Source organism: Peteryoungia aggregata LMG 23059, assembly GCF_030814435.1.
In the GTDB taxonomy this organism is placed as follows: Bacteria; Pseudomonadota; Alphaproteobacteria; order Rhizobiales; family Rhizobiaceae; genus Allorhizobium; species Allorhizobium aggregatum.
In genome coordinates, this window is sequence record NZ_JAUSUW010000022.1 from 1 (window position 1) to 43,926 (window position 43,926).

The following is a 43,926-nucleotide window of genomic DNA, read 5'->3' on the forward strand; positions in this document are numbered from 1 at the left end:
GCGCTTAAACTCTTCGGTGAAATTCGATTTGCTCATGATGCTCTTCCTGCCGCAAAATTAGGAAAGAAGGCGTCTACAGATCTCGGGGCTATTCACTGCTCCGCGATCAGCCCCTCCTCGATCACCACAATGCGGTCGGCATGGGCGATCGTTGCAAGTCGGTGGGCGACGATCAGCGTCGTGCGGCCTTTCGCCAACTCCGCCAGCGACTGCTGAATGGCGCGCTCTGTCTCCGGGTCCAGCGCCGAGGTGGCTTCGTCCAGGATGAGTATGGGCGGGTTCTTGAGCAAGATGCGGGCAATGGCCAGCCGCTGTTTCTGACCGCCGGAGAGTTTGACGCCCCGTTCGCCGACGATCGTGTCCAGCCCTGCGGGAAGTGCCGCAATGACGCCTTCGAGCCTTGCGCCACGGGCCGCCTCCACGATCTCCGCCTCCGTTGCATCGAGACGGCCATAGGCAATGTTCTCCCGGATCGTTCCCGCAAACAGGAAGACGTCCTGCTGTACGATGCCGATGTTGGAGCGCAGCGACTTCAGCGTCATGTCCCTGATATCGATGCCGTCGATCAGGATCGCGCCTTTCGTTACGTCATAGAAGCGCGGCAGGAGCGAGCAGATTGTGGTCTTGCCGGCACCCGAAGACCCGACGAAGGCGATCGTCTCGCCTGGCTTGATCGCCAGATCAAGTGCCGAAAGCACCGGCTTTTCAGCACCATAGCCAAAACTGACATTGCAATAATCGATCGCCCCCTTCAGCCGCTCGACAGGTTTCGCACCGTCACAGTCGGCGATATCCGGCCGCGTGTCGAGGAACTGGCAATAGCGCTGAAATCCGGCAAGACCTTTCGGATAGGTCTCGATGATCGAATTGATCTTGTCGATCGGGCGGAAGAAGACGTTGACCAGCAACAGAAAGCCGATGAAGCCGCCGGCGGTCATCTCTCCCCGAACCACAAACCAGGCACCTGCCAACATCACGACCACCTGCACGAAACGCATGGAGAGGTAGGAGAGCGACATGGACGCCGCCATCACCTTGTAGGCCTCGAGCTTCGTGGCGAGATAATTGCCATTGTTCTCAGCAAAAAGTGCCCGCTCGTGATCCTCGTTGGCGAAAGCCTGCACGACACGGATTCCACCGATATTCTCCTCGATACGCGCGTTGAACTCCGCCACCCGGCCATAAAGCGCGTGCCAGGTCGCGGTCATCCGCTTGCCGTAGACGGCAGTGAGGATCGCTGTGACCGGTACGATGATGGCGGTCATCAGCGCCAAAGGCACATGTACCCACAGCATCAGAACCAGAGCGCCGATCAGTGTCATGATGGCGATGAACAGATCCTCCGGTCCGTGATGGGCCACCTCGCCGATCTCCTCCAGATCCTTTGTCAGGCGCGCCACCAGATGACCTGTCTTCTGATTGTCAAAGAAGCCAAAGGAGAGTTTTTGCAGATGATCGAAGGCTTTGCGGCGCATCTCGGTCTCGATCTTCAGACCCAGCATATGGCCCCAATACATGACGACAACCTGCAAACCGGCATTGACGATGTAGATGAGAAGCAGACCAAGAGATGCCAGAACGATCAGACCAAGCTGGTTGGTCGGCAGCAGTCTGTCGATGAACAGCGTCACCGCGATTGGAAATGCGAGTTCGAGCAGTCCGGCGGCAACGGCGGAGGAGAAATCGAGCGCGAACAAGCCGCGATGCGGGCGGTAATATGCGGCGAAACGCTTCGGCAGATCTGTCACTGCGCCAGCCCTTTCTTGAGGAAAGACGGGTCCCGTTGGGTGTCTGCCACCGGCAAACGCCCCTTCGGCACGATCAGCGGTGTGCCGGTGACGGGATCCGGGATGATGATAGACGGCAGGCCGAAGACCTCCTCCACCAGATCTTCGGTGACAATGGCCGATGGTCGGCCTTCGGCTGCGATTGCGCCATTCTTGATGGCGATCAGATGGGTGCCATAACGGCAGGCCTGGTTCAGATCGTGGAGAACGGCAACCACGGTGCGGCCTTCAGCGTTGAGATCGGCGAGCAGGTCCATGAGCTCGATCTGGTGGGCGATATCGAGGAAGGTTGTCGGCTCGTCCAGCAGCAGGATCGGCGTCTGCTGTGCGAGCACCATGGAAATCCAAACCCTCTGCCGCTGGCCACCGGAAAGCTCGTCCACCGGCCGCCCGGACAGTTCCGTCACACGGGTCGCCTCCATCGCGGCCACGACCGCCTCTTCATCCATCCTTGACCACTGGCGCAGGAAGGACTGGTGCGGATAGCGCCCCCGCGCCACGAGATCCACCACCGTGATACCATCAGGGGCGGTGGAGGACTGTGGCAAGAGGCCAAGGAGTCGAGCAACCTGGCTTGACGGCATATCGTGCAGGCTGCGTCCATCGAGGATGACCTGACCAGCCGACGGTGCAAGCAGCCGCGACAGGGCGCGCAGCAGTGTGGACTTGCCGCAGGCGTTGGGACCGACGATCACGGTGAAGCCACCATCAGGAATGGACACGCTGAGGTTCTGCGAGATCGTGCGCGCGTCGTAACGCAGGGTCACACTATCAGCCTGCAGTCTGTCGGCTGTGCGTTGGCGCATCGCATGGCCGGGGCTCTTGGTCATTTGCGACCCTCCAGTATCAGAAGCCAGAGAAAGTAGATCCCACCGATGCTGACCGTCATGACGCCGACGGGAAGCTGGAGACCGAATGCATGCTGGGCGGTCCAATCTGCAATAAGCAAGAGCAGCGCCCCGGTCAGCGCCGAGGGAATAAGTGCTACGCTCGGCGAACGTGTCATCCGCCTTGCGATCTGCGGCGCACAGAGCGCGACGAAGGAAATCGGCCCCGCCGTGGCAGTGACGAGCGCTGTCAGCGCAACGCCTAAGAGCATCAGCAGGCCACGGATTCTATTCACGTCGACACCAGAGGCGCGGGCCACATCCTCGCCCAGTTCCAGCTGGCGCATCGGGCGCGACAACAGGAGCGTCAGCGGCAGCACGATCGCAAGCATCAGCGCAACTGGGACAAGCTGCTCGATGCCGAGACCATTCAGCGAGCCCGCCCCCCAGATGGCAGCAGACATCGCCACCTGAAGCTCCGCCTCGCGGATCATCCAGGCGTTAAAGGCCGACAACATGGCGGCCCCGCCAATCCCGACGATGATAAGCCTGAAGCCCTTTACCCCCTGCTTGTAGGCCAAGAGATACACTGCAATCGCAGTCAGAATCCCGCCCGCCAGCGCCCCGAGCGCCGTCTCGTAGGTGCCGCCAGAGAACAGCAAGATTACAATGAGCGCGCCGGTATAGGATCCGGCGGAAAAGCCGACGATATCGGGGCTCCCGAGCGGGTTGCGGGTCAGGCTCTGAAAGATGGCTCCGCTTGCACCGAGTGCCGCACCGAGCAAAACGGCGAGTGCTACGCGCGGCAGGCGCCATTCCACAACGATCATGCGCAACATGGGCTCGCCGCGCCCGGCCAGAGCCCCGAGCACCTCGGCCAGCGCGATGGGATATTTGCCACTCAGCAGCGACAGGGCGGTGAGCGTGGCGATCAGCGATAGCAGGACCAGAAGCACGGCCAGCACACGCGCCTCTAGGAGAAAGGACAGGTGGCCGCCCGCAAGGCGAATGGCCAGGATGGCGCGACCGTGATCCAGTCTGTGCGAGCCCGTTGGCATTGTTACAGTCCCCCCGCCTGTTTGCGCCGCGCCAGGACGATCAGCACGGGCGCGCCGAGAAAGGCGGTCACCACGCCCGCCTCCAGCTCGCCCGGATAAAGCACAAGCCGCCCGGCGATATCGGCCGCCAGCAGCAGCACCGGCGCATAGATCGCGGTCATGGGCAGGATCAGGCGCTGGTCCGGCCCGGTGAACCAGCGCACCACATGCGGCACCATCAATCCAATGAAACCGATCGGCCCGACTGCTGCCGTGGCCGCCCCGGCCAGCAGCGTGACGGCGACAAGCGTGAGAATGCGGACGCGAACAAGACTGGCCCCGAGCGAGCGGGCCAGATCCTCGCCGAGCGCCACGGCATTCAACGCGCGGGCGCTCATGAGCGCGATCAGGAGGCCAATCCCGATGAATGGTGCGGTTGCTGTCACCACCGCCAGATCGCGCCCCGCCACCGAGCCGATCGACCATTGGCGCATCGTATCGAAGGCCTGCGGGTTGATCAGCGTAATCGAGGAGCCAATGCCGCCGAGCACCGCCGACAGTGCCACACCCGCCAGCACCAGGCGAACCGGCGCTGGACCACCTCGTCCTGCCATGCCCAGCCCATAGACGGCCAGCGTCACCAGCACCGCACCGACGAGCGCAAACCACAGATAGGCATCGATCGAGTGGAAGCCGAACAGCCCGATTGCCAAGGTGACGGAGAAAGCCGCCCCCGCATTGACGCCGACGATCCCCGGATCGGCCAGCGGATTGCGCGTGACCGCCTGGATCAGCGCCCCCGACACGCCGAAGGCTGACCCGCACAGCAGAGCCAACAGGGTGCGCGGCAGACGGTAGTCGATGATGACGATATGATCGACCAAACCGTCGTCATAGGCCAGAAGCGCGTCAACCACCGTCGATACCGCGATCGGCCTGACCCCGAGCACAAGACTCGCCAGCGACAGGCATGCCAGGAGACTGACGCCGACCAACGCCATGACGAGGCCGCGCCCAAAATGGACGCTGGCGGCTCGATCACCGGCTTCGATCGACAGGGCCGTGCTCGCGCCCCTCACACCCGGGCCTGCCCTTCGATCCAGTAGCCGACGGCATCGATGCGGTGTTTGTCGAAACCGAGCCCATCGCGGAAATGCTTGCGGCACTCGGCGGCGGCCTTGGCTTCCCCGGCGATATAGATATAGCCCGGCCCATCCGGCAGCGCAGTGATCTCACGCGCAATGCGCGGCAGTTCCGTATAGCCGGGCCGCTCCGGCCGCAGCCCATGGCAGGTATGCCAGGTGATCTCAGCATCGGCCCTGGTCTCGATCATTTGCCCGATCTCCTGACGATCGGCGTCCGACGGGATCTCCACATGCACCACCGTTGGAAAACCTTCCGGCAGTTCCTCCAGCACCCGGCCCACGGCGGGCAAGCCGGTGATATCCGTCAACATCAACAGCCACCGGCTGCCCTTTGGCAACCAGAACCGACCTTCCGGATTGCAGATCCCGACGATATCACCGACCTTGGCCGCCATCGCCCAACTGGCCGCCACACCGCCTTCGTGCACCACCATGTCGAGCACCATCTCTGAGGTCCGGGCATTCCAGCGGCGCACCGTATAGGGCCGGTTCGGCGCATAATCCGCCCCCTCCGGCATCTCCCACCGGCCATTTTCGCTCAGCACCGGCAGCACCACCGGTGTTGCGTCATCCACCGGCACTGCAAGGCGTACCCACTCATCCGGGTGCCCGCTCGGCAACAGCCGCTCTCCGCCATCGAGCTTCAACACAACCCGGATCATTGACGGCGTCAGGTGGCCGATCGATACCACCGAGGCCAGGAAGTTGTCCTCCACATAGGCTTCGTGATCGTGATCCTCGGCGCCTGAAAGAGCGTGTGCGTTTGCATGCATGTCAACGTACCTTCTGTGTGACGGCCGTTTCCATCCGTGGAAGGAATTCGGGAAATGCATAGGGAATGGCCAGAACGCTCGGCCAGGAGGCCGCCCAGATCTCTGTCGGATCTTCCAGCGCAACATATCGACCTTCGCGAACGGACGAGAACATCCGGAACAGGCGCTGACTTTCCAGCGCTGCGCGGGCACCGGGCTCGTACCACATGACGAGGAGATCGGCGGCGACACTCTCCAGGTCTTCGAGGTTGGCATCGGCGGCAACATGTCCATCGGCTGCTTCGGCAAGGCGCTGAACACCCGGGCATGGTCGCATGCCGATCTCGATCATCCAATCGACCCGGGTCTCGCCAGGCAGGTAAACGACGATCCGGCTGCTGCCTGCAAAGTATGAGCCGAAGGTGAAACTCTTTCCCTTGAGATCTGAATAGACGTCGCCATAACTGCCCAAAAGCCGTTCGGTCTCGGCGATGAGCTGCATCGCTCGCTGATCGAGCCCAAGGACGGCACCGGCGATTTCGGTCTGCTCACGCCATCCAGCCCTCCATGGCCCGCTGCGATAAGCAATCGTCGGAGCGATCCGGCTCAGCCTGTTGTAGGAAATGGCATCGATTTGCGAAAAGACACCGACAATGAGGTCCGGTTTCAGGCGCGCTATATGTTCGAAGTCGATCATGCTGCCATCGAGAAGCTCAGGCTTTTGCGCTCCGAATTCCGGCTCGCACCAAGGCGTCATGCCGCTCGCAAACATGCCGGAATAGACGATGGCAATGGGTTTACACCCGAGTGCAAGGAACGGCGCCTCATCGCCGTATCCGATCGTGACGAGCCGCTGCGGTTGCGAGCGCAACTCTGTGCCCCCGAAGGCATGATCGACCACCCGTGGATAGGCGCCGACGTGCGCCCGCGCGAAAGAAGGCGGCAAAAGCATCGCCGCCATACTCCGGGTCAGGGCACGTCGTGTCAGGAGGCACACGATCAGAACTTGAATTTTGTTGAAACGCTGAAACTGCGCGGCTCGCCGTAGTAGCCGGTGTCGAAGTTGCCGAGCCCGGCATAGTACTTCTCGTTCAACAGGTTCTTGACGTTGAACGTGATGTCCACCTTGTCGTTCAGCTTGTATTTCGCCATCAGGTCGATGAGAAACACGTTCTTTTGCGTGATGTCTTCATAGACATTGGCCGGGCTCCAGACATAGCCGTATATCTTGTCCTGCCAACGGACACCGCCACCGATCGTCAACTTGTCCCATTCACCGGGAAGCGTGTAGGTCGTGTAGAGCTTGACGACATTCTCCGGAGCCGTTGTCTGGATGAAGGAATAGACCCTTTCTCCGTCAGCCTTGCGAGCGTGAGAATAGGTGTAGCTCGCATAGACATTCCAGTCCGACCTGATCTCGCCGGATGCTTCAAGTTCGAAACCCTTCGTCGTGACGCCATCGGCCGCCGTGTAGTAGTCTTCCCCCGTATTGGGATCAGTTCCCGCACGCTCCGCAACGTTATCCTGCTTGATCATGAAGACAGCAGCACTTGTATTCAACCTGCCGTCAAACAGTTCGGCCTTCACGCCGGCTTCGTAGCTATGGCCTTCTTCAGGATCGAGATAGGCGCCGTTTACGTCCTGATTTCCTTGCGGTTTGAAAATGCCGGTATAGCTCGCATAGACTGACCAATCTTGGTTCAGGTCGTAAACCACACCGAGATAAGGTGTGACTTTGCCATTCGCCGAATATTGGCTGGCGCCACTCCAGGTGGCCGTAGCATTGTCGTAGTTGCCTTGGTCATCGTAGTCATACCAGCTGAAACGGCTGCCCAGGATGAAAGATAGATCATCCGTCGGCCGAAGTCGTGTCGCGGCATAGGCACCATACTGAGTGAGGCTGTTTTCGTATCGGCCCGTCAGTTTAAAGTCGGGTTCGTCGGTGTTGCCATCCCAGGTGAAGAAATTGGGAACCGCTGAATCGTAGTTGATACCGCCATATTCGTAGAGCGGCCCTTTGGTTGTCTTGTGCGATGCTGTTGCACCGAACATCAGATCGTGCTCGCGACCGAACAGCTCGACGGGACCGGAAAGCTTGGCATCGAGCGTGTCCTGGACCAGCCGACCGGTGTATTTGCCGACATACTGGTAGACCCCTGCGCCGGTCACTGGATCAGGATAGCCGCTCCCTGCGGACCCCAGCACGCTGTCATGCCCGTTCCGACGATGATTGTAGGTGACGTCGGTCTTCCAGCCATTGTCGAACTCATGATCAAGCGTGACGAAGAAGTTGTTCGTGAAGGTGTCGCGCCGGCTCCAGTCCGTCGCCGGATTGGTCGACACGTCGAAGTCGGTGCGGCTCCCGTCGCTGAAGAACATCGGAAGCCCCGTCCAGCTCGAGCCGCGCGGCCTGTTCCGCTGATAGTCGGCACCCAGCGACAAGGTGGTGTTGTCGGTGATATCAGCCTCCAGAATGCCATAGAGATTGAAGGATCTCTTCTCGTAGTGATCGAGGTAGGATTCCGCATCCTCGAACGAGCCGACCAGGCGACCGCGCACGGAGCCATCGGGATTGAGAGGCCCTGATACATCGGCCTCCGTCCTGTAGGCATTCCAGGAGCCGGCAGTTCCGGTGATGGAAGCCTGGAACGTGTCGGTCGGCCGCTTACGCACAAGGTTGACGGCGGCACCGGGGCTGCCTGCCCCCTGCAAAAGTCCATTCGCCCCCTTCACGATCTCAACCCGGTCATAGATCGCCGTATCCGGATTGGTCAGACCGTAGTCGTAGACGCCTTCATTCTGGATCACCACACCGTCATACTGGAACTCGCCCACAGTAAAACCGCGTGCGAGATATTCGGTCCGATCGCTGTCGTACTTCTGGATGGACATGCCACTTGAAGTTTCCAGAACATCCTGCAGCGAGCTGCTGGCCTGATCCTCCATGCGCTGGCGGGTGACCACCGTGACGGACTGCGGCGTCTCCCGGATGGAAAGCGGAAGCCCCGTCGCCGTGTTCATCTGACCCGTGGTGTACGACCCGGATCCTTCCGTGGTGCCGCCACCCTGCCCCTGAACCGTAATCGTCTCCAGCACGGTCGAACCGTCCGCCGCAGCTCCACCTGCATCCGCCGCCTGCGGATCGACGAAAGCGGCCGAGCCCGGCCCGCTGATCCGCACCGCGATGCCCGTTCCCTGCACCATCCGCTGCAAAGCTGCAGATGGCGTCAGGCTGCCGGAGACGGCGGTCGACGTTTTGCCCGCCGCAAGAGCCGAGGAATAGCTGATCTGCCAGCCGCTCTGGCGGATGAAGACGTTGATGGCGGCAGACAGCGGCTGGGCGGGGATCTGGAAGCTGACGGTTTCCGTGGCGCCGGCAACAGCACGCGCCTGCGCATGCACGGCATTTGGCGCAAAGCCCGCCATGCAGGCCAGCATGCTGGATGCCAGGAGAAGCTTTGTCCTTCGGTGACTGCGCTTTCCAGCCGTCATGTCTACGCGTGAATGTTTTCCCGAAACCATGCTCGTCCAAACCCTCTTTACAGACGCTCGGCCGGTTGCGCGTCATGCACAACCAGCCCTTCTGTCAGCAAGGACGCAGCAGGGTTTCGAAACCGGCAAAAAAAGTTGAGGCTCTATCGAAGGATTATAAGGCCGCCGGGAATACGGTAGAATCCGACACCTGCGGCATCGGCCAGGGTCTTCAGCGCGCCCTCGACATCATCGAGACGATAATTGCCGGTGACGACCATCAGGTTCACCCGCTCATCCGCGACCATGATCGGCCCCCGGTGATATCGCCGCAGTTCTTCCAGCACCGTGCCGAGCCGGGCGTTTTCGAAGATGATGCGCCCATCCCGCCAGGCAAGTGCCGTGGACGGGTCTGCCGCATGCACCGGCGAAACGGCGGATGCCGTCACGCTGACGGCCTCGCCAGGCGCAAGTTCGGCCTTCCCTTGGTTCTCGCAAAGACAGAGGACCTGAACGCGGCCCCGCTCCAGAACGACCTCATCCTCGTCATCGCCGGTTTTCACGGAAAAGGCCGTGCCTAAAACTTCCACCGCACCGTATTGGCCGCTGACAGTGAAGGGATGGGCGGCGTCATGGACCACATCGAAGAAAGCTTCGCCGCGCAGCAGGCGGATGTGACGCTTGCCGGCATCAAAATCCAGCGCCACCGCCGTGCCGGTGTTCAGCATCATGGTCGAACCGTCCGGCAAGGAAACGGTCGTCTGGCTGCCGGTCCCGGTCAGGTAATCCGCCTGGAAGGCGATGTTGAGTGCCGGATACTGCCAGACGCCGGCAGCAAGCAGAACCGAGGCGGCCAATGCGGCTGCCTGCTTCGGAAACCGGCGCTTCGGCCTGATCAGGGCAGACTTAGCGACGGGCAATGCCATGACCGCATCAAGAAAAGGCTTCGAATTCCACAGGGTTTCCAGCGCACGGAATGCCGCCTCATGGCGCGGATCTTCACCCAGCCATGCCTTAAAAGCGCCCTCCGTCACGCCGTCCGGTTCAGCCCCTCGAAGACGGACAAACCAGTCCAGCGCCTGATCCCCCACCGGATCGGCATGGGTCAATTCGCTGTCGGTCTGCCCGGTTTCATGCGCGTCCTGATGTCCCACTCAGCCGATCCGATCGAAACGTGTTTGCGGGGTCCTGATAGCTTGACGTTTGAAGATGTCAAACCCGGCAAAATCGACTGAGAGACCGGAGGCGGCGGCTGCCTCAATGGTGCTGGTCCGGATGATCGATGAAAGCGCCATTGTGTTCCTCACTTTCCATCCAGACGCGCCAGGGCATCCCGGCAATGGGCCATGGCCAGCTTCAGATCGTTGAACACGGTACGCTCCGAAATGCCGAGATGTTCGGCGATGCGCACATTCGACCATTCCTCGATACGGCTCAACACCAGCACGTCCTGTACGCGTTTCGGCAGGGTGGAAAGCGCCTTCTGAAATGCACCAAAGCTCTGTTTCTCAATCAGGGCCTGCTCGATCGAGGGAATGTCATCCGAGATACCGGCAAGCAAACCTTCATCCAGCCCCTCGACCTCCGCCCCTGCCCGCGTCTTGCGGCGGCGCAGATAGTCAAGCGCAAGATTGCGCGCCGTCTGATACAGAAAGCCTTCGAGATGGTCTACCCGCCCACTCTCGACGGCCTTGCGAGCGCGTAGATAGGTTTCCTGCGCAAGGTCTTCCGCCGTCTGGGGATCGCGCACGATGCGCATGACGGTCCATAATAGGGAGCGCCGGTGGGCGGCGAATATGGCGTTCAGAATTGCAGGCAAGCGTAATGCCTCCCGGAGGCCGACAGTGCATCAACTGGAAACTTTGCGCCACTCTCCGACCGCTGTACCACGCGCCAACCGCCCTGTTTCGCCTCCCTGGCCACGATCTCCGCCCGGGACGAACGCCAGCCTCTGGCTCGTGGCCAATGACGTAGAAGGGGCTTCTCATACAAACTGGTTTTTCCAACCAATGATCGCCAGATATTACGATCAAAAAGGATGCGCAACATAAACTTGATAATTCTATACATGTATTAGGTGCCGAGCACTTACTTTTCGCATTCAGCGCCAAGAAGGCATTCTCAATACTGAAAACGCTTCTGCAAAATGCGGCAGAACGCACCGTGACCGGCCTTTGGGACAGGATCGGAAAATTTGTCGACCTCATAGAACCTCAAGAGGCTGGCCTGCTGCGGGTTTATAGGACAAGAGGTTAAGCTAATCGCACCTTGGCCCCAAAGTCATTGGGGCTGAGATAGCCCAGTGTCGAGTGGCGGCGCTTCGGATTGTAGAAGCGCTCGATGTAATCGAACACATCTGCTCTGGCGTCGTTCCTCGTGCGATAAACCTTCCGTGCTGTTATCTCCGTTTTTAATGATGAGAAGAAACTCTCCATCGCGGCGTTGTCCCAGACATTTCCAGAACGGTTCATCGAGCAGGTGATGCCGTGGTCGCCGATGAGGCGCTGGAACTGCTCGCTCGTATATTGGCTTCGCTGATCGGAATGATGCAGGAGCGCATCTGGTTTTCCTCGACGCCAGATCGCCATGATCAGAGCATCTGTGACGAGTTGGGCCGTCATGTTGGCATTCATCGACCAGCCGACGACACGGCGTGAGAACAGGTCAATGACGACAGCTACATACAGCCAGCCTTCTGCGGTCCAGATATAGGTGAAGTCAGCCACCCATTTCTGGTTCGCCCGCTCTGCCATGAACTGGCGGTCCAGCACGTTCGGCATGATGACGGCACGGTCACCGGCATCTTTCGGCAAGCCACGCCGTCTCGGCCTGGCCCTGAGTGCATTCAAGCGCATCAGCCGCTCCATACGATGGAGGCCACAGGATAATCCTTCTTCCAGCACGTCATGCCATACGCGGCGAGCACCATAAGTGCCGTCGCTGGACTTGAAGCTCTGCGTGATCTTGTCCAGCAGAACCTCATCATAGCGGGCGTGTTCGCTCGGAGAACGACTGAGCCAGGCATGGAAACCTGAACGAGACCCCCCCGGCGCTTCGCAGAGCCATGCCACCCTCTGCCCGGCCGTCGTTGCGCAGCAACGACGAGAGGGGCCAGATCGAACGGTGCTTTGCAATGAACGCGAACTTCATATCGCGTCCCTGGCAAAGTAGGCTTCGGCCTCTTTTTTAGGATATCGCGCTCCGCCTTCAGCTTGGCGACTTCACGACGGAGCCGCTCGATCTCAAGCTGCTCCGTGACCTGAGCCCCTGACCTTGCCCCGTTTCACCGGATAGCTCGGCCGGTGGCCAGCAGTCCTGATCTCACCGAGCTCGGGAAGTTGCAGGTCATTGGTGACGCAGAATGGTCCGCTGGCATGGATTTCTGGTGCCTGGACACGGGAGGCAGACTTGTGGAACGCAAAAGTCGCGTCGGCGTTCGCGAGACGGTTTGTCGTAACTTTTATTTTTTTGAATTGGTTGCGCGGGCCTGATTGCACAGAGACTTGTATAAACCCGCTAGCGCAAAACCAACTCTTCGGTGGAAGCAGAATTACGGAACCTTCGTCTTGGTTTCGAAACGAGAGGTCGCCACGCCAAGTGCTCATATGGCGTACCTACGCGCCAGCCAAGCACAGACCATCAGCTGAATCTGATGAAAGAGCATCAACGGCAGCACGATTGCACCGACCGACTGGCCGGCAAAAATGACGCCGGCCATCGGCACACCGCTCGCCAGGCTCTTCTTCGAACCACAGAAGATCGCCGTGATCCGGTCCTCGCGGCTGAAACCGAAAAGCTTCGATCCGAACGCCGTAATGAAAAGCACGACGACAAGCAGGGCGATATCGAGCCCGACCACCAGGGCGAGGTCTGCGGTGGAGAATTCTGACCAAATTCCCTCGATCACGGCATTGGAAAAGGCGAGGTACACCACCATCAGGATCGAGCCGCGATCGACGGGGGCAAGCAGGGACTTACGAGCCCGGATCCAGTTGCCGATCAAGGGCTGCAGAACCTGCCCAAGCACGAAGGGCAGGAAAAGCTGCAGCAGGATCTTCCAGATCATGTCCAGCGACACCCCGACATGACCGCCCGCCGAAAACAGCACGGCGACAAGCGCCGGCGTCAGGAACATGCCGAGAATGTTGGATGCAGAGGCAGCGCAGATGGCGGCCGGCACATTGCCCCCGGCAATCGAGGTAAAGGCGATCGACGACTGCACCGTCGAAGGCAGCACGCAAACATAGAGCAGACCAAGATAGAGCGCCGGCGGAATGAGCCACGGCGAAAGAAGGCCAATAAGCAGACCGAGCAGGGGAAAGACCACGAAGGTCACCGCCAGAATGAAGCTCTGCAGGCGCCAGTGCAGGAAACCGGCCACCACCACATCCGTCGAAAGGCGTGCGCCATGCAGGAAGAACAGCAGCGCGACCGCGAAGTTCGTCGCCAGCCCGAACCACTCCGCTGGCTCGCCGGAAATCGGCAGGAAGGTCGCAAGCACAACCATGGCCACGAGCAGCGTTGTGAAGGTGTCTGGAAGAAAACGTTTCATCTGAGGGTTCCGGCAGCATCTGGACAGAAGTCTGAGAGTAGTTATCGTAAAACTCGATGCAAGAAATAACAATCATCGGAAAACGTGATGTGCTCGATCTCGTTCACCTGCGCAGTTTCGTGTCGATTGCCCAGCTCAGCAGCTTCACCCTCGCCAGTCAGAAACTCGGTTTGCGACAGTCGACTGTCAGCCAGCACCTGCAACGACTGGAACAGGTACTCGGGCGTCGGCTGTTGGACCGCGACACCCACGGCGTCCGCTTGACGGCTGACGGCGAGGCCCTTCTTCCGCATGCCCGCCAGCTGCTTTCATTGGAACGACAGACGGCGTCCCTTTTCGAGGCTGCCCAGCCTCGCGGTCGGTTGCGGCTCGGCATCTCGGAAGATCTGGTGTCAGGCCAGCTTCCGGCACTCCTGCAGGACTTCATCGCCGATTATCCAGCCGTTGAACTCCACCTGACGGTGGCACTCTCCAGGGATCTGGCTGACATGCAGGACAAGGGCGACCTTGATCTGGTCTTTGCGAAGCGCCGCCTCGGCGATCGCCGCGGCGAGGCGATCCTGCGCGAACAATTGGTCTGGCTGACCGCCGATCCGGACGCGGTTCTGGCAACACCGATCCTGCCGCTGATCGTCTTTCCGCCACCGAGCCTGATGAGAACACTGCTCATGGAAGCGCTGGAGCGCGCCGGACACCCATGGCGGATCGTCTGTTCCTGCCAGAGCCTGAGCGGCCTGACCGCTGCAGCGCGAGCAGGCATGGGCGTCCTTGTCCAGCCGCGCAACCTCGCACCATCAGGGCTTCGGGAACTGCCTCCTTCGGCCCTTCCGACGATCGAAGATGTCGAATTCGTCCTCGTCGCATCGCCCCGCGCGGATCGGAACACGATCGCCGCCTTTACCCATCTCGTTCGGGAAAGGCTGGCAAACGGCCTCCGCCCTGTCCGCTGACACCCCACGCCGCGTTCGATCAAAAAGCGCTTGACGGCTCTCAAGCACGATGTTTGGATAATTGGATACAAAAATCCAGTGAGCCAAAATGTCGATCTCGACCACCGCCACGGCGCATCTTGCCTCCACGGCCGAACAGGAGGCCTATCTCCACCTACAGCGTGCCCTGCGTGTTGGTCGCTACAAGCCGGGTGAGCGGTTGATCCCGGAAGAAATCGCGACCGAAATCGGCATGAGCCGCATGCCGGTTCGCGAAGCGTTCCGCAGGCTCGCGGCAGACGGGCTCGTGACGCTGCGCCCCAATCGCGGCTGCGTTGTCGCAGGCCTCACACTCGACGAGATCCATGAGACCTTCGAGATCCGTTCGGTGCTCGAGGGTCTGGCTGTCCGCCTCGCCACGCCGCAGATGAATTCCGAAGCCTTCGAAGAACTCGAGCGCCTGTTGGAACGCATGGAACGCGCCGGACAATCGGGCAGCAGCGACTGGGTCATCCGCCACCAGGAGTTCCACGCCTTCATCTTTGGCCTGAGCAACCGCCCGAAGCTGATCCGACAGATCACGGCGCTGCATGTGGTGATCGAGCCCTACATGCGCATCTGGTTCGACTATGTCGACAAGCCGCTCTCTGCCCGCGAAGAGCATCAGAAACTGATTGACGTATTGAGGTCTGGCGATGCCCGCCAAGCCGAGGCCGTCATGCAGGAACACATCATCGAAACGGCATCCATGATTGCCGACTACGCCAGTCCCGAGCGCCCCTGAAGCTCGGTCTGATCATTTGTCCTGAACCGGGGATACATCCGGCATGGACGGGGAACCGCCGTCATCCACGGCACAACAAAGAAGAGGAAAAGTCATGACGATCAATCGCATGGCCGCGCTCGCGGCTATCTTCACCACACTTGCATTCACCCAACCGGTTCTGGCGCAGGATGCACCGAAGTCCATCAAGATCGCGACCGAAGGCGCCTATGCGCCCTGGAATTTCACCACGGCGGACGGCAAGCTCGACGGCCTCGAGATCGAGCTGGCAAACGATCTCTGCGCCCGCATGAAGGTCACCTGCGAAATCGTCTCCCAGGATTGGGACGGCTTGATCCCCTCGCTCACCGTCGGCAAGTTCGACGTCATCATGGCGAGCATGTTCATCACCCCGAAGCGCCTGGAAACCATCGACTTCACCCAGCCTTACGCCGTAGACCCCTCAGGCTTCGCGGTCGCCAAGGACAGCGAGCTCGGCAAGCTCGGCATGTCCGCCGAGAAGTTCAAGCTGGAGGATGAAGCGGCCGCAGCTGCGGCGATCGACAAGTTGAAGCCGCTGCTTCAGGGCAAGATCGTCGGCGTACAGGCCGCCACCACCAACCTCGACTTCATCAAGAAGTACTTCGGCGACACCGTCGAGATCCGCGAATACAAGACCACCGAACAGCACGATCTTGACCTCGCCGCCGGCCGCATCGACGCACTCTTTGCCCAGCAGACGGCACTGGCCGCGACGCTCGCCAAGCCGGAATTCGCCGACTACACGATCGCCGGCCCGGGCTTTGTCGGTGGCGTCTTCGGCCTCGGCACCGGCGCTGGCCTGCGCAAGGCGGATACCAAGCTCAAGGACATGCTGAACGCAGCCATCGACTCCGCGATTGCGGATGGCACCATCAAGCGCATCTCCGAGAAGTGGGTCGGCACCGACGTCACCCCGGTCAAGTAATCAAGGCGGACCGACTGCAGCCGGAGTTCTCGTAACTCCGGCTGCAGGAGTGCCATAAAGGGGTTCGCCCGCATGCTTGAAAAACTGCATCTGCTCGGTTTCGCCGAAGGCGGGTGGGGCGCTGCGCTGCTCGGCGCAGCCGCGATGACCCTGCTCCTGTCCATCCTGGGCTTCCTGCTCGGAGCCGTCTTTGGTGCCCTTGGTGCCACAGGCGCTTTGTCGTCGAAACGTGTCCCGAGATTCCTTGCCGCAGCCTATGGCACCGTCTTTCGTGGCATTCCGGATCTTCTGACGATCTACCTCTTCTACTACGGCGGCAGCGTTGCCCTCACCGCGATCGCCAAAAGCTTCGGTTCTGAAGGCTTCGTCGGCCTGCCATCGCTGGCAACAGGCGTCATCGCGCTTGGCATCATCTCCGGCGCCTACCAGGCGGAAGTCTATCGCGGCGCCTATCTGGCGGTCGAGCGCGGACAGTTCGACGCGGCGAAAGCCTTGGCCCTCTCGCGCCTGCAAATGCTGCGCCTCGTCATCATTCCCCAGCTGATGCGCCATGCAATCCCGGGTCTCAGCAATGTCTGGCAGCTGGTGCTGAAGGATTCCGCCCTGATCTCCGTGATTGGCCTCGTCGAATTGATGCGCCAGGCGCAGATCGGTGCCGGCTCCACCCGAGAGCCCTTCCTCTTCTACCTCGCAGCCGCCGCGCTCTATTTCGTGATCGCCGGCATCACCGGACAGGTGTTCCGCGTCGCCGAAACGCGCACATCCCGGGGGATCATGCATCGATGATCGACATCGGCTTCTTTCTCGAAATCATACCGAAGCTTCTATCAGGCGTGCCTTTGACGCTGCAATTGGCCGGCACCTCCATCCTGCTAGGTTTCGTCATCGCGCTCTTGCTGGCGCTCGCACAGCAGGGCGAGCACAGGCTTGTCGTCTGGCCCATCAGAACCTTCGTTGCCGTCTTTCGCGGCACGCCCCTGCTCGTGCAGATCTTCCTGATCTATTACGGCCTTGGCCAGTTCCGCCCCTCCCTTCAGGCGATTGGCCTCTGGGGGCTGTTTCGCGAACCCTATTGGTGCGCAATCCTTGCCCTCACGCTGAACACAGCCGCCTATGGCAGCGAGATCCTGCGTGGCGCGATCAAGAACGTCCCGCGCGGCTTGGGTGAAGCCGCAAAGGCACTTGGCATGTCCCGCGTCCTGACCCTTCGCCTCGTTATCCTGCCGATCGCCCTGCGCCAGGCGATCCCCTCCTATGGCAACGAGATCATCCTGATGGTGAAGGGCACCTCGCTGGCCTCGATCATCACGCTGATGGAGGTGACCGGTATCGCCCAGGGCCTTATTTCCCAGAGCTACCGGGCGATTGAGGTCTTCATCGCGGCGGGTGCAATCTATCTTTTCATCAACTTCCTGATCGTCCGGGCACTCGCCTACCTGGAGATCCGCATGACACCTTACAGATCCCACGGCTGACGCAGTGGCAAAAGAGAATACGAGGAGACTGACAAGGATGCGCAATTTCGAAAAGCCGACGCGATCGGTGGCCGTGTCGGCCAAAGCCATGGCCGCAACCTCCCACCCCTATGCCACACTGACGGCCATCAACATCCTGCAGGCCGGTGGCAACGCCATGGATGCAGCGATTGCCGCCTGCGCCGTGCAATGCGTCGTGGAACCAGGCTCGACGGGCATCGGCGGCGACTGCTTCGCGCTCTATGCCCCGAAGGGCGGCGCTGAAGTCATCGCCTATAACGGTTCGGGCCGCACGCCAAAGGCCTTGACGATCGACTGGTTCGAAGAGCGCGGCCTGACCGAAGTCCCGCGCCAGTCCCCATCGGCCGTTACGATCCCAGGTGCAATCGATGCCTGGACACGCCTCCACGCCGACCACGGTCGGCTGCCCTTGGCCGAGGTGCTCGCACCCGCCATTCGCTATGCCGAGGAAGGCTATGCCATCTCGCCGCGGGTCCACCGCGACTGGAAGAAGGAGGAGGAACTTCTCGCCGCAGACAAGGCGGCCGCCGATATCTTCCTGCCCGACGGTCGCGCACCGCGCATCGGCGAAACGCACCGCCAGCCGAAGCTTGCCGCAACGCTGCGCAAGATCGCCGCCGAAGGCCGCGACGGCTTCTACAAGGGGTCCGTCGCCGAAGACATGGTGGCGCATCTCAACGCCCATGGCGGTCTCCATACACTGGAGGATTTTGCAGAAGCGCAAGGCGAATACGTCACCCCGGTCACCACCGACTTCCGTGGCTACACCGTCCACGAATGCCCCCCGAACGGGCAGGGCATCATCGCGCTGCTGATCCTCAACATCCTCTCCTGCTTCGACAATAAGCTGGAACCGCAGTCTCCCGATCGCCTGCATCTGGAGATCGAGGCCACCCGCCTCGCCTATGCCGCGCGCGACGCCTGGGTTGCCGATCCCGCCAAGGCGAACGTGCCGATCGATGAACTCCTTTCAGCCGACTTCGCGCGGGGACTGGCCGAGAAGATCGACCTGACCCACGCAATGACCGAGCTGCCGGATTTCGAGATGCCGCTGCATCGCGACACCGTCTACATCTCGATCGTCGACGAAGATCGCAATGCGGTCAGCTTCATCAACTCGATCTTCGACAGCTTCGGCACCGGTCTGGTCGCACCGAACTCGGGCGTGATCCTGCACAATCGCGGCCAGAGTTTCTCGCTCAAGCGTGGGCACCCCAACATGATAGCGCCTGAAAAGCGCCCGCTGCACACCATCATCCCCGGCATGGTCACCCGCAACGGCCGCACGGAAATGTCCTTCGGCGTGATGGGCGGCTATTACCAGGCCATGGGCCATGCGCATCTCATCTCCAAGGTCGTCGACTACGACATGGACATGCAGGATGCGATCGATCTGCCGCGCCTGATCCCCGTCGGCGGCAAGGTCCCGCGCGTTGAAGCCGAACACACTGTTCCGCCGGAGACGGTGGCCGAACTGACCCGCCGGGGCTTCGAAATCGTCCCCGCCGAAGATCCGATCGGCGGCGCGCAGGTGATCCGCATTGACTGGGAAAACGGCACGCTTGCGGGCGCATCTGAATCGCGGAAGGATGGGATTGCATTTGGCTATTGAGGTGCGCGAGACCCAAGCCGGATGAAATGCAAGGACAGAAAAAGGGAGGGCCCGGAACGCATCAGGGCCTTCGCAAGTACCAATTCCAAAAGCGTTCCCACGGTTGATTGGCGTGAGTGACCGGTATGCTCCCTTTGCTATCAGCACCCTTCAGAGAAGCGGCGACGCGTTACACGCACACGAGGCTGCGGGGCGCCTGTGAGTTTGGAGCATCTGTGCCCGAATGGCCGCAGGAGCATACCCAGCTCTCTTCCGGTCTCTTCATCGGAGAGTGTGAAACTATCAGTCTGGACAACCTGCTGCTGATAAGGGAAGTCACGAACCAATCCCTGATCAAAAGCGGGTCTTGCTGGCCGGGCTCCGTGGTGCTGAGCCTACCCTTGCAGGCCTCTGGAAATGCCTGGACGGGTGGCCACAGGATTGACGCACCCTGCGGCTTGCTGTCGAGCGGGGCCAACCTGCCGGAAATCATCACGCCGACCGCCCTTGATCTCGTATCTGTTGTCTTCGACCAACACTGGTTCGCCCATAGCGCCCTGATGGCCGGACACCACGAACTCAGTCAACGGATATGGCGGCACGAGAGCATGGTGCTGGCACCCGCGCCACTCCTGAAGCTTCAACACATCTTCAAACGATCCTTCTGCACGATCGGAACCGCCCCCGGCATTCTCGACGATGGCAATGTTCGCACGCAAATCGAACACGAGATTACCTGCGCCTTGATCGAGGCGTTTCAGAGCGCGAAAACAGTCGAACCGATGCGCGACACTCCACACAAGGCGACGGCAGACTCGGCCCGCAGTCTTATTCTGTCGTCTCAAACCGAACAGATGGATATCGAAGAGATCTGCAAGGTTCTGCGCGTTAGCCGGCGGCATCTGCAAAACTGTTTTCAGCGTTCATATGGCCAAAGCGCGATCCAGTTCGCAAAGGCCATCCGTCTGAACCGTGTGCGCAAGAGCATCATCAGCTTGGCCCGCCAAGACCCTTCCTGTACAATCGGAGACATCGCATCCGACCATGGCTTCTGGCACCTGAGCCGGTTTGCCGGCGAATATGCAAAACACTTTGGCGAACTCCCCTCCCAAACACTGATGAAGATTGCACCTCGGCAGGCGACGAGGGTCAATACAAAGGGTCGATCATAGGAACCCATAGTATCGACACTTGCTATAAGGCCGTGCCGAAATCGGATAACGGCTAGCGGACGGCTTCACTACGATCCCCCCGAACTCATCGTTTAGGGGGACAAACTCGATGAAAAACCTGAGTATTCTCAGACATGCTGCGGCTGCTTGCTGCTCTCTCCTACTTGTTTCAAATTCGGCACTCGCCGACGAACTCGGAATCACGATCACGCCGTTCGGCGTCGGTGACTTCGGAGCGGGACAGCTTCCGCCGCCGACACCGGTCGGGACCATTGCCATCTCCACGTCCTACTACTCAGCCAGGGTGAACAAGAACGGAAACGGCGACGACGCGGGTGACAACTACCGGAACGATGTGAAGTCGGTTGCGCTCGCCTATATCCGGATGACGGAAACTGAGTTCCTGAATGCCAACTACGGCTTCGGTATCGTGATCCCCTTCATTGACATCAAGGGCTCCATCACTCCGGTTGGCGCCGGCACGACGCTGAGCAACGGCATGTCTGGCATCGGTGACGTGCAGTTTGTTCCGATCATCCTGCAATGGAATGTCAGCGAACAGTTCCAGATGAATGCGTCGCTGCAGGTCCAGGCTCCGACAGGGGAATACAACACGACCGACGCCTTCACTGTTGGCGTCAATCACTGGGCAATCGCACCGGTCGTCGCAGCAACCTACATTACCGAGACCGGGCTGGAGTTTTCGACACGAGTCGAGCTGAACTTCAACACGAAGAACATCGCGAATGATCATGTGAGCGGTGTCGGCTACAAGCAGGAATTCGCTGTTGGTCAGCACTTCGGGCCGTTTACCATCGGGCTCGGCGGCTACGGCTACGCCAACGTCACCGACGACTCCGGCAGTGCAACCAGCGCGAACAAGGGCCGCGTCTTCGCCCTTGGACCGGCAATCACCTACTTCCAGCCCGGCATGCCGTTGATCGGTTTTCATGCCTACAAGGAGTTCGGCGCACGCAACCGACCGGAAGGCTACAACGTGGCACTCCGAGTGGGCATGACGTTCTAAGCGGAACTGAGGGCGGGCCTCGACATAGCGGGGCCCGCCTGCAAGATCGCGCGATCAATTCGCGTTTCACGCGACTTCTTTCAGATATAAATCGCAGACATGCTTTCGACTGCAGTATTTGCAACGGAGCAAGACGACATCAATCCGGAACTCCATTGGATAAAGCGCTGGCGCGAGCTTCGACAGGAAGCAGCGCCTTTCGCCGTACATCGAAATCGCTTTGATGTGAGCGCAACTGATACTGCCGAGACCTCGTTCTTGCTTCAGGCGGTTAAAGCCGCTGGTCTGAAACACGTGACGCGCTATGCAGCCGTTATCCGGGTTTCGGAAATGTCGTGACCAACGGATAGCCTCCACGCCCCAAATACACGCCTCATCGGCCCAGAACGCCCACGTCGTCCGGAGAACGCGGTGTTCAGCAACGGCAGGCCATGCAGCACACGTCCTCCCATATAAACAGCCGCCTTCGAACTGTCAGTTAGAGTAGTCTTAAGACTGACCGAGCTAATATGCTTCCAACCATTAGAAACGGGCGAAGTCTAACGACCAGCCACGGAGTTGGCCATCTGCATCGCGAGGTAGTTTTCCGATCTTGTCTGTTAATCTCCTGAACTCGGATCAAACGGCTCGCTACACCGACGCGAGAGGGCCCTATCAGATCAACTGGCGCCCACCCAAACCCCTTGCTTTCGTCGATTTCATGCGCTTTGGCGAAGTCTGCGCTGACCAAGCACAACTTACAGGAAATGCCTGATGCCCATGAAAGGCTTAAGCCTTCGCAGCAAGCTCATGCTGCCGGTGTTGATTGTCGGCGCCTTTGCGATGGTGATGGCGGTCTTCACGCTTATGAGCCTGAGGGATGCGCTGATCAAGAACTCCATCGACAAGGTCCATGCCATGGTGGACGCGGCAAAGAATATCGCCGTCGTCAATCATGCATTGGTACTCGACGGGAAGCTGACCCTGGCAGAGGCTCAGGAGCGGACCCGAGACGCTATCCGGGCCATGGAATTCGATGGCGGGTCTCGGGTGTTTGCATTTGACGAACAGGGTATCCGGATTGTCAGTGACACAGAGGAAAACGAGGGTACCAGCGCCTGGAAATCCCCGCATACGCAGTCGATGATCCAGCAGGCGCTGGCCGGAGGCGGTATCACTTACTATCGGGGAGCTCGGACACTCAACGGCGTGGTCACCACACAGAACCCGAAGGCCGCGTGGTCGGAACACTTTGCGCCATGGGGCTGGGTGATTGCCTCGGCGGCCTACACCGAAGATGTGCAGACTGCATTTCTGAAACGGCTGGCCACAGTCACAGTCGCATTTCTCATCGCTGCTTCCGTCGTCACTTTTGCGGTTCGACGGATAATTCGCGATCTGAGAGAGCCGATTGATCGGTTAACGCAGAAAATGATGCGATTGGCCGATGGCGATCCGAACTTCGAGGTAACCGACCAGGATCGGCGGGACTCGATTGGTGACATGGCCCGTGCCATGAAGGTCTTGACCCACTACGAACGGGAACGGCATGAATTGCAAATCGAACTAAGGCAGCTCGCCTTCACGGACCGTCTGACCGGGTTACAAAACCGAACAGCATTGAATGACCAGCTTCCACGCGCTGTCGAAGAAGCAATGTCGAAGAACAATCAGTGCTCGCTTCTGATTGTTGATGTGGATCGTTTCAAGACAATCAACGAGATCCTCGGCCACAATGCCGGAGACGCGGTGCTTCTCGATATCGCGAGCCGTCTGGAACGCGCCGTTGGGACCCAAGGCTCGGTTGGTCGATTGGCGGCAGATGAATTCTACATCATCGTGCCGGACGTGGAAGCCGCAGGCGGTCTGCCGCAACTGATCGAAATCATACAATCTCATATCGCAGTACCGATATCCGTCGGTGGTGAAACAATCAGTGTGACCGCGAGTATCGGCATGGCATCCTTGCCCAAGGATACGACATGCGCCAAGGATTTGCTTCGCTTTGCCGACACGGCCCTTCATGTGGCAAAGGAGGCAGGCGGGAACCTCGCCAGGGACTACGCCCCTGAAATGAGCGAGGACATCGCCGCACGGTTTCGAACCGAGGCAATGATCAATGATGCTCTCCAGAAAGACGAATTTGTCGCCTACTATCAGGCGAAGGTAGATCTTTCATCGGGAGAAATCATCGGGGCCGAAGCGCTCTGCAGATGGCGCAACGGCGATAACGGTTTCATCGCCCCATCGACCTTTATCCCGATTGCCGAAGAAACTGGCCAGATCGTCCATATCGGCGAGGTCATTCTGCGATCCGCTTGCACCTTTGCCGTCGAATGCAATCAGAGGAGTGGAAAGCAATTCGTGGTCGCCGTCAACATTTCGGCACGGCAGCTGATGTACGGAAATTTTCTCGCCACACTGCTTCAGAGCCTGCAAGAGACCAGCTGCCGGCCGGAATGGATCAGTCTGGAGATTACCGAAAGCCTGTTGCTCACAGACTCCGGTATGGTGATTGATACACTCAATTCGATATCAGCACTGGGTATCGAGATCGCCATCGATGACTTCGGGACCGGCTATTCAGCCTTGAGCTACCTATGCCGTTTCCCGATCTCCTGCCTGAAGATCGATCAGTCCTTTGTTCGCAACATGCTGGAGGATCCGCAGCAGGAAGTGCTCATCCGGACAATCATCAAGATGGCACAAGGCCTGGGCATGAAGACTGTTGCAGAAGGTGTCGAAACGAAAGCCATAGCGCGAAGGCTACGGCAAATGGGCTGCGAACTGGGACAAGGTTATCTTTGGCACAAGCCGAGCGACGCGGATGCCTTGCTGCACCGACTGCCGTCAGAATCGGCCAAGGTTTTTGCGAGCTCTCGCGTGTCGGCCTAGCGCCGCGACAGCGGCAATCAGATCGACGGCCTCTCGACCATGAGGCATCCCGGGCTTCGCCTCCAACTTTGACGGACCTGCATCAACGATTGAGGGAACAACTCTCCAGGATTTGCACAAACGTCTTGGTCAGCGGACGATCCATCCAGTCCTCGGACGTGGCAATCTGAAACTTGGCCTTGTAGGAAAAAAGATCAGGTCTGATTGGTCGAATTCGCCCGGCTTTCTGAAAGCTGTCGGCGTAGTGGTCGGGCAGGTAGCCGAGATAGTTGCCGGAGAGGATCAGGAACGCCTCTGCTTCCATATTCGAGACTGTGGCATGGGGATTGGAGATCGCAAAGATCTTGATATCGCGCGCCGCCCAGTAACTGCGGCCGATAATGCGGTGGACCCTGACCACATCAATGGTGATTTCATCGTCGGGAACATCAAAAAGAGGGTGCCCGCGCCCGCAATAAAAGTTCTGCAACTCGTCATAGAGGTCGATGTAACTCAATCCGAGGGCCATCCTCGGAAAGCTGCCAATGCCCAGGTCGAGTTTGCGCGCCACAATATCACGAAGCAGCTCGCCCGGCGGTCGCGTTTCGAGCGCGAGGCTGACGGAGGGCGCGGCATCGACAAGTTTGCCAACCGCATCGGCCAGTGCTGAACGGGGGTCGGAGATGATGTTGTCCACCATACCGACCGTCAGCGTTCCGGCGAGATTGGATCGCAGACCGGAGACCTTCCGGCCGAATTGATCGAGGGACCCGAACAGGCGCTGACATTCCTCGAAGACGAGGCGCCCATGCTCAGTGAGCACAAAGCCCCTGCGTCCACGTTTGCAGAGGCTGACACCCAGCCGCTGCTCAAGGGCAGTGATCTTCTCCGAAATGGTCGACAGGGACAGGTTCAGATCAGATTGTGCAGCCGAGAGGCCACCGGCCTCCACCACCCGCATGAAGATCCGCATCAAACGGATATCAACGTTATCTACGGAGAAGGACTGACGAGGATTGCCGTCAAATTTCCGCAAATTGTGGTCTCCGCGCCGCGCATCGAGCTTGTCCGCGCCATCGGAAATCGAGCTCATGCTTTAGGAATTCATCACAAAACGGTATAGACGCGGATGGTCACTTCATCCAGGGAAAACCGGCACGTCGAAATGAAAAGCCTGTCTGCAAGCCAGCTGTGAGGGCCATCCGGAGCATCGAAGACCGGGGCGGCCCGGAAATAGACCTCGTCATCATCAACAGGATCACCACGGTCCATTCGGTCTATTACATCCTTGTTTGCAATGAACAGGCCCTTGTTCTTCACATAGACACAGGTCCCGTCGACGTTCTGGATCACATAATGCGCCTCGACGACCGTCATGCCGTCAGCGCGAACCAAGGCATAGTCCGCGCCGCCGGGGAGGATCCGGCCCTCAAACTTCGGGCCGGAAACACTGCCATCGATGATCCGGAATACCACCCTGGAGCCATTGCGACCGGTGCCGAGTTCCAGAGGCTTGGAGACCTTCGCGCGGATCTCGAAGGCAAATTCCGAATTGATTGCGTCAACCATGTCTCAGTCACGCCTGGTAGGTTATGCGTCCAGCGCAGATCGTGTAGGCGGGCGCGACGGTCTCGATCACCTTCGGATCGACGGCGTCCAGAACGGTGTCCCAGACCACGATGTCGGCCGCGAAGCCCGGCTTCAACTGCCCTTTCCAGTCTTCGGCAAACTCGGCGAAGGCGGCCTTCGTCGTATAGGCGTCGAGCGCTTCCATGAGTGTCTGGCGGTTATCCGGCAGATCGTCTGCCCATCGCTGACGCGTCATCGCGGAATGGATCGATCGCATCGGCGAGACGGGTGAAACCGGCCAGTCCGACGAGAAGATGAGGTCAACGCCCGCAGTTCTGATCGCACGCCAGGCATAGGCGCGCTTCCAGTTGCTACGGCCGATGCGTGTGAGCGTCGGCTCCAGGGGGAGCCCCATCTGGCCCGGCGGATGCGGAGGCTGCATGGACGCGATAATCTGCAACTCTGCCATGCGCTGAATATCGACATCGCGAACGACTTCAATGTGCTCGATGCGGTGACGGCTGTCGCGGGCACCATTGGCGATCCGCGCCGCAATATAACCATCAATGACGCTGGCCACGGCTCCATCGCCGATCGAGTGGACGGCAATCTGCAGGCCACGCTTGTCGGCCTCGGTGCAGATGCGGTTGAAGGTTTCCTGATCGAAGCGCGGCTCGCCTTTCCAGCCCGGACGATCAGCATAATCGTCATACATCAGCGCCGTATGGGAATCGAGAACACCGTCCATGAACACCTTGACGGTACCCGAGTTCAGCCACTCGCCGTTGAAATCGGCGCGCATCTGGGCGGCCTTGTCCATCTGCTCGACGATGTCGCCGCTGACGTAATGCAAGGGCACACGCCCGCGGCAAATCAGATTGCCCTCTGCCTGGATTTCGGACAGCAGTTCGAGCTGATAGCGATTGCCATCCATGTTCTGAAAGCTGGTGATACCGTGGCTGGCCAGATGATGAAGACCCCGCTTGATCAGCTCCCGATCAAAGGCGCGATCAGCAGCGGTCGGTGCAATTTCAGGCTCATCGCCCGTGCTGAGACCGAGGCGATCACGACCAGCGCTTGCACTGAGCGCCATGACGTCGTCGAATGCGTAATGTTCACGCAACTCACCATTTGCCAGACCGTCATCGCCCATGACGATCTCGTTGCCTGACGGCAGCTGGCGGCCTTCCAGAATCCCGGCCTTGGTCAGGGCGATCGTGTTCGCCCAAACCGTGTGATGATCCGGCGACATCAGCGCCAGTGGCCGGTCGGCAAGGATGGAATCCAGAATGTGTCGATCGAGACCGCGACCATCGCCAAGAATGGTGTAGTCGGCCGTATTCGCGATCAGCAGCGGATCATTCGGCTTCGAGGCAGCATAGGCCTGGACGGCAGCCTTCAAAGCTTCGTAGCCCTTGACGTTGTAAAGCGACAGCTGGTCGAGTTCGGCCGAACCGCCGAAGATATGGATATGGCTTTCATTGATGCCGGGCGTGACCGTCTTGCCCTGGGCATCGATCAGCTTCGTGTCGGGACCACGGTAGGCAGCGACATCGTCATAGCTGCCAACAGCCAAGATGCGGCCGCCGGCCACCGCAATGGCATCGGCCTGCGGCTGGTGTGCGTTCATGGTGATGACGCGGCCGTTCGTAATGATCAGGTCGGCAGTAGTGGCCATGGGTTTTCCTCCAGAGATACGGCGTGGAAGTGCGGTCGAACCGCCTTCCTGTTTTGATTACTCGACTGTCAGGTAGTATTTCCGGCAGGTTTCCAGCACCTCGAACCGGCCGTTGAACCCCTTCTGCATGGCATAGGTGTCGCCGGCACCGAAGACCTGTGCAGCGCCGCCATCCGGCGTGATGCAAACCTTGCCAGAGATGATATGGGCCAGCTCGTTGAAGGGGTAATCGTCCATGCGTTCGGCATAGGGCGTTGCCTCCCAGATACCACAGGTCTGGGTACCCTCGGAAAAGATGACGGTGCCCTGCTCGGTCGGGGCAGGCGTCAGCAGGCTTTCGGCGGGAACAACCTGGCAGCTCTCCAGACCGTTCGGGCCATCTGGTGTCAGGGCGATAATCTTCGACATGCGTTCAGTCCTGAATTCTAGCGATGGATTAGTTTTGGATGGTGACGTGCTTGACGGCGCAATAGGCCGACAGGCCCCACGGACCGAGCTCGCGACCGATACCGCTGGCCTTGAAACCGCCCCAGGCGGTGTTCGGGAAGATGATCTGCGGCGTGTTGATCCAGATGTGACCCGCATCAATCCGATCTGCGATCTTGGCCGCGCGGTCGCCATCGCACCCGACAACCGTGGCCGCCAGGCCGAAATCGGTATCGTTCGCCAGGAAGACGGCCTCATCCTCCGTGCTGAAGCTGCGGATGGCGAGTACGGGACCGAAGATCTCATCCCGCCAGATCGCATGGTCCATCGGTACGTCGCGGAAGATTGTCGGCTGGACGAAGAAACCGGGACGATCCTGTTCGATGCTGCCACCGGTCAGACACTGGAGCGCGTCTGCCTTTGCCTGGGCAAGAAATTCACCGACCTTGGCCCATTGCGCCGCCGTCGTCAGAGGGCCCATTTCGCCATCGTCCCGGTCATGTCCGGCCACCACCAGGGCCTTCGCCCTGGCGACGAGCGCCTCCGTAAAGTCGCTGGCGATACGGTCGGCCACAAGCAGCCTGGATGTGGCGGAACACATCTGACCGCAATTGAAGAAGATGCCGGCAGCAACGATATCGGCGGCCTGGGAGATATCGGCATCGTCAAGGACGACGATCGGCGACTTGCCGCCGAGCTCCAGCGAGACCGGCACCGAGCGCCGCGCAGCAGCCGCCATGACCCGCGAACCGGTCGCATTGGAGCCGGTGAAGGAGATCTTGCGAAAGCGACGATCAGAACACAGGGCCGCCCCGACATCGCCACCACCGGGCACGATGTTCAAAACACCTGCCGGCAAGCCTGCTTCCGGCGCGAGGTCGCCGTAGACGAGCTCAGCCAGCGTCGTGAACTCCGATGGCTTCAACACCGCCGTGCAACCGACCGCCAGCGCAGGTGCGAGCTTCCAGGCCGTCGTGACCATGGGAAAGTTCCACGGCACGATCAGCGCGACGGGCCCCAGCGGCTCGAAATGTGTTCGCCCTGAAAGACCGTCCTGCGCCAATAGAACGGCAGAGCCCTGGCGACCATCCAGTTCACAGGCCAGATCGGCGTAATAGTCGAAGGTCGCGGCGGCGTCCTCGACATCGATTTCCGCTTCGAAGCGCGGCTTGCCGTTGTTGAGACGCTGCAGAGCGATCAGTTCGTCCTTGCGGGCGCGAAGTCCGGCCGCAAAGGCACGCAGGTAGTCGGCACGCTTGGATCCGCCCAGGTGTCGCCAGCCGTCAAAGGCATCCTGAGAGGCCTGCGCGGCGTCCGAAACCTGGTCAGCAGAGGCCGCCAGGAATTCGGCAAACACCCGACCGCTCGTCGGATCGATCGCCGGCAAGGCAGAGCCGGAACGCCCTGCATGCCAAGCGCCATTGATAAAGACAGTCTGAGACCTGTTGATCAGGGCAGACAGGTCGGGTCCACCGGCTACATGTGCGAAAGAGGTCATCATAGCGGGAAACCCATCCGGTGCACCATGTTGATCCAGAGCTTGCGCCAGCCGCCCTTCTGGTCGACTTCATCGAGCGCATACATGGTGAGCTTGGCTCCGATCCACCGGAAGGGTTCCGGCGGAATCCAGTTCGGCAGCGTCCGAGCAAAATCCAGATCGAGATCCGGCCCTGTCTTCCCGTCTAGGATGTCGAGGCCGATATTGGCGCCGAAACGGGTGGTGGTTACGCCGAAACCGGAATAGCCACCCGCATAGATGCCCTTGCCGCCGTAGTAGCGCTGGAAGTGCACCGCCAGGCGCATGGTCAGATCGATCGGACCGGACCAGGCATGGGTGAACTTCACGTCATGCAGCTGCGGGAAGGTATTGAAGAAATAGCCGGCCAGCCGCTCATAGGTCTCGATCTGACGATCCTGGGCCGGATCCGTATTGTTGTTGAAGAAGTAGCCGACCCGGCCGCCAAAGATGATACGGTTGTCCGAAGTCAGACGCGTGTAGTTCAGCTGTGTCCGCGTGTCATAAACGCCCTGTCTGTTCTTCCAGCCAAGCCGCGCAAGCTGCTCTTCCGTCAGAGGCTCGGTCGCGATAACCCGGTCGCGAACGGCGACGATGCGGCTCTTGATCTTCTTGTGACCCGCATTCCAGGCATTCGTGGCAAACAGCACCTTGGGTGCCTTGACCCGACCATCATGCGTGATGATCGTCAGGGTCGAGCCATTGTCCTCGACGCCGGTCATTGGCGTATGTTCGTAGATCCGCACACCCAGGCTCAAGGCGACACGCTTCAGGCCCCAGGCCAGCTTGGCCGGATGCACGATACCGCTGCGCTCGCGCGACCACATGGCCCCCTCGAAAATTGGAGATGCCAGTTCGGCCTGTGCCTGTTCGCGGTCCAGAAGCACAACATTGTGGCCATGCCGCTTGGCGAGCTCATATTCGTCCTGCAGCTCCTGAAGATGCGACTTGGCCACGGCCACGGTCATCTCGCCTGTCCATTCCAGGTCGGCATCGATGCCATGCTCATCGATCGTCTTCTGCCATCCGTCCAAGTTGGCCTTGCCAAGGCGCTCCAGCGCGGCAAGGTCATTCGGGAAGATCCGGTTGGCATTGTAGAGGCCGTGCATGACCGAGGTCGACACGATACCGCCCGGACGACCGGACGCGCCATGGCCGACCTTGCCGGCCTCGATGATCACGACGTCACGACCTGGGTTTTCCTGCTTTGCCAGAATGGCGGCCCACAGACCGGTGAACCCACCCCCGACAATCGCCAGATCAGCATCGGTCGGACCGACCAGGTGCATTTCCGAGCCTGGAGCCAGCTTGTTGTCCAGCCAGAAGGGGTAGAGCGTGGCATCGGCCAGAGCTCTGCGAATTGCGATCATTTTGAATGTGCTCCGAGCAGTTTCGGAAGATCACCAAAGCGGGCGACCAGCGAAAAGATGATGACGGTGAGCGCGACAAAGAACACGGAGGCGGAAGCCATGACCGGTGTGTAGCCGTAGCGCAGTGAGTTGAAGATCTTCATCGGCAGTGTTTCGATGACGGCACCGACCGTCATGTAGGCAACGAGATACTCGTTGAGCGAGACGACGAAGGCGAAGGCAAAGCCCGAAATCACGTAGGGTCGAACAAGCGGAAAGACGATCGTCTTGAGGATCACCGTGTTGTCGGCACCCATGGTTGCTGCCGCCTCCGGAAGACTGTCGTCGAGCGAGCCGAAACCGAGCGACAGGGACACCAATGGCAGAGAAACCAGAAAGATCCCATGGCTGATGACGACAGTCCATGTCTGGCCGTACAGTCCCGCCTGCGTCCAGAAGGAAAGGAACCCAAGCGCGGTGATCACGGGAGGCAGCAGGAAGGGCATCAGGCCGATCGCAAGAATGCCCTTCACCCAGCCGATGCGATAGCGCCAGTTGAACCAGGCAAGCGGAAAGGCGATGGCCACGGCAAGAGCCGCCGACAGGAAGGCAACGATCACGCTGTTGAGCAGCGCCCCCGACCAGTCCGGCAGTCGGAAGAGGTCCAGATACCAGGACAGATTGAAGCCCTGAGGCGGGAAGGTCAAAGACTTCCGCTCGTTCACCGACACGCCGAGAACGACAAGCAGCGGCGCACTCATCAGCAGTGCGAGAACGGAAAAGAAGATCCGACGAACAGCGACCTGGCTCACGATGCATTCTCCTTGCGGCCAAACAGGACAACGGTGCCAACGATCAGCAGGGTGACGATGACGAGGAACACCGCAAGCGCCGCAGCAAAGGGGATGTTCGACTGCATCAGGGCCTGGTCGCTGATTGCCACCGACAAGGTCCAATGCTGCGGACGCCCGAGGATCTGCGGCATGAGATAGGTGCCCAAAGTGAAGACGAGAATCATCAGGAAGGTCGTGACGATGGTGTTCCGCTGCATGGGCAACACAACGATGAAGAACGTCCGCAATGGGGAAGTCCCGAGCGTGCGCGCAGCCTCTTCGATAGACGGATCCACCCGCGACAGGATCGGGTAGAGCACAAGCACGGCATAGGGAATGGCCGTATAGACCACGCCAGCGATCAAGGCGCCGAGCCCTGGCGCATAAGAGGCCGGTCGGTCGAGAAGCCCGAGAAAGACGAACAGATTACTGACACCTGCGGTCCTCGAAAGGATCGTGCTCCAGGCGAAGCCGATAATCGATTCCGACAGCGACAGGATGGAGAGCATGAAGATCAGCCACACGACCTGCGTTGACCGGGGCGAATTGACCAGCAGATACGAAAAAGGAAAGGCAATCACGATGGAGATTGCCGCAACCGCCAGCGCCAGTCCGAACGACGCGACCAGGAGCCCCACGAAGAACGGGCTGATCAGCCGACGATAATTGTCGAGATTGAGGATCTCTTCATAAAGACCGCCACCGAGGTTCTTGTAAAAGGAAATCAGGATCATCGAGCCAAAAGGCACAACGAAGAACATCACCAGCACGGCCGCCGGCAAGATCAGCGGGACATATCCGGTCAGATTCTGAGGTCTGGTCGTGTTCATGACTTACCTCAACACGACACAGGCCGAGCCTGGAACATGAACATGCACCGTGTCGCCCAGATCAAAAGGCAAGTGCTCTCGCGGCGACATCACGACGATCAGGTCCTTGGCGAGGCCCGGCACGGCGACATTCACTTCCAGGCTTGAGCCAAGGTGCCGGATGAAGGCAACCGTGCCGGCCACTGTGCTGTCACCGGCAGCGGACTGCAACGTCAGGTCCTCGGGACGAGCGGAGAAATTCACTTTGCCGCCCGCGGCAACGCCGTCGATCAGCACCTGTCCACCCGGAACCACGACACGGCCACCGACTTTCGCATCCCCCTCAATGAGGTTCGCCACCCCGATAAAGTCTGCCACGAAGGCATTGGCTGGCGAGCGATAGATTTCAACGGGCGGCGCGATCTGTTGGATAACCCCACCGGACATGACAACCACCAGGTCCGCCGTGGTCATGGCTTCCCGCTGGTCATGCGTGACGAGGAAGGTGGTGATGCCGAGCTCCTGCTGCAGCCGCTTCACCTCGACCTGCATGGCCTCGCGCAGCTTCGCGTCCAGAGCTGACATCGGCTCGTCGAGCAGGAACAGCTTCGGCTTCAGGGCGAGCGCTCTGGCGATCGCGATGCGCTGTCTCTGACCGCCGGACAGCTGCGTGATCGCCCGATCAGCGACACCCGGAAGGTGCACGAGATCGAGAAGGCGCTGAACCTCGCGATCCTGGACCTCCTTTGACGCCCCCCGGATGCGCAGGGGATAGGCGATGTTTTCCCCGACCGTCAGGTGCGGGAAAAGGGCAAGCGACTGGAACACCATGCCGAAGTCACGCAGATGCGCTGGCACTTCGGTGATATCCTTGCCGTCCAGCAAGACCTTGCCGCTGGTGGTCGCTTCGAGGCCTGCGATGATGCGCAACAAAGTCGACTTCCCGCAGCCGGAAGGCCCGAGCAGACAGACGAACTGACCGTTGGCCACACTCAACGAGATGTTGCTCAGGGCGTTGACGGGGCCATAGGCCTTGTTGAGTTGGTGGATAGCCAGTCCGGACATTCGGGCACCTCAATAGAATGCGAATGGGCGCATGGCACCCATTTCGCGAAACGTTCATCAAATGGGATCGACGGGGCTGCTCAGCCCTGCTGCATCTCTGCCCAAACCTGGTTGATGAAGTCGGTCTTCATCGCCTGCATTTCGTAGTGAGGCGTGATCGGCTCGATATTCGACGAAACCGCATTGAACTCTTCATCGGTCAGGTCGAGCAGCGAACGATCGACAACAGGCGCGCTGCCAAGCTTGCGAGCCAGCTTGGCCTGTATGGCGGGCTGCGACATGTAGTCGATATACACATGGGCAAGGTCAAGGGACGGCGCAGCAGACTTCGTGATCGCCCACGAGCCATAATCGAGCAGACCGCCTTCGCTTGGCATCGTCGAGCGAACCGGGAAACCGTCCAGGATCGCGAGACCGGTGACGTCATGATAGTACTGGCCCATCGGGATTTCACCCGACTTTAGCGCCTGCTCGAATTGAGCCTCGTCGCGATACCAGAGCCGAACATTCGGCTTGAGCTCGGCAACCTTGGCAGCGCAGGCACGAATGCCTTCGTCTGTGTCGAGGTAGTTCAAGCCTCCGAAATAGACCTTGGCAACGATTTCGAGGAGATAGGAGTTGCCGACATTGGCAAGCAGGCCGAGCGTGTCCTTGTACTTCGGATCCCACATGTCCTTCCAGGACGTCGGCGCTTCGGGAAATACGTCGGTGTTTGAAACCAGCGTGATGTACCAGCTTGTCGCCGCGACGGCCATGACCTCGCCGGCGGGGTTGGAACGTACGAGGTCCTGCTTCACATTGGCCATATTCGGCATTTTCTTCGGGTCGAGCGGGGCCCAGAGGCCGGAATTCATCCCGCGGATAACACCGACTTGGGCCATCATCGAGATGTCGACCGGCGACTTGCCGGCCTTCTCTGCCTGCTGCAGCTGGATGAGCCATGCTTCTCCCGTCGGCTCGGCGACACTCTCCACAGCTATGCCGGTCGCAGCGGTGAACTCCGGGAATACTTCAGCGTCGAAGGTATCCTTGAAATAGCCACCATACACACCGATCCGCAGCTTCTTGTCCTGCGCCCGAACAATGTTTGGGAAACCGGTGACGAGCGGCGCAACGCCCAGAGCCGAGATACCAGCAAGCACCTGGCGGCGATTGATGCGCGAAAGTCCGGACTGAGTCTTTTCCATTGAATTCCCCTTTTTTTGGCAGCGTAACTCGCTTCCAGAGAGGTTTGCCGATCCAGGATCGCGATTACATCAGGATATGCCCCTCACTCACTTCGGCGAATTCCGAACTATATCCAAGCCGGCCTGTGTCTATTCTGGGCAAAACAAATTGAGAGATTTGAAGCATGGATGACCAGACGCATATCAGGATGCTCCGTGAGAAGTATGAGAACGCTTCGGGCGGCGATATCTTTGATCCGCATTTCAAGAAGGTGGCAGAGGCCCAGTTTACCGGCGGCGATAAGCGGAAATGGCCGTTCGCGGGCGTGCCGACGCTGCTCGATGCCCCTTACAACCCGGATATCATCAACCTCCCGGACTTTGGCGGTATCGATGTTGCCCTGATCGGCGTTCCCATGGACCTCGCCGTCACCAACCGCAACGGCAGCCGCTTCGGACCGCGGGCCTTGCGAAGCGTCGAGCGCGTAGGCCCCTATGACCATGTACTCCGGGTTTCGCCGATGAGCGAAATGAAGGTTGCCGATATCGGTGATGTGCCGATGCGCAGCCGTTACGATCTCGCGCAATGCCATGCCGATATCGAAGCCTTCTACCGCACCCTGGTTACAGCCGGCGTGAAGCCACTGAGCGTCGGTGGCGACCATTCGATCACCTCATCGATCCTGAAGGCGGTCGGCGCCCGGGAACCGGTGGGCATGATCCACATTGACGCCCACTGCGACACGGCCGGTCCCTACGAAGGCACGAAATTCCAGCATGGCGGCCCGTTCCGCCTGGCAGTTCTGGACGGCGTCCTGAACCCGCGCCGGACCATCCAGATCGGCATCCGTGGTGCGGCCGAATATCTCTGGGAGTTCTCCTACGAGAGTGGCATGACGGTCATCCATGCCGAGGAAGTGGGAGAAGCAAGCATCCCGCGCCTGATTGAAAAGGCCCGGCAGATCGTCGGTGACGGACCAACCTATGTGTCGTTCGACATCGACAGCGTTGATCCAGGCTTTGCACCCGGGACGGGAACGCCGGAGGTCGGCGGTCTGCAACCACGCGAAGTGCTGCAGATCCTGCGTGGGCTTGACGGCCTCAACATTATCGGTGGCGATGTCGTCGAAGTCGCACCGCAATACGATTCGACCTCGAACACGGCCCATATCGCAGCGCAGGTCCTCCACACGATCCTGTGCCTGATGGCCAAGGCGCCGAAGTAAGGACGCAGGCGATCGGCAACGACCGCAGAACGTCCTTCGAAAAGACCGGAGGCCGCCGAACATCGGCGGCCTCGATCTCGTTGGGACTATACCGCCAGAAGGAACGTATGATGGCCAAGACTGCCCTGCTGCTCATCGATTTTCAGAATGACTATTTCGAGAACGGTGCCTTCCCGCTGGTGGGCACGGAAGCTGCGGCCCAGAATGCCAAAGTGGCGCTCGACACGTTCCGCGGTCGGGCCGATCTGATCGTTCACGTCCGTCACCACGCCCTGGAAAGCGACGCGCCCTTCTTCGTCCCGGGCAGCCATGGCGCCGAGATCCATGAACAGGTGGCGCCGGCAGGCGACGAGATCGTTGTCACCAAGTCCCAGATCAACGTCTTCCTGGATACCGATATCGACACGATCCTGCGTAACCACGGCGTCACTTCGGTGGTGGTTGTCGGCGCCATGAGCCACATGTGCGTCGATGCAGCTGTCCGCGCGGCATCGGACAAGGGCTATCAGGTAACGGTGCTGCATGACGCCGTCGCAACGCGTGACCTCGAGTTCGGTGATCAGCTCGTGCCGGCCAGTCAGGTTCACGCCGCCTTCATGTCTGCCCTCGCCTTCGCCTATGCCGAGGTGATCTCGGTCGACGAATACCTCAAGCGGCAGTCATAACGGACTGCATCCCGGAATGTGGGACGCCATGCCTTGGCGTCCCCGATCAACCTAGCGGATGCGCAGACCGCTGGATGCGTCGAACAGAAGGGCCCTGCTCGGGTCAATGCCAATCGTCAGGCTATGTCCCGCCTTCAAGTTCTTGGCTTCTCTGATTTCGATGGTCAAAGGCTCGTCGCGGCCATGTTGAACATAGGCGAATGACGAGGCACCGAGATTCTCCAGCACATCGAGGCGGACGGTCAGCCCTTCTGCCGAATTCAGCTTGAAGTGTTCCGGCCGAACGCCAAGCATCAACTTGTCTCCAAGCCCCGGAACGGCGCCTTTCAGGGACAGCGGAATGGTTGCAGTGGGGAAGTCATCCAAGCGGACCACAATATCTGACGCGCTGCTTGAGACCAGTGTCACGGGCAGAAAATTCATCTTCGGTGAACCGATGAAACCCGCAACGAAGAGATTGTCGGGATCCTCATAGAGCTCCATTGGCGCACCGACCTGTTCAATGCGGCCGGCTCGCAGCACGACGATGCGGTCCGCCAGGGTCATCGCCTCGACCTGGTCATGCGTCACATAGATCATGGTGGTGCCCAGCGACTGATGCAGCCTGGCAATTTCAAGCCGCATCTGAACCCTGAGTTCCGCGTCGAGATTGGACAAGGGCTCATCGAACAGGAAGACATCCGGTTCGCGCACGATCGCACGCCCGATCGCCACTCGCTGACGTTGACCACCGGAGAGTTGCCGCGGCCTGCGTTGCAGGAGCGGTTCGAGCTGCAGCGTGCGTGCAGCCGCCAGCACCCGCTCCCGCACCTCTTCCTTCGAGAAGCCGTTGATCTTCAGGCCGAAGCCCATGTTCTCCTCGACCGACATATGCGGATAAAGCGCATAGGACTGGAAGACCATGGCAACGCCGCGATCGGCAGGCGCCACCTTTGTCATCTCCTGATCGCCGATGGAGAGGGCGCCCGAGGATATGTCTTCGAGACCCGCGATCATTCTTAAGAGTGTCGACTTACCGCATCCCGAGGGACCGACGAACACGACGAACTCGCCATCGCGGATCGTCAGATCAACGCCATGGACGACATCGATCGCTCCATAGGATTTGCGGACCTTCTTCAGTTCCAGTCCAGCCATGCTCTTCTCCTCCCTCGTCTCGTAATCAACCGGGCGCAAATTGCGCCCGGTCGGTTTGGCATCAGCGCAGATTTTCGGGGATCCACTCACCGTGAGCCTTCAGGAGGTCGTCGGTCAGCGACCAGATCTGGTCGAGGTCGAGCTCGGCAGAGGTGTGTGGGTCAAGCATTGCGGCATGATAGATGTGCTCGCGCTTGCCGGTCACGATCGCCTCGACTGTCAGGGCCTGAACATTGATGTTCGTCTGCATGAGTGCGGCGAGGTGCGGTGGGATCGCGCCGATCCGTGTCGGCTGGATGCCATTGCGATCAACGACACAGGGCACTTCGACGCAGCAGCCTTCCGGCAGGTTCGAGATGATCTGGTCGTTCGGCACGTTGCCATAAACGACGGCGGGTTTGCCGGTGACCATGGCACGGATGATATGGGAACCATATTCCACGCTCCGCTCGATCGGGATCGTCTTGCTCGAATCCTGCAGATCCTTCGACATGGTCTTCCAGTCGGCGATCTGCTTTTCACAGCGGCGCGGATACTCATCGAGAGGGATGTTGAAGCGTTCGATCAGGTCCTCACGACCCGTCTTAATGTACCACGGCACATATTCTGCGAAATGTTCCGAACTCTCGGTAACGAAATAGCCGAGGCGCTTGAACATGTCGTAGCGAACCCGGTTGCCGTCAGGCACGCGGCCCTCTTCCATGACCTTGCGGATCAGCGGATAGAGATCCTCACCATTGCGCTCGAACTTGAGGTAGAACGCCATGTGGTTGATGCCGGCGACGAGGTAGTCGATTTCCTCGTAGGGCACCCCAATATCCTCTGCGAGTTCCTTGGCGGTATACGGAACAGAGTGGCAGAGGCCGACGGTCTTGATCTTCGACAGGCGGCTGAGGCCCCAGCAGTTCATTGCCATCGGGTTGGCATAGTTGATGTGCAGTGTATCCGGGCAGAGACGCTCCATGTCCTTCGACATTTCGGCAAGCACGGGAACCGTGCGCAGCGCCCGCATGATGCCACCAATGCCGAGCGTATCGGCAATCGTCTGGCGCAGGCCGTATTTCTTCGGGGTCTCGAAATCGACGACGGTGCCCGGCTTGTAGCCGGCAACCTGGATCATGTTGATGCAGAAGTCAGCGCCGTCCATGGCTTTGGATCGGTCCGTGGTCGCGGTGATGCGCGCCGGGACATTCAGCTGCTGCTTGATCTTGTTGCCGACGGCGAGCGACTCGTTCAGCCGCTCTTCGTTGATGTCGTAAAGCACGATATCGACATCCTGCAGGTCTTCGAACGAGAGGATGTCGCCCATCAGGTGCTTTGCGAACACGGTGCTACCGGCACCGATGAAAGTGATCTTGGGGGGACGCATGGGGTTCTCCGGGGTAACCGGCGTCTTGGGCCACCGGTCTTGAAATAAGGTTGGTTAGGCCCGCGCCCACATCATGGGCGCGGCGCAAGGTCGTAGGGAGGGAAAGGCTCAGAAGAGGTTGTTCACCTCGTCATTTGCGGTTTTCAGGATCTCGGTCGGATCGCCCTGGTCGAGCATGACCTTCGAAACGGCAGTCGCGAAGATCGTGGAAATCTCCCCGCCAAAATCCGAGATCGGGAAGGGGAAGGTCGTCTCGGGCGTCGCCAGCAGGGTGAAGGCCGACACATCCAGCCCCTTGGCCTTGTGCGCCTCTTCGGCCAGTTTCGCGGCTTCCGGACGCGCCGGGAAGACAACACCCGCCTCACCGACAATCGCCTGGCATTCGGCCGAGCCGAGATACTGCACCCACTTCCAGGCCTCATCCTGATGCTTGGAACCGCTCCAGATGGAGTCCGCCAGACCGTTGAACATCGAACGGCGGCCCTCTGGTCCCTGCGCGAGCGGCGCAAAGCCGAATTCGAACGGCGTGTTGTCGCGGTACGAATTGATCATCCAGGAACCATCCGGAACCAGGGCGGCCTTGCCCGCCGAGAAGAGACCGACGGCCTGGAGGTTGCCCGCCTGCTCCTGCGAAACGCTGAAGCCATGCTTCAACGAGAGATCACGCAGCCAGGTCAGCGTCTCCGCCAGCTTCGGATCGTCATAGAGATACTTCGTGCCCCAGGGCTGATCGATGAACTTCGCACCATAGGATGCAGCGAAGTGGCTCCACTGCGTCTGGCCATATCCATCGGCCGGATTGGTTGCCAGACCGTAGACCTCGATGTTCTTCGGGTCGAAGCCTTCCTCGTTGCCCCGCTTGCCATTCTTGTCGATGGTGAGCTTGGCGAGGATCTGCTGGAAAGTCCCACCGTCCTTCGGGTTCCAGGTCATGTTGCGGAGGTCATCCTCCGTCACGCCCGCGTCGGCGAGCATCTTCTTGTTGTAGGCATAGGCGATCGTATCCCAGTCCTTCGGCAGACCGAACTGCTGGCCATCCTTGTTCCAGGCCTCGGCAAGACCCGGCAGATAGGCCTTCATGTCGACCTTGTCGGCGGCAATCTTCTCGGTGAGGTCGACCATGACGCCATTGGCCAGGAATTCCGGGAACCGGCTCAGATGGTTGACAAAGACATCGGGTGCGGTGCCCGAGACGAAGCCCGTGGTCAACGTCTGCCAGTAATTGTCCCAGCCATCCTGCTTGATGGAGATCTTGATACCCGGATTGGCGGCTTCGAACTTGTCGGCGCATTTGCGATAGACAGGCGCCTGGTTGCCGTCCCACATCCAGTAGCTCAGCTCAACGTCAGCCGCTTGGGCAGAGGTTGCCAAAGCCCCCGCCAGCATGGTGGTCGACAACATGGTCGCGATTGCAGTTTTCATCATCACTCCTCCTGATTTCCCGATGATTGATTGCGGGTTACTTCATCCCTGTCGTCTGCAGGGATTCCACGATGCGCCGTCCGAAGAAGGCGAGTACGAACAGAACCGGTATGATCGAAAGGCTGACCGCAGCCATCAGCCCGGTCCAGTCAGGCGTGCCCTGCCCGGTCTGGCTGAGGAAGTCGGACAGCGCGACAGCCATGACGCGCACGCTTTCATCGCGACCGGTGAGGAACGGCCAGAAAAACTCGTTCCAGGCATTGATGGTCAGCAGGATGGCGAGCGTTGCGATCGGCCCCTTTTGCAGCGGCAGCGCGATCTTCCAGAAGATCTGGAATGCGGAGCATCCATCAAGCTTCGCAGCCTCTTCGAGTTCCTTAGGCGACGAGATGAAGAACTGCCGCAGGAAGAAGATGGCGAACGGAGACATCAGGATCGATGGCGCAACCATGCCCTGGAAGGTGTTGATCCAGCCGAGCTCCTTCACGAGAATGAAGTTCGGGATGAACAGAACCATGGCCGGGATCATGGTCGCCGCGACAAAGGCATAGAAAAGTACCGAGCTGCCGGGAAACTTCATCCGCGCAAAGGCGTAACCGGCCAGAGCCGAGAAGAAGAGCTGTCCGCCGACGACCAGCACCGTGTAGATGACGCTGTTGCGCAGGGCCACGAGGAAGTTGATCGGCGAGGCATTGACCGATGTCAGAACCACATCGGTCGGTAGGCCCATCACGCGGCTGAAATTTCCAAGGATCGCGTCCGGCGGCAGAAGTGCCGTGGATGTCTGGAAGATTTCCTGCGGATGGGTCAGCGCGGTTTTCAGCGCCATCCAGAGCGGCAGCAGCGAAATGAAGGCAAACACGCCAAGGACCGCGTAGCCGAGGATCGCCCAGGGGGAAAGTCTGTTCATGACCGCCTCCTCACGCCAGGTCTGACTGCCCGCCACGCAAGACCCGCATCTGCAGGAGCGTGACGAGAATGAGGATCGTGAACAGGACCATCGACGCGGCGGAGGCAAAGCCCATCCGGTTGAACCGGAATGCCTGCTCATAGATGTACCATAGGACGACGCGGGTCGATTCCGCGGGGCCACCGCCCTTGGTCGCGACCGCCACCACGTCGAAGATCTGGAAGGAACCGATGACGGATGTGACGAGGATGAAGGCAAGGACCGGCCGCAGCAGCGGCAGCGTGATGTGCCGGAACATCGTGAACTCGGATGCACCTTCCAGACGCGCCGCCTCGTAGAGATCCTTCGGGATCGCCTGCAGACCAGCGTAGAAGAGCAAAGCCGTCAGCCCCACATGCCGCCAGATCGATATGCCAGCGACAGAGATGAGTGCCTGGTCCGGAGAGCTTAGGAAACCCTGACGGGCCACGCCGATAAACTCCAGCCAATGGTTTGTCAGGCCAAGCAAGGGATCAAGCATCATCAGCCAGATCAGGGCAGCAACGACATTGGAGAGAAGATAGGGTGCGATGATGATCGCCCGCACGGTGACGCCGCGCGCCAGTCGATCCGCCAGCACGGCAATCAGGAGACCGAGCGCTGTCTGTACCGGGATGTTGTAGACCACATAAAGCAGGGTCAGACGCAGCGAATCCCAGAATTTCGGATCGGAAAAGAGACGGACATAATTGTCCAGGCCTATGAAGCGGGGTGCGCGCAGCATGTTCCAGTCGGTGAGACTGATCTCCATCGCCCGCACGGTGGGGAGAAGATAGAAGAGAACAAAGCCGGTCAGCGCCGGCAGGATGAAGAGATAGCCGACAACCCATTCGGGCAGCCGTCGCTTGCGCCGACCTTCGCGATTTCGACACGGTTTTCCAGATTCCGAAACGGTGACCATCAGTCCTCCCTCCACAATCAGCCCTCCAGCTGACACGTGTTATTCTCACTTAACACAATTACTAACACGTGTTAGTATGGGTACGAGACGTTTGGACGATTGTCAATCGCCAACAGGGGTGCATAACGATCCGCGACAGGCTCTTTCGAGGGTGAACCAATCAGGGAGTAAAGACATTCATGGTGCCCAAGGTAACCAGTTGGGACGTTGCGCGCATGGCAGGCGTCTCGCGCACGACGGTCTCGATGGTTCTCAACAAGTCGGAAACGGTCAGCCTTTCGGACGAGACCCGCCGTCGCGTGCTGCAGGCCGCCAGCGATCTCGGCTACAAGCCGAACTCCGCCGCCCGCATGCTCGTCCGCGGCGATACGGAAACCATCGGGCTCATCATCTCCGACCCCGCCATCCTGCCGATTGACGCCTTTATCCCCCAACTCATGCACGGGATAAGCCAATGCAATCGCGAACACGGCTATCATGTCCTCCTCGAGGGGATCACGGCCGGGAACAGTGCAAACCCTTACGAAAGCATGGTGGAATCCCGCCGGATAGACGGCATGATCGTGCTCAATCCCCGCAGTGACGATCCCAATCTGCGCGATCTGATCGACCGCGGATATCCGGTGGTGCTCGTCGGCTCCGTACGGCATCCGGACGAACTGTCCGTGAACTTCACCACGAGCGAAGGCATATCCGCAGCGGTTGAGAACCTTGTCGGGCTAGGCCACCGGAAAATAGGAACAGTACCCTTCTGCAGAGCGGGTCTGATCGGAACGGACGTACGATTGGCCGTACTTCGACGAGAACTCGCCAATCACGGAATCGAGCTGCCGGACAGCCACGTCGAGCACGCAAATTTCAGCGCCGAAAGCGGTCATCACGCCACACGCCGCCTGCTGGAGCGCCATCCGGACATTACGGCAATCATGGCCGGCAACGATACGATCGCCATCGGCTGCATAAGCGCGGCCCATGCTCTCGGAAGATCGGTGCCCGAGCACCTGTCGCTCGTCGGTTTCGACAACCTTCCATTCTCGCCCTGGCTGACGCCCGCATTGACGACGATCAATGTCGACGCGTCCCTGCAGGGCAAGATTGCGGCAGAGCTTCTGATCAAGCGCCTGCGCGGCGAGCCAATCACGGAACGCCAGATCAAGTTGCCGACAAGCCTTGTGCTGCGAGCCTCGACGGCACAAGTGACCTGAGACCCGACTGTTCTCCAGAATTTGGTAGAGGCCGTCACATCAAGGAGACGGCCTCTACCAAATTCTGTAGCAAGGTCAGGGGCTCAGGTCAGTTCCAGTCTTTGCGACGATAAATCAGCCTCAAAACGCAAAAACCGCCCCCGTTGGATGGGAGCGGTTATTGATTTATGTTTTATTTGGTTGCGGGGGCAGGATTTGAACCTGCGGCCTTCAGGTTATGAGCCTGACGAGCTACCGGGCTGCTCCACCCCGCGCCAAGAGCGTCCCAATTG

Annotated in this window: 38 protein-coding genes, 1 tRNA gene and 1 pseudogene; 13 read left to right on the forward strand and 27 right to left on the reverse strand. The window is 59.8% G+C overall.

Going from position 1 to position 43,926, the window contains the following annotated elements:
• Positions 1-92 precede the first annotated feature (92 nt).
• The 11 genes and pseudogenes from J2045_RS22440 to J2045_RS22490 all read right to left on the reverse strand — a co-directional run bounded on the left by J2045_RS22440 (position 93) and on the right by J2045_RS22490 (position 13,571).
• Positions 93-1,748 (reverse strand): ABC transporter ATP-binding protein, encoded by a 1,656-nt coding sequence (locus tag J2045_RS22440; RefSeq protein ID WP_307377465.1) that lies wholly within the window; start codon positions 1,746-1,748, stop codon positions 93-95.
• Positions 1,745-2,617, reverse strand: a complete 873-nt coding sequence (locus J2045_RS22445; protein WP_307377468.1) for an ABC transporter ATP-binding protein — start codon at positions 2,615-2,617, stop codon at positions 1,745-1,747. Before J2045_RS22445 ends, J2045_RS22440 begins: the two co-directional genes overlap by 4 nt.
• Entirely contained in the window at positions 2,614-3,672 is a 1,059-nt protein-coding gene (locus J2045_RS22450; protein WP_307377471.1) for a FecCD family ABC transporter permease, read from the reverse strand. Before J2045_RS22450 ends, J2045_RS22445 begins: the two co-directional genes overlap by 4 nt.
• Before the next feature lie 2 nt (positions 3,673-3,674).
• Entirely contained in the window at positions 3,675-4,730 is a 1,056-nt protein-coding gene (locus tag J2045_RS22455; protein WP_307377473.1) for a FecCD family ABC transporter permease, read from the reverse strand.
• On the reverse strand, positions 4,727-5,512 hold the full coding sequence (locus tag J2045_RS22460; RefSeq protein WP_307377475.1) for a siderophore-interacting protein: 786 nt from the start codon (positions 5,510-5,512) through the stop codon (positions 4,727-4,729). The genes J2045_RS22455 and J2045_RS22460 overlap by 4 nt, the downstream gene beginning before the upstream one ends.
• A gap of 58 nt (positions 5,513-5,570) precedes the next feature.
• Positions 5,571-6,500 (reverse strand): ABC transporter substrate-binding protein, encoded by a 930-nt coding sequence (locus J2045_RS22465; protein ID WP_307377477.1) that lies wholly within the window; start codon positions 6,498-6,500, stop codon positions 5,571-5,573.
• 47 nt (positions 6,501-6,547) lie between these two features.
• Positions 6,548-9,040 carry a TonB-dependent siderophore receptor gene (locus J2045_RS22470; protein WP_307377480.1) on the reverse strand — a complete coding sequence of 831 codons (2,493 nt, stop codon included), beginning with the start codon at positions 9,038-9,040 and terminating at the stop codon, positions 6,548-6,550.
• Positions 9,041-9,183: 143 nt separating this feature from the next.
• A complete protein-coding gene (locus J2045_RS22475) occupies positions 9,184-10,173 on the reverse strand; it encodes a FecR family protein (protein ID WP_307377483.1) in 990 nt (329 codons plus the stop codon).
• 149 nt (positions 10,174-10,322) lie between these two features.
• A complete protein-coding gene (locus tag J2045_RS22480) occupies positions 10,323-10,838 on the reverse strand; it encodes an RNA polymerase sigma factor (protein WP_307377485.1) in 516 nt (171 codons plus the stop codon).
• 433 nt (positions 10,839-11,271) lie between these two features.
• A pseudogene (locus J2045_RS22485) lies at positions 11,272-12,287 on the reverse strand (IS3 family transposase); the annotation flags it as partial.
• A 333-nt stretch (positions 12,288-12,620) separates the two neighbouring features.
• Positions 12,621-13,571 (reverse strand): bile acid:sodium symporter family protein, encoded by a 951-nt coding sequence (locus J2045_RS22490; RefSeq protein ID WP_307377488.1) that lies wholly within the window; start codon positions 13,569-13,571, stop codon positions 12,621-12,623.
• A gap of 89 nt (positions 13,572-13,660) precedes the next feature.
• Between J2045_RS22490 and J2045_RS22495 the strand changes: the two genes are divergently transcribed.
• The 10 genes from J2045_RS22495 to J2045_RS22540 all read left to right on the forward strand — a co-directional run bounded on the left by J2045_RS22495 (position 13,661) and on the right by J2045_RS22540 (position 24,390).
• The gene (locus tag J2045_RS22495) at positions 13,661-14,521 is read left to right on the forward strand and encodes a LysR family transcriptional regulator (RefSeq protein ID WP_307377568.1); all 861 of its coding nucleotides are present in this window, start codon (positions 13,661-13,663) and stop codon (positions 14,519-14,521) included.
• Positions 14,522-14,609: 88 nt separating this feature from the next.
• A complete protein-coding gene (locus tag J2045_RS22500) occupies positions 14,610-15,284 on the forward strand; it encodes a GntR family transcriptional regulator (RefSeq protein ID WP_307377492.1) in 675 nt (224 codons plus the stop codon).
• A gap of 94 nt (positions 15,285-15,378) precedes the next feature.
• On the forward strand, positions 15,379-16,230 hold the full coding sequence (locus tag J2045_RS22505; protein ID WP_307377495.1) for a transporter substrate-binding domain-containing protein: 852 nt from the start codon (positions 15,379-15,381) through the stop codon (positions 16,228-16,230).
• A 72-nt stretch (positions 16,231-16,302) separates the two neighbouring features.
• Entirely contained in the window at positions 16,303-17,016 is a 714-nt protein-coding gene (locus tag J2045_RS22510) for an ABC transporter permease (protein ID WP_307377498.1), read from the forward strand.
• Positions 17,013-17,705, forward strand: a complete 693-nt coding sequence (locus J2045_RS22515) for an ABC transporter permease (RefSeq protein WP_307377502.1) — start codon at positions 17,013-17,015, stop codon at positions 17,703-17,705. The genes J2045_RS22510 and J2045_RS22515 overlap by 4 nt, the downstream gene beginning before the upstream one ends.
• Positions 17,706-17,742: 37 nt before the next feature.
• Positions 17,743-19,338, forward strand: coding sequence for a gamma-glutamyltransferase (gene ggt / locus J2045_RS22520; RefSeq protein ID WP_307377505.1), 1,596 nt, complete (start codon positions 17,743-17,745; stop codon positions 19,336-19,338).
• 215 nt (positions 19,339-19,553) lie between these two features.
• On the forward strand, positions 19,554-20,489 hold the full coding sequence (locus tag J2045_RS22525; RefSeq protein WP_307377509.1) for a helix-turn-helix domain-containing protein: 936 nt from the start codon (positions 19,554-19,556) through the stop codon (positions 20,487-20,489).
• A 109-nt stretch (positions 20,490-20,598) separates the two neighbouring features.
• Positions 20,599-21,516 (forward strand): SphA family protein, encoded by a 918-nt coding sequence (locus J2045_RS22530; RefSeq protein WP_307377513.1) that lies wholly within the window; start codon positions 20,599-20,601, stop codon positions 21,514-21,516.
• A gap of 99 nt (positions 21,517-21,615) precedes the next feature.
• Positions 21,616-21,855, forward strand: coding sequence for a hypothetical protein (locus J2045_RS22535; RefSeq protein WP_307377517.1), 240 nt, complete (start codon positions 21,616-21,618; stop codon positions 21,853-21,855).
• Between the two features lie 414 nt (positions 21,856-22,269).
• Positions 22,270-24,390, forward strand: coding sequence for an EAL domain-containing protein (locus J2045_RS22540; protein ID WP_307377520.1), 2,121 nt, complete (start codon positions 22,270-22,272; stop codon positions 24,388-24,390).
• Positions 24,391-24,472: 82 nt separating this feature from the next.
• Here J2045_RS22540 and J2045_RS22545 read toward each other — a convergent pair whose 3' ends face one another.
• From J2045_RS22545 to J2045_RS22590, 10 genes are all read right to left on the reverse strand, one after another.
• Positions 24,473-25,462, reverse strand: coding sequence for a LysR family transcriptional regulator (locus tag J2045_RS22545; protein WP_307377523.1), 990 nt, complete (start codon positions 25,460-25,462; stop codon positions 24,473-24,475).
• 14 nt (positions 25,463-25,476) lie between these two features.
• Entirely contained in the window at positions 25,477-25,938 is a 462-nt protein-coding gene (locus J2045_RS22550; protein WP_307377524.1) for a DUF3237 domain-containing protein, read from the reverse strand.
• A gap of 7 nt (positions 25,939-25,945) precedes the next feature.
• Complete coding sequence (locus J2045_RS22555) at positions 25,946-27,616, reverse strand: amidohydrolase (protein ID WP_307377527.1); 1,671 nt, start codon at positions 27,614-27,616, stop codon at positions 25,946-25,948.
• A gap of 57 nt (positions 27,617-27,673) precedes the next feature.
• On the reverse strand, positions 27,674-28,024 hold the full coding sequence (locus J2045_RS22560) for a cupin domain-containing protein (protein ID WP_166599094.1): 351 nt from the start codon (positions 28,022-28,024) through the stop codon (positions 27,674-27,676).
• 28 nt (positions 28,025-28,052) lie between these two features.
• Positions 28,053-29,543, reverse strand: a complete 1,491-nt coding sequence (locus J2045_RS22565; protein ID WP_307377530.1) for an aldehyde dehydrogenase family protein — start codon at positions 29,541-29,543, stop codon at positions 28,053-28,055.
• The gene (locus tag J2045_RS22570) at positions 29,540-30,928 is read right to left on the reverse strand and encodes an NAD(P)/FAD-dependent oxidoreductase (protein ID WP_307377533.1); all 1,389 of its coding nucleotides are present in this window, start codon (positions 30,926-30,928) and stop codon (positions 29,540-29,542) included. Before J2045_RS22570 ends, J2045_RS22565 begins: the two co-directional genes overlap by 4 nt.
• A complete protein-coding gene (locus tag J2045_RS22575; RefSeq protein WP_307377571.1) occupies positions 30,925-31,668 on the reverse strand; it encodes an ABC transporter permease in 744 nt (247 codons plus the stop codon). The genes J2045_RS22570 and J2045_RS22575 overlap by 4 nt, the downstream gene beginning before the upstream one ends.
• Positions 31,669-31,715: 47 nt before the next feature.
• Positions 31,716-32,570, reverse strand: coding sequence for an ABC transporter permease (locus tag J2045_RS22580; RefSeq protein ID WP_307377535.1), 855 nt, complete (start codon positions 32,568-32,570; stop codon positions 31,716-31,718).
• Positions 32,571-32,573: 3 nt separating this feature from the next.
• Positions 32,574-33,614, reverse strand: a complete 1,041-nt coding sequence (locus tag J2045_RS22585; protein ID WP_307377539.1) for an ABC transporter ATP-binding protein — start codon at positions 33,612-33,614, stop codon at positions 32,574-32,576.
• Between the two features lie 80 nt (positions 33,615-33,694).
• Positions 33,695-34,801 carry an ABC transporter substrate-binding protein gene (locus tag J2045_RS22590; protein ID WP_307377542.1) on the reverse strand — a complete coding sequence of 369 codons (1,107 nt, stop codon included), beginning with the start codon at positions 34,799-34,801 and terminating at the stop codon, positions 33,695-33,697.
• 164 nt (positions 34,802-34,965) lie between these two features.
• Between J2045_RS22590 and speB the strand changes: the two genes are divergently transcribed.
• Both speB and J2045_RS22600 read left to right on the forward strand, forming a co-directional pair.
• On the forward strand, positions 34,966-36,006 hold the full coding sequence (gene speB, locus J2045_RS22595; RefSeq protein WP_307377544.1) for an agmatinase: 1,041 nt from the start codon (positions 34,966-34,968) through the stop codon (positions 36,004-36,006).
• Between the two features lie 110 nt (positions 36,007-36,116).
• Positions 36,117-36,671, forward strand: a complete 555-nt coding sequence (locus J2045_RS22600; protein ID WP_307377547.1) for a cysteine hydrolase family protein — start codon at positions 36,117-36,119, stop codon at positions 36,669-36,671.
• Positions 36,672-36,722: 51 nt separating this feature from the next.
• Here J2045_RS22600 and J2045_RS22605 read toward each other — a convergent pair whose 3' ends face one another.
• From J2045_RS22605 to J2045_RS22625, 5 genes are all read right to left on the reverse strand, one after another.
• Complete coding sequence (locus J2045_RS22605; RefSeq protein ID WP_307377549.1) at positions 36,723-37,808, reverse strand: ABC transporter ATP-binding protein; 1,086 nt, start codon at positions 37,806-37,808, stop codon at positions 36,723-36,725.
• A gap of 61 nt (positions 37,809-37,869) precedes the next feature.
• On the reverse strand, positions 37,870-39,177 hold the full coding sequence (locus tag J2045_RS22610) for an alpha-glucosidase/alpha-galactosidase (RefSeq protein WP_307377552.1): 1,308 nt from the start codon (positions 39,175-39,177) through the stop codon (positions 37,870-37,872).
• Positions 39,178-39,285: 108 nt separating this feature from the next.
• The gene (locus J2045_RS22615; protein WP_307377555.1) at positions 39,286-40,602 is read right to left on the reverse strand and encodes an ABC transporter substrate-binding protein; all 1,317 of its coding nucleotides are present in this window, start codon (positions 40,600-40,602) and stop codon (positions 39,286-39,288) included.
• Between the two features lie 34 nt (positions 40,603-40,636).
• Positions 40,637-41,509: a carbohydrate ABC transporter permease gene (locus tag J2045_RS22620; protein WP_307377559.1), complete on the reverse strand. Its 873-nt coding sequence runs from the start codon at positions 41,507-41,509 to the stop codon at positions 40,637-40,639.
• A gap of 10 nt (positions 41,510-41,519) precedes the next feature.
• Positions 41,520-42,449: a carbohydrate ABC transporter permease gene (locus J2045_RS22625; protein WP_307377562.1), complete on the reverse strand. Its 930-nt coding sequence runs from the start codon at positions 42,447-42,449 to the stop codon at positions 41,520-41,522.
• A gap of 179 nt (positions 42,450-42,628) precedes the next feature.
• Between J2045_RS22625 and J2045_RS22630 the strand changes: the two genes are divergently transcribed.
• Entirely contained in the window at positions 42,629-43,654 is a 1,026-nt protein-coding gene (locus tag J2045_RS22630) for a LacI family DNA-binding transcriptional regulator (protein WP_307377565.1), read from the forward strand.
• A gap of 177 nt (positions 43,655-43,831) precedes the next feature.
• On the opposite strand, the gene J2045_RS22635 is transcribed toward J2045_RS22630, so the two are convergent.
• Positions 43,832-43,908 (reverse strand) — tRNA-Met (locus tag J2045_RS22635).
• Positions 43,909-43,926 lie beyond the last annotated feature (18 nt).

Excerpts from the sequence above, each read along its gene's own strand:
- J2045_RS22560 (WP_166599094.1), bottom strand. The coding sequence starts at position 28,024 with ATGTCGAAGATTATCGCCCTGACACCAGATGGCCCGAACGGTCTGGAG.
- J2045_RS22590 (WP_307377542.1), bottom strand. The coding sequence starts at position 34,801 with ATGGAAAAGACTCAGTCCGGACTTTCGCGCATCAATCGCCGCCAGGTG.
- J2045_RS22465 (WP_307377477.1), bottom strand. The coding sequence starts at position 6,500 with ATGCTTTTGCCGCCTTCTTTCGCGCGGGCGCACGTCGGCGCCTATCCA.
- J2045_RS22530 (WP_307377513.1), top strand. The coding sequence starts at position 20,599 with ATGAAAAACCTGAGTATTCTCAGACATGCTGCGGCTGCTTGCTGCTCT.
- J2045_RS22630 (WP_307377565.1), top strand. The coding sequence starts at position 42,629 with ATGGTGCCCAAGGTAACCAGTTGGGACGTTGCGCGCATGGCAGGCGTC.
- J2045_RS22545 (WP_307377523.1), bottom strand. The coding sequence starts at position 25,462 with ATGAGCTCGATTTCCGATGGCGCGGACAAGCTCGATGCGCGGCGCGGA.
- J2045_RS22620 (WP_307377559.1), bottom strand. The coding sequence starts at position 41,509 with ATGAACAGACTTTCCCCCTGGGCGATCCTCGGCTACGCGGTCCTTGGC.
- J2045_RS22540 (WP_307377520.1), top strand. The coding sequence starts at position 22,270 with ATGCCCATGAAAGGCTTAAGCCTTCGCAGCAAGCTCATGCTGCCGGTG.
- J2045_RS22450 (WP_307377471.1), bottom strand. The coding sequence starts at position 3,672 with ATGCCAACGGGCTCGCACAGACTGGATCACGGTCGCGCCATCCTGGCC.
- J2045_RS22500 (WP_307377492.1), top strand. The coding sequence starts at position 14,610 with ATGTCGATCTCGACCACCGCCACGGCGCATCTTGCCTCCACGGCCGAA.
- J2045_RS22510 (WP_307377498.1), top strand. The coding sequence starts at position 16,303 with ATGCTTGAAAAACTGCATCTGCTCGGTTTCGCCGAAGGCGGGTGGGGC.
- J2045_RS22490 (WP_307377488.1), bottom strand. The coding sequence starts at position 13,571 with ATGAAACGTTTTCTTCCAGACACCTTCACAACGCTGCTCGTGGCCATG.
- J2045_RS22585 (WP_307377539.1), bottom strand. The coding sequence starts at position 33,614 with ATGTCCGGACTGGCTATCCACCAACTCAACAAGGCCTATGGCCCCGTC.
- J2045_RS22575 (WP_307377571.1), bottom strand. The coding sequence starts at position 31,668 with ATGAGTGCGCCGCTGCTTGTCGTTCTCGGCGTGTCGGTGAACGAGCGG.
- J2045_RS22580 (WP_307377535.1), bottom strand. The coding sequence starts at position 32,570 with ATGAACACGACCAGACCTCAGAATCTGACCGGATATGTCCCGCTGATC.
- J2045_RS22625 (WP_307377562.1), bottom strand. The coding sequence starts at position 42,449 with ATGGTCACCGTTTCGGAATCTGGAAAACCGTGTCGAAATCGCGAAGGT.
- J2045_RS22505 (WP_307377495.1), top strand. The coding sequence starts at position 15,379 with ATGACGATCAATCGCATGGCCGCGCTCGCGGCTATCTTCACCACACTT.
- J2045_RS22535 (WP_307377517.1), top strand. The coding sequence starts at position 21,616 with ATGCTTTCGACTGCAGTATTTGCAACGGAGCAAGACGACATCAATCCG.
- J2045_RS22610 (WP_307377552.1), bottom strand. The coding sequence starts at position 39,177 with ATGCGTCCCCCCAAGATCACTTTCATCGGTGCCGGTAGCACCGTGTTC.
- J2045_RS22615 (WP_307377555.1), bottom strand. The coding sequence starts at position 40,602 with ATGATGAAAACTGCAATCGCGACCATGTTGTCGACCACCATGCTGGCG.
- speB (WP_307377544.1), top strand. The coding sequence starts at position 34,966 with ATGGATGACCAGACGCATATCAGGATGCTCCGTGAGAAGTATGAGAAC.
- J2045_RS22555 (WP_307377527.1), bottom strand. The coding sequence starts at position 27,616 with ATGGCCACTACTGCCGACCTGATCATTACGAACGGCCGCGTCATCACC.
- J2045_RS22515 (WP_307377502.1), top strand. The coding sequence starts at position 17,013 with ATGATCGACATCGGCTTCTTTCTCGAAATCATACCGAAGCTTCTATCA.
- J2045_RS22565 (WP_307377530.1), bottom strand. The coding sequence starts at position 29,543 with ATGATGACCTCTTTCGCACATGTAGCCGGTGGACCCGACCTGTCTGCC.
- J2045_RS22605 (WP_307377549.1), bottom strand. The coding sequence starts at position 37,808 with ATGGCTGGACTGGAACTGAAGAAGGTCCGCAAATCCTATGGAGCGATC.
- J2045_RS22550 (WP_307377524.1), bottom strand. The coding sequence starts at position 25,938 with ATGGTTGACGCAATCAATTCGGAATTTGCCTTCGAGATCCGCGCGAAG.
- J2045_RS22600 (WP_307377547.1), top strand. The coding sequence starts at position 36,117 with ATGGCCAAGACTGCCCTGCTGCTCATCGATTTTCAGAATGACTATTTC.
- J2045_RS22470 (WP_307377480.1), bottom strand. The coding sequence starts at position 9,040 with ATGACGGCTGGAAAGCGCAGTCACCGAAGGACAAAGCTTCTCCTGGCA.
- ggt (WP_307377505.1), top strand. The coding sequence starts at position 17,743 with ATGCGCAATTTCGAAAAGCCGACGCGATCGGTGGCCGTGTCGGCCAAA.
- J2045_RS22570 (WP_307377533.1), bottom strand. The coding sequence starts at position 30,928 with ATGATCGCAATTCGCAGAGCTCTGGCCGATGCCACGCTCTACCCCTTC.
- J2045_RS22445 (WP_307377468.1), bottom strand. The coding sequence starts at position 2,617 with ATGACCAAGAGCCCCGGCCATGCGATGCGCCAACGCACAGCCGACAGA.